45 protein-coding genes and 1 tRNA gene (1 of these 46 running past the window's edge) are annotated in these 43,491 nt (G+C 64.3%); 33 read left to right on the top strand and 13 right to left on the bottom strand.

Going from position 1 to position 43,491, the window contains the following annotated elements:
- Positions 1–236, top strand: partial view of a 2-isopropylmalate synthase gene (locus U4Y88_RS10975; protein ID WP_310633579.1) — the 3' portion only. 1,315 nt of this gene lie to the left of the window's left edge; the window shows 236 of its 1,551 coding nt (coding positions 1,316–1,551); its start codon lies off the left edge, out of view; its stop codon occupies positions 234–236.
- A gap of 122 nt (positions 237–358) precedes the next feature.
- Here U4Y88_RS10975 and U4Y88_RS10980 read toward each other — a convergent pair whose 3' ends face one another.
- Complete coding sequence (locus tag U4Y88_RS10980; protein ID WP_321783840.1) at positions 359–928, bottom strand: hypothetical protein; 570 nt, start codon at positions 926–928, stop codon at positions 359–361.
- 183 nt (positions 929–1,111) lie between these two features.
- Between U4Y88_RS10980 and U4Y88_RS10985 the strand changes: the two genes are divergently transcribed.
- The 28 genes from U4Y88_RS10985 to U4Y88_RS11120 all read left to right on the top strand — a co-directional run bounded on the left by U4Y88_RS10985 (position 1,112) and on the right by U4Y88_RS11120 (position 28,514).
- Entirely contained in the window at positions 1,112–2,425 is a 1,314-nt protein-coding gene (locus U4Y88_RS10985; protein WP_321783842.1) for a branched-chain amino acid ABC transporter substrate-binding protein, read from the top strand.
- Positions 2,426–2,611: 186 nt separating this feature from the next.
- Positions 2,612–2,881: a 30S ribosomal protein S15 gene (rpsO, locus tag U4Y88_RS10990; protein ID WP_027795476.1), complete on the top strand. Its 270-nt coding sequence runs from the start codon at positions 2,612–2,614 to the stop codon at positions 2,879–2,881.
- A gap of 362 nt (positions 2,882–3,243) precedes the next feature.
- Positions 3,244–5,391 (top strand): polyribonucleotide nucleotidyltransferase, encoded by a 2,148-nt coding sequence (gene pnp, locus U4Y88_RS10995; protein ID WP_224017024.1) that lies wholly within the window; start codon positions 3,244–3,246, stop codon positions 5,389–5,391.
- Positions 5,392–5,532: 141 nt separating this feature from the next.
- Entirely contained in the window at positions 5,533–6,540 is a 1,008-nt protein-coding gene (locus U4Y88_RS11000; protein WP_321783844.1) for an NAD(P)H-quinone oxidoreductase, read from the top strand.
- 188 nt (positions 6,541–6,728) lie between these two features.
- Positions 6,729–7,511 (top strand): triose-phosphate isomerase, encoded by a 783-nt coding sequence (gene tpiA / locus U4Y88_RS11005; protein ID WP_321783846.1) that lies wholly within the window; start codon positions 6,729–6,731, stop codon positions 7,509–7,511.
- Between the two features lie 107 nt (positions 7,512–7,618).
- Positions 7,619–8,011 (top strand): preprotein translocase subunit SecG, encoded by a 393-nt coding sequence (gene secG, locus U4Y88_RS11010; protein ID WP_074984820.1) that lies wholly within the window; start codon positions 7,619–7,621, stop codon positions 8,009–8,011.
- A gap of 111 nt (positions 8,012–8,122) precedes the next feature.
- Positions 8,123–8,207: transfer RNA gene (locus tag U4Y88_RS11015), tRNA-Leu, on the top strand.
- Positions 8,208–8,369: 162 nt separating this feature from the next.
- Positions 8,370–8,729 (top strand): NADH-quinone oxidoreductase subunit A, encoded by a 360-nt coding sequence (locus tag U4Y88_RS11020; protein ID WP_065064571.1) that lies wholly within the window; start codon positions 8,370–8,372, stop codon positions 8,727–8,729.
- Positions 8,730–8,801: 72 nt separating this feature from the next.
- Positions 8,802–9,281 carry a NuoB/complex I 20 kDa subunit family protein gene (locus U4Y88_RS11025; RefSeq protein ID WP_027819582.1) on the top strand — a complete coding sequence of 160 codons (480 nt, stop codon included), beginning with the start codon at positions 8,802–8,804 and terminating at the stop codon, positions 9,279–9,281.
- Between the two features lie 22 nt (positions 9,282–9,303).
- The gene (locus tag U4Y88_RS11030; protein ID WP_224017031.1) at positions 9,304–9,909 is read left to right on the top strand and encodes an NADH-quinone oxidoreductase subunit C; all 606 of its coding nucleotides are present in this window, start codon (positions 9,304–9,306) and stop codon (positions 9,907–9,909) included.
- Positions 9,910–9,918: 9 nt separating this feature from the next.
- On the top strand, positions 9,919–11,172 hold the full coding sequence (locus tag U4Y88_RS11035; protein WP_224017032.1) for an NADH-quinone oxidoreductase subunit D: 1,254 nt from the start codon (positions 9,919–9,921) through the stop codon (positions 11,170–11,172).
- A gap of 148 nt (positions 11,173–11,320) precedes the next feature.
- Entirely contained in the window at positions 11,321–11,806 is a 486-nt protein-coding gene (gene nuoE / locus U4Y88_RS11040) for an NADH-quinone oxidoreductase subunit NuoE (RefSeq protein WP_065064576.1), read from the top strand.
- Positions 11,803–13,131, top strand: a complete 1,329-nt coding sequence (gene nuoF, locus U4Y88_RS11045; protein WP_065064579.1) for an NADH-quinone oxidoreductase subunit NuoF — start codon at positions 11,803–11,805, stop codon at positions 13,129–13,131. The genes nuoE and nuoF overlap by 4 nt, the downstream gene beginning before the upstream one ends.
- 109 nt (positions 13,132–13,240) lie before the next feature.
- Complete coding sequence (gene nuoG, locus U4Y88_RS11050; protein WP_321783848.1) at positions 13,241–15,574, top strand: NADH-quinone oxidoreductase subunit NuoG; 2,334 nt, start codon at positions 13,241–13,243, stop codon at positions 15,572–15,574.
- Positions 15,575–16,639 (top strand): NADH-quinone oxidoreductase subunit NuoH, encoded by a 1,065-nt coding sequence (gene nuoH, locus U4Y88_RS11055; protein WP_224017037.1) that lies wholly within the window; start codon positions 15,575–15,577, stop codon positions 16,637–16,639.
- 14 nt (positions 16,640–16,653) lie between these two features.
- Positions 16,654–17,142 carry an NADH-quinone oxidoreductase subunit NuoI gene (nuoI, locus tag U4Y88_RS11060; protein WP_224017039.1) on the top strand — a complete coding sequence of 163 codons (489 nt, stop codon included), beginning with the start codon at positions 16,654–16,656 and terminating at the stop codon, positions 17,140–17,142.
- A 171-nt stretch (positions 17,143–17,313) separates the two neighbouring features.
- Entirely contained in the window at positions 17,314–18,027 is a 714-nt protein-coding gene (locus U4Y88_RS11065; protein ID WP_321783850.1) for an NADH-quinone oxidoreductase subunit J, read from the top strand.
- Positions 18,028–18,044: 17 nt separating this feature from the next.
- Complete coding sequence (gene nuoK / locus U4Y88_RS11070) at positions 18,045–18,350, top strand: NADH-quinone oxidoreductase subunit NuoK (RefSeq protein ID WP_006052894.1); 306 nt, start codon at positions 18,045–18,047, stop codon at positions 18,348–18,350.
- An 11-nt stretch (positions 18,351–18,361) separates the two neighbouring features.
- Positions 18,362–20,407, top strand: coding sequence for an NADH-quinone oxidoreductase subunit L (gene nuoL, locus U4Y88_RS11075; RefSeq protein ID WP_224017042.1), 2,046 nt, complete (start codon positions 18,362–18,364; stop codon positions 20,405–20,407).
- Positions 20,408–20,420: 13 nt separating this feature from the next.
- Entirely contained in the window at positions 20,421–21,920 is a 1,500-nt protein-coding gene (locus U4Y88_RS11080) for an NADH-quinone oxidoreductase subunit M (RefSeq protein ID WP_224017044.1), read from the top strand.
- 24 nt (positions 21,921–21,944) lie between these two features.
- On the top strand, positions 21,945–23,417 hold the full coding sequence (nuoN, locus tag U4Y88_RS11085; RefSeq protein WP_310630529.1) for an NADH-quinone oxidoreductase subunit NuoN: 1,473 nt from the start codon (positions 21,945–21,947) through the stop codon (positions 23,415–23,417).
- Entirely contained in the window at positions 23,417–23,719 is a 303-nt protein-coding gene (locus U4Y88_RS11090; RefSeq protein ID WP_224017048.1) for a DUF2818 family protein, read from the top strand. The genes nuoN and U4Y88_RS11090 overlap by 1 nt, the downstream gene beginning before the upstream one ends.
- 93 nt (positions 23,720–23,812) lie before the next feature.
- Positions 23,813–24,406: an NUDIX domain-containing protein gene (locus U4Y88_RS11095; protein ID WP_224017050.1), complete on the top strand. Its 594-nt coding sequence runs from the start codon at positions 23,813–23,815 to the stop codon at positions 24,404–24,406.
- Positions 24,407–24,659: 253 nt separating this feature from the next.
- Positions 24,660–25,112, top strand: a complete 453-nt coding sequence (locus U4Y88_RS11100) for a DUF1178 family protein (protein WP_224017053.1) — start codon at positions 24,660–24,662, stop codon at positions 25,110–25,112.
- A 66-nt stretch (positions 25,113–25,178) separates the two neighbouring features.
- Positions 25,179–26,375 (top strand): acyl-CoA dehydrogenase family protein, encoded by a 1,197-nt coding sequence (locus U4Y88_RS11105; RefSeq protein ID WP_321783852.1) that lies wholly within the window; start codon positions 25,179–25,181, stop codon positions 26,373–26,375.
- 11 nt (positions 26,376–26,386) lie between these two features.
- A complete protein-coding gene (locus tag U4Y88_RS11110) occupies positions 26,387–27,514 on the top strand; it encodes an acyl-CoA dehydrogenase family protein (RefSeq protein WP_321783854.1) in 1,128 nt (375 codons plus the stop codon).
- Between the two features lie 59 nt (positions 27,515–27,573).
- Entirely contained in the window at positions 27,574–28,047 is a 474-nt protein-coding gene (locus tag U4Y88_RS11115) for a MaoC family dehydratase (protein WP_321783856.1), read from the top strand.
- Complete coding sequence (locus tag U4Y88_RS11120) at positions 28,044–28,514, top strand: MaoC family dehydratase (protein ID WP_321783858.1); 471 nt, start codon at positions 28,044–28,046, stop codon at positions 28,512–28,514. Before U4Y88_RS11115 ends, U4Y88_RS11120 begins: the two co-directional genes overlap by 4 nt.
- 108 nt (positions 28,515–28,622) lie before the next feature.
- Here the strand turns inward: U4Y88_RS11120 and U4Y88_RS11125 are convergent, their stop codons facing one another.
- Positions 28,623–29,339: a glutathione binding-like protein gene (locus U4Y88_RS11125; RefSeq protein WP_224017063.1), complete on the bottom strand. Its 717-nt coding sequence runs from the start codon at positions 29,337–29,339 to the stop codon at positions 28,623–28,625.
- Between the two features lie 187 nt (positions 29,340–29,526).
- Here U4Y88_RS11125 and U4Y88_RS11130 point away from each other — a divergent pair, with 187 nt between their 5' ends.
- Positions 29,527–30,102 carry a hypothetical protein gene (locus tag U4Y88_RS11130; protein WP_321783860.1) on the top strand — a complete coding sequence of 192 codons (576 nt, stop codon included), beginning with the start codon at positions 29,527–29,529 and terminating at the stop codon, positions 30,100–30,102.
- A gap of 74 nt (positions 30,103–30,176) precedes the next feature.
- On the opposite strand, the gene U4Y88_RS11135 is transcribed toward U4Y88_RS11130, so the two are convergent.
- The 5 genes from U4Y88_RS11135 to U4Y88_RS11155 form a co-directional block, all read right to left on the bottom strand.
- On the bottom strand, positions 30,177–31,436 hold the full coding sequence (locus tag U4Y88_RS11135) for an acyl-CoA dehydrogenase family protein (RefSeq protein ID WP_321783862.1): 1,260 nt from the start codon (positions 31,434–31,436) through the stop codon (positions 30,177–30,179).
- A 91-nt stretch (positions 31,437–31,527) separates the two neighbouring features.
- Positions 31,528–32,643 (bottom strand): phosphotransferase, encoded by a 1,116-nt coding sequence (locus U4Y88_RS11140; protein WP_321783864.1) that lies wholly within the window; start codon positions 32,641–32,643, stop codon positions 31,528–31,530.
- Between the two features lie 39 nt (positions 32,644–32,682).
- Entirely contained in the window at positions 32,683–33,402 is a 720-nt protein-coding gene (locus U4Y88_RS11145; RefSeq protein WP_321783866.1) for a histidine phosphatase family protein, read from the bottom strand.
- A complete protein-coding gene (locus U4Y88_RS11150; RefSeq protein ID WP_321783868.1) occupies positions 33,399–34,190 on the bottom strand; it encodes an oxepin-CoA hydrolase, alternative type in 792 nt (263 codons plus the stop codon). The genes U4Y88_RS11145 and U4Y88_RS11150 overlap by 4 nt, the downstream gene beginning before the upstream one ends.
- A complete protein-coding gene (locus tag U4Y88_RS11155; protein ID WP_321783870.1) occupies positions 34,187–34,333 on the bottom strand; it encodes a hypothetical protein in 147 nt (48 codons plus the stop codon). The genes U4Y88_RS11150 and U4Y88_RS11155 overlap by 4 nt, the downstream gene beginning before the upstream one ends.
- A gap of 108 nt (positions 34,334–34,441) precedes the next feature.
- Here U4Y88_RS11155 and U4Y88_RS11160 point away from each other — a divergent pair, with 108 nt between their 5' ends.
- Positions 34,442–35,083, top strand: a complete 642-nt coding sequence (locus tag U4Y88_RS11160) for a glutathione S-transferase (protein WP_321783871.1) — start codon at positions 34,442–34,444, stop codon at positions 35,081–35,083.
- A gap of 118 nt (positions 35,084–35,201) precedes the next feature.
- Here U4Y88_RS11160 and U4Y88_RS11165 read toward each other — a convergent pair whose 3' ends face one another.
- Positions 35,202–36,395: a pyridoxal phosphate-dependent aminotransferase gene (locus U4Y88_RS11165; protein WP_321783873.1), complete on the bottom strand. Its 1,194-nt coding sequence runs from the start codon at positions 36,393–36,395 to the stop codon at positions 35,202–35,204.
- A gap of 157 nt (positions 36,396–36,552) precedes the next feature.
- Positions 36,553–37,044 carry a putative toxin-antitoxin system toxin component, PIN family gene (locus tag U4Y88_RS11170; protein WP_224017084.1) on the bottom strand — a complete coding sequence of 164 codons (492 nt, stop codon included), beginning with the start codon at positions 37,042–37,044 and terminating at the stop codon, positions 36,553–36,555.
- Positions 37,045–37,109: 65 nt separating this feature from the next.
- Here U4Y88_RS11170 and yaaA point away from each other — a divergent pair, with 65 nt between their 5' ends.
- Complete coding sequence (yaaA, locus tag U4Y88_RS11175; RefSeq protein WP_224017086.1) at positions 37,110–37,907, top strand: peroxide stress protein YaaA; 798 nt, start codon at positions 37,110–37,112, stop codon at positions 37,905–37,907.
- A 45-nt stretch (positions 37,908–37,952) separates the two neighbouring features.
- Complete coding sequence (locus U4Y88_RS11180) at positions 37,953–39,116, top strand: M14-type cytosolic carboxypeptidase (protein ID WP_224017087.1); 1,164 nt, start codon at positions 37,953–37,955, stop codon at positions 39,114–39,116.
- 89 nt (positions 39,117–39,205) lie between these two features.
- On the opposite strand, the gene U4Y88_RS11185 is transcribed toward U4Y88_RS11180, so the two are convergent.
- From U4Y88_RS11185 to U4Y88_RS11200, 4 genes are all read right to left on the bottom strand, one after another.
- Complete coding sequence (locus U4Y88_RS11185; protein WP_321783875.1) at positions 39,206–39,916, bottom strand: BspC domain-containing protein; 711 nt, start codon at positions 39,914–39,916, stop codon at positions 39,206–39,208.
- A 274-nt stretch (positions 39,917–40,190) separates the two neighbouring features.
- Positions 40,191–40,865, bottom strand: coding sequence for an energy-coupling factor ABC transporter permease (locus U4Y88_RS11190; protein WP_224017102.1), 675 nt, complete (start codon positions 40,863–40,865; stop codon positions 40,191–40,193).
- Positions 40,866–40,875: 10 nt separating this feature from the next.
- Positions 40,876–41,814, bottom strand: coding sequence for a response regulator transcription factor (locus tag U4Y88_RS11195; protein WP_321783877.1), 939 nt, complete (start codon positions 41,812–41,814; stop codon positions 40,876–40,878).
- Between the two features lie 206 nt (positions 41,815–42,020).
- On the bottom strand, positions 42,021–43,235 hold the full coding sequence (locus U4Y88_RS11200; protein ID WP_321783879.1) for a DUF2863 family protein: 1,215 nt from the start codon (positions 43,233–43,235) through the stop codon (positions 42,021–42,023).
- Positions 43,236–43,491 lie beyond the last annotated feature (256 nt).

Here is a 43,491-nt window from a genome sequence, read left to right on the forward strand (position 1 = left end):
CGATCGAAACCGAAGTGGGCAGCGGCTCGGAACTGCTGCTTTACTCGGTGAACGCGATCACGACCGGCACGCAGGCGCAGGGCGAAGTGACGGTGCGTCTGTCGAAGGGCGGCCGCATCGTGAACGGCGTGGGCACGGACCCGGACATCGTCGCGGCATCGGCCAAGGCGTATATCTCGGCGCTCAACAAGCTCTACTCGTCGGACACGAACAAGCTCAATCCGCAGCTGTCGTAAGCGCTTGAGCGGCGCGTCGCTGCGTGCGGCGCGCGCCAATGAAAAACCCCCGCGTTCGCGAGAGCGCGGGGGTTTTGTTTTGCGGCTCGCTGATCGGACCCGGTCGGATCAGCCCGGTCGGATCAGAAGTGGGCGCGCACATCCGGGTCGTGCAGCGGATCGGGCGTTTTCTGCGTGAGGCGCAGGATGCCCTGATCGTCGAAATAGAAGCTGTAGAGCATGTACCAGACGCCGTCTTCCAGATAGCGGTAAGTCCACGCTTCCTTCTTCATCAGCGGGAAATAGGCGGTTTCGACGGGGCGGCCGAAGTTCACGAGCACATCGGTGCGGGTCCATTTGCCGATCTCGGCCTTGTAGAACTCGTTCGGCTGCAGCACCTGGCGCACGTTGACGACCTTGCCGTTCTTGTCGATGTCGGCGGCCGTGGTGACTTCGCCCATCGGCTGCGTCGGCCACATCAGGCGCTTGCCGCCGTCGGGCAAATCGTAGACTTCGCGCGGCTGGCCGAAGCGGGCGATCACGGCCTGGGCGTCGTCGCCCGCGTGGAACTGTTGCCACGGCTGCGCGCAGCCCGCGAGCGCGAGCGCGCCGAGGCCCGCGAGCAGGGCGCGGCGCGGCGTGCGCGGAATCCGGTGCGTCAGTGCGGCTCGTGTGCTCAGTGCGGTGAGCGTGGAGAAAAGGCGGTCGAACATGGGGACTCCCCGAGGGCGCCGTCGCGGCGGCGCGCGCGCAAGCTGCGCTGCGCCGTGCGTGATGGAGCCGAATATGGAACCGTTATTTTGACACGTCGCGATGACGGCGGGCTTGCGGGCGTGCGTCGGTGCGCCCTATGATCCGCGCTTCATTCGAGTTTGCGAAGCGAGAGGGCAGAGCGCATGACGGCACGATTCACGCGATTTTTCACCCGCGCTCCGGCGCTGTTGACGCTGGCGGCGTTCATGAGCGTGGCGGCGTCCGGCGCGGCGAATGCCGCCAACGTCGTCAACGCGGCGGCGGCAACCGGCAAGCCGATCCCGCTCGCGCTGATCGAAGGCATGTCCGGCCCGTTCGCCGATGCGGGCGCGGCGGTCGAGCGCAATCTGCGTTTCGGCGTCGAGCGCGTGAACGCGCAGGGCGGCGTGGCGCTGCCCGACGGGCGGCATCCGCTCGAACTGGTCGTGCTCGACAGCAAGGGCAGCACCGAAGCCGCGCTGATGCAGCTGCGCGCGGCGCAGGACCGCCATATCGGCTTCGTCATGCAGGGCAACAGCTCGGCGGTGGCGGCGGCGCTGGTGACGGCCATCGACCGTCAGAACACGCGCGAGCCCGACAACCGCGAGCTGTTCCTCAACTATTCCGCCGACGATCCCGCGCTCACCAACGCGAATTGCAGCTACTGGCACTTCCGCTTCGACGCCCACGCGGGCATGCGCATGGACGCGCTCGCCGACGTGATCGCCGCCGACAAGTCGGTCAAGAAGGTCTATCTGCTCAATCAGGACTACAGCTTCGGCCACGACGTGAGCACGCTCGCGCGCTCGGCGCTGGCGAAGGATCGGCCCGATATCGCGGTCGTCGGCGACGAGTTTCATCCGATCGGGCGCGTGAAGGATTTCGCGCCGTATATCGCGAAGATCCGCGCGGCGGGCGCCGATGCGGTCGTCACGGGCAACTGGGGCAACGACCTGACGCTGCTGGTGAAGGCGGCGCGCGAGCAGGGTCTCGACGCGAAGTTCTACACCTTCTACGGCAACAGCCTCGGCGCTCCGGCGGCGCTCGGCGACGCGGGCGTCAAGCACGTGATCGCCGTGGCCGACTGGCACCCGAACGCGGGCGGCGCGGCCTCCGACGCGTGGTACAAGGCATTCCGCGCGCGCTATCCGGCGGCTCAGGACGACTACCCGGTGCTGCGCATGTCGATGATGGTCGAGATGCTCGCGCAGGCGATGACGAAGGCCGGTTCGGCCGATCCGGCGGCGGTGGCGAAGGCGCTCGAAGGGCTGCGCTTCGACAACGGCTTCCATCCGATCCTGATGCGCGCCGACGACCATCAGGCGATCCAGCCCCTTTACGTCATGCAGATGGACAAGCAGGGCGCGCCGGGCGTGCGCTACGACAACGAGGGCTCGGGCTACGGTTTCCGCACCGTGCTGGCGCTGCCGGCGGAGCGCACGGCGCCCGCGACGGTCTGCACGATGAAGCGCCCGTGAACGCGTTGTGAATCCGGGGTGACAGGCGGGCTCGCGGCGTATCGGCGCTGTGCTACAATACGCGCCTTGTCGAAAATCTCGGCAAGGCTGTACCGCAGTAAAGCTGTAGCAAAAACCTCGTAGTTGCAACTAACCACGGCACGGCCGTTCTTCCGTGACCGCTTGTTTGTTTCAAAGGAAAAGCAAATGTCCGTAGCAGATATCAAGAAGTCCGACATCGTCGCGCAATTCGCACGCGGCACCGGCGACACGGGTTCGCCCGAAGTTCAGGTTGCACTCCTGACGTCGCGTATCAACGAACTGACGGGCCACTTCAAGTCGCACGCCAAGGATCACCACAGCCGTCGTGGCCTGCTGCGCATGGTTAGCCGCCGTCGCAAGCTGCTCGACTACCTGAAGGGTAAGGACGCTGATCGTTACCGCGCTCTGATCGAAAAGCTGGGTCTGCGCAAGTAACCGGAAGGTCTTCCAGAAAGATGCCTGTGTCAGTTCCACTGATACAGGCATTTTGTTTTTGAACGGTACGCTTCTCGCGATGCGTGCCGGTTAGCGGTACAAGGCAGCACAAGGCAACACAAGGCAGTACAAACAAGGCAGTAGTGCAGCACCAAGCAGCCAGGGCCGGACTTCGGGGCAGAGCTTTGTGTCATTCCAGCAGATCGTGCGCGGCCAATGGCCGCGAGGGCGCGCCCAACGCACCCGCGCGCTCCGCTGGAATGGCATAACACTCCTCTTCCCGCGCGGTGCCGGAACCTTGGCTTGCCGTGACGTCCGCGTGTGCGGGCGCCGCATAACAAATGAGTAAGGAGTGAGTGACCATGACCATGTTCAATAAAGTCGTGAAGGAATTCAAATGGGGCCAGCACAATGTGCGCCTCGAAACCGGTGAAATCGCCCGTCAGGCGAGCGGCGCCGTCATCGTCGACGTCGAAGACACCGTGGTGCTCGCGACCGTCGTCGGCGCCAAGACCGCGAAGCCGGGTCAAGACTTCTTCCCGCTCACCGTCGATTACCTCGAAAAGACCTATTCGGCCGGCAAGATCCCCGGCGGTTTCTTCCGCCGCGAAGGCCGTCCGTCGGAAGGCGAAACGCTGATTTCGCGCCTGATCGACCGTCCGCTGCGTCCGCTGTTCCCGGAAGGCTTCTACAACGAAGTCCAGGTCGTGATCCACGTCCTGTCGATCAACCCGGAAGTCCCGGCTGACATCCCCGCGCTGATCGGCGCGTCGGCTGCGCTGGCGATCTCGGGTCTGCCGTTCAACGGCCCGGTCGGCGCCGCACGCGTGGCCTACATCAACAACGAATACGTCCTGAACCCGACGCGTTCGCAAAGCAAGCAGTCGAGCCTCGACCTCGTGGTCGCCGGCACGGAGCGTGCGGTGCTGATGGTGGAATCGGAAGCCGATCAGCTGCCGGAAGACGTGATGCTCGGCGCGGTCGTGTTCGGCCACGAGCAGATGCAAACGGCGATCGACGCGATCCACGAACTGGTTCGCGACGGCGGCAAGCCCGAGTGGGACTGGCAGCCGGCCCCGAAGAACGAAGCGCTGATCGCACGCGTGACGGAAATCGCTCACAGCGACCTGCTCGCCGCGTACCAGCTGCGCGACAAGCAACAGCGTTCGGCCAAGCTGAAGGAAGTCTACGCAGCAACGTCGGCGAAGCTCGAAGAAGACGCAGCGGCTGCTGGCACCGTCGCGGCCGACAAGGCTTCGGTGGGCAACGTCCTGTTCGACCTCGAAGCGAAGATCGTCCGTTCGCAGATCCTGAACGGCGAGCCGCGTATCGACGGCCGTGACACGCGCACGGTCCGCCCGATCGAAATCCGCACCGGCGTGCTGCCGCGCACCCACGGTTCGGCGCTGTTCACGCGCGGCGAAACGCAGGCGCTGGTCGTCGCGACGCTCGGCACGAAGGGCGACGAGCAGATCATCGACGCGCTCGAAGGCGAGTACCGCGACCGCTTCATGCTCCACTACAACATGCCTCCGTTCGCGACCGGCGAAACGGGCCGTGTTGGTTCGCCGAAGCGCCGTGAAGTCGGCCACGGCCGTCTGGCCAAGCGTGCGCTCGTCGCATGCCTGCCGAGCGCCGAAGAATTCGGCTACTCCATCCGCGTCGTTTCGGAAATCACCGAATCGAACGGTTCGTCGTCGATGGCTTCGGTCTGCGGCGGCTGCCTCGCGCTGATGGACGCCGGCGTGCCGATGAAGGCGCACGTCGCGGGCATCGCGATGGGCCTGATCCTCGAAGACAACAAGTTCGCGGTGCTGACCGACATCCTCGGCGATGAAGATCACCTCGGCGACATGGACTTCAAGGTGGCGGGTACGGAAGCTGGCGTGACCGCGCTGCAGATGGACATCAAGATCCAGGGCATCACCAAGGAAATCATGCAGGTCGCGCTCGCGCAAGCGCACGAAGCCCGTCTGCATATCCTCGGCAAGATGACCTCGGCGGTGTCGGGCGTGAACACGGAGCTGTCGGCTTACGCTCCGCGCATGATCACCATCAAGATCAACCCGGAAAAGATCCGCGACGTGATCGGCAAGGGCGGTTCGGTGATCCGCGCGCTGACGGAAGAAACCGGCACGACCATCGACATCTCGGACGACGGCGTCGTGACGATCGCTTCGACCTCGAGCGAAGGCATGGCCGAAGCGAAGAAGCGCATCGAGAACATCACGGCTGAAGTCGAAGTCGGTCAGGTGTACGAAGGCGCGGTTCTGAAGCTGCTGGACTTCGGCGCGATCGTGAATCTGCTGCCGGGCAAGGATGGCCTGCTGCACATCTCCGAAATCGCCAACGAGCGCATCAAGGACATCAACGACTACCTGAAGGAAGGCCAGATCGTCAAGGTCAAGGTCATCCAGACGGACGAGAAGGGTCGTGTGCGTCTGTCGGCGAAGGCACTGCTCAACGAGCAAGCCAACGGCGGCGCACCGCAAGGCGAACCGCAGCAGTAAGGCGGCAAGTCTGAAACGGCCGGCAGCGCGATGAGCGCGCCGGCCGTTTTTTTATGAGAATGTCGGAAGGGATTGCCGTGCGTCCGCAGCGCGGGCGCGACACCATTCAAGCCGGGGCGCGAAGCCCTTGGGAGACGCGAGATGAAGGCCGTTGAGATAACCGAATTCGGTGCGCCGGACGTGCTCAAGCTGACCGAACGCCCGACCCCCGAGCCGAAGGCCGGTGAGGTGCTGATCAAGGTGAGCGCGTCGGGCGTGAATCGTCCGGACGTGTTCCAGCGCAAGGGTTCGTACGCGCCGCCGCCGGGCATTTCCGATCTGCCGGGCCTCGAAGTTGCGGGCGAGATCGTCGGCGGCAACATCGACGAAAAGCACAATCCGTTCGGCCTGAGGATCGGCGACCGCGTGTGCGCGCTGATCGCGGGCGGCGGTTACGCCGAATACGCGGTCGCGCCGCTCGGCCAGTGTCTGCCGGTGCCGCAGGGTCTGACCGATGTCGAGGCGGCGTCGCTGCCCGAGACGTTCTTCACGGTGTGGAGCAACGTGTTCCAGCGCGCGCAGCTCGGCAAGGGCGAGGGCGGCGAGAACGAAACGCTGATGGTGCAGGGCGGTTCGAGCGGCATCGGCGTGACGGCGATCCAGATCGCGCATGCGCTCGGTTTCCGCGTGTTCGCGACCGCGGGCTCGGACGACAAGTGCCGTGCCTGCGAGGCGCTCGGCGCGGAGCGGGCGATCAACTATCGCACCGAGGACTTCGTCGAGGTCGTGAAGTCGCTCACGCACGACCGCGGCGTGGACGTGATTCTCGACATGGTCGCGGGCGGCTACGTGCCGCGCGAACTGTCGGCGCTCGCGACCGGCGGGCGCATCGTGCTGATCGCGACGCTCGGCGGCTCGAAGTCGGAGCTCAACATGGGCGAGATCCTGCGCCGCCGCCTGACGATCACGGGCTCGACGCTGCGTGCCCGTTCGGTCGAGTTCAAGGCGCAGATCGCGCAGGAACTGAAGGCGAATGTGTGGCCGCTGATCGAAGAGGGCCGCATCAAACCGGTCGTTTTCAAGGTGTTCCCGGCCGCGCAGGCCGCCGAGGCGCACGCGCTCATGGAGAGCAGCGAGCACATCGGCAAGATTGTGCTCGACTGGTCGTAATCGGCCGAACACTCCGCGAATGCGCGGCATCGAGCCGCCGAAACGGGTTCATGCTTGATTTTTCGGGGCTTTTTTGGCGCTTTTTCGGCGCGTTTTTTCGTGGATCGGGCGCCGCGCGGTTTGACCCGTCAGGATTACGCGCAGTAAAATGTTGTGTTTTGCGTCCGCTTTTAACAGCAACCGAAACAATGACGAATCAACGATCGAAGCTCGTAGTCGGTAACTGGAAGATGCATGGCCGCCTGGCGGCCAATGTGGCACTGCTCGAAGGCGTCGCGCAAGGCGCGCAGACGCTGCCCGCCGGCGCGCGCGTCGGCGTGTGCGTGCCGTTCCCTTATCTCGCGCAGGCTCAGGCGTTGCTCGGCGGCAGCCGGGTTGTGTGGGGCGCGCAGGACGTGTCGGCGCACGAACAGGGCGCTTACACGGGCGAAGTCGCGGCCGGCATGGTCGCCGACTTCGAGGCGGGTTTCGCGATCGTTGGTCACTCGGAGCGCCGCGCGTATCACGGCGAAAGCTCGGAGCTCGTCGCGGTCAAGACGCAGCGCGCGCTGGCGGCCGGCATCACGCCGATCGTCTGCGTGGGCGAAACGCTGGAACAGCGCGAAAGCGGCGCGACCGAGCAGGTCGTCGGCGCGCAGCTCGATGCGGTGCTGGCGGTGTTGTCGGTGGAAGAGGCGGCGCGCATCGTTGTCGCGTACGAGCCGGTCTGGGCCATTGGTACGGGCAAGAGCGCAAGCTCGGAGCAGGCGCAGCAGGTGCACGCGTTCCTGCGCGCGAAGCTGGCGGCGAAGGGCGCGCAAGTGGCCGACGTGCCGCTGCTCTACGGCGGCAGCGTGAAGCCGGACAACGCGGCGGAGCTGTTCCGTCAGGCCGACATCGACGGCGGCCTGATCGGCGGCGCGGCGCTGAAGGCGCAGGATTTTCTCGCGATCTGCGCGGCCGCTGCGGCGGGCGTGAGCCTCGCGGGCTGAAGGTAAAGCCAGGCCAGTGTGCGGCGCTCTAGCGGGCGCCGGGCGCGGGCAGCATATGCGGCTGTCTCAGGGGAGGCAGGCGCTCAACAAGGACTCAGGTGAGTGTGATGCTGTATTTGAAAACGTTGATTATCGTCGTTCAGCTTCTGTCGGCGCTCGGGGTGATCGGCCTCGTTCTGCTGCAGCACGGCAAGGGCGCCGACATGGGCGCGGCCTTCGGCAGCGGCGCGTCGGGCAGCCTGTTCGGCGCGAGCGGTTCGGCCAACTTCCTGTCGCGGACTACTGCAGTTCTCGCAACAGTTTTTTTCCTGTCGACGCTTGCGCTAACCTACTTGGGGTCGTATCATGCGAAGCCTTCGGCGGGTGTGTTGGGTGCTTCGGCTCCTGCCCCGGTCGTGGCCTCGGCTCCGGTCGCTGCAAGCCTTACCGCAGCGCCTGTCGCAAGCGCTCCGGCAGCGGCTTCGGCAGCATCGAGCAGCGGTAACGACGTACCGAAATAAATTCAAAAAACTTGTTTTTGTGCATTGAACAAACGTCAGGAACAAGTTAGAATTTAAGTCTTGAAGCGATTCGCGGGTTTCAATAAATTGTTGTCCCGGATTGCATGCAGTGCCGACGTGGTGAAATTGGTAGACACGCTATCTTGAGGGGGTAGTGGCGAAAGCTGTGCGAGTTCGAGTCTCGCCGTCGGCACCAAATGTATCTACAAAATGCCAGCCGCTTGCTTCAGCTTCGGCTGGCATTTTTGCTTTATACGTCGTGTTTGTTTCGTTCGCAGCGCGAAGTCGTAAAGTGATTCCCGCAGAGCGACATCGTGTGTTCCTGCGGAACCTCAGAACCAACCGATAGAGGATAGCCTTGAACCTCGCTACCTATTACCCCGTCCTGTTGTTCCTTCTTGTAGGTCTTGGTCTGGGCGTAGCGCTGGTATCAATCGGCAAGATCCTCGGTCCCAACCGGCCCGACAGCGAAAAGAATTCTCCGTACGAGTGCGGCTTCGAAGCGTTCGAAGACGCGCGCATGAAGTTCGATGTACGGTATTACCTCGTGGCCATTCTCTTCATCATCTTCGATCTCGAAACGGCATTCCTGTTCCCGTGGGGCGTAGCCCTGCGCGATATCGGCTGGCCGGGCTTTCTGTCGATGATGGTGTTTCTGCTCGAATTCCTGCTGGGCTTTGCCTACATCTGGAAGAAAGGTGGTCTCGACTGGGAATGACGGGTTAATCGCCGGTTAGCATGGGCGGCACTGTGGGGACAACTGCAGGCCGTCCGCTGGAGTGGAAAGCACATGAGTATCGAAGGGGTCTTGAAGGAAGGGTTTGTCACCACCACGGCTGACAAACTGATCAACTGGACGCGCACCGGCTCCCTGTGGCCGATGACGTTCGGGCTGGCGTGTTGCGCGGTCGAAATGATGCACGCGGGCGCGGCCCGCTACGACCTCGACCGCTTCGGCGTGGTGTTCCGTCCGAGCCCGCGCCAGTCCGACGTCATGATCGTGGCCGGCACGCTCTGCAACAAGATGGCGCCCGCGCTGCGCAAGGTCTACGACCAGATGGCCGAACCGCGCTGGGTGATCTCGATGGGGTCGTGTGCCAATGGCGGCGGCTACTATCATTATTCGTATTCGGTCGTGCGCGGTTGTGACCGCATCGTGCCGGTCGACGTCTATGTGCCAGGCTGCCCGCCTACCGCGGAAGCTCTGGTCTATGGGGTGATCCAGTTGCAGGCGAAGATTCGCCGCACCAGCACCATCGCCCGTCAATAAAGGCCAAGCGCCTCCCCACAATATGGCAAGCAAACTCGAGACCCTGAAAGCGAACCTCGAAGCGGCCCTTGGTGCGCGCATCGTCACTCTCACTGAAAAGCTCGGTGAGTTGACCTTGGTCATAAAGGCGGTAGATTACCTGAACGTAGCGCAGGAACTCCGCGACAATGCGTCGCTCCGCTTCGAGCAGTTGATGGACCTGTGCGGCGTCGACTATCAAACGTACGGTGACGGCGCGTGGGAAGGCCCGCGCTTCGCGGCCGTGTCGCATCTGCTCTCCCTCACGAACAACTGGCGTCTGCGCCTGCGCGTCTACGCGCCGGACGACGACGTGCCTATCGTGCCTTCGCTCGTCGACATCTGGAGTTCGGCCAACTGGTACGAGCGCGAAGCGTTCGACCTGTTCGGCATCGTCTTCGAAGGCCACCCCGACCTGCGCCGCATCCTGACCGACTACGGTTTCATCGGCCATCCGTTCCGCAAGGACTTCCCCGTCTCCGGCTACGTCGAAATGCGTTACGACCCGGAGCAGAAGCGCGTGGTCTACCAGCCGGTCACCATCGAGCCGCGCGAAATCACGCCGCGCGTGATCCGCGAGGATCGGTACGGCGGTCTGAGGAAACACTAAGAGGGTCGCATGTCAGAGATCAAGAACTACACGCTCAACTTCGGCCCGCAGCACCCGGCAGCGCACGGTGTGCTGCGCCTCGTGCTCGAGCTCGACGGCGAAGTGATCCAGCGCGCCGATCCGCACATCGGCCTGCTGCACCGCGCGACCGAAAAGCTCGCCGAAAGCAAGACCTTCCTGCAGTCGGTGCCGTACATGGACCGTCTCGACTATGTGTCGATGATGGTCAACGAGCACGGCTACGTGATGGCGATCGAAAAGCTGCTCGGCATCGAAGTGCCGATCCGCGCGAAATACATCCGCGTCCTGTTCGACGAAATCACGCGCGTGCTGAACCACCTGATGTGGATCGGCTCGCACGGTCTCGACGTGGGCGCGATGGCGGTGTTCCTCTACGCGTTCCGCGAACGCGAAGATCTGATGGACGTCTACGAGGCGGTGTCGGGCGCGCGCATGCACGCGGCTTACTACCGTCCGGGCGGCGTCTATCGCGATCTGCCGGACGCCATGCCGCAATACAAGGCGTCGAAAATCCACAACGAGAAGGCGCTCGCCAAGATGAACGAGGCGCGCCAGGGCTCGCTGCTCGATTTCATCGACGACTTCTTCACGCGCTTCCCGGCTTGCGTCGACGAGTACGAAACGCTGCTCACCGACAACCGTATCTGGAAGCAGCGTCTCGTGGGCATCGGCGTGGTGAGCCCCGAGCGTGCGATGCAGCTCGGTCTGTCGGGCGCGATGCTGCGTGGTTCGGGCATCGAGTGGGACCTGCGCAAGAAGCAGCCGTACGAAGTCTACGACCAGCTCGATTTCGACATTCCGGTCGGCGTGAACGGCGATTGCTACGACCGTTATCTCGTCCGCGTGGAAGAGATGCGTCAATCGACCCGTATTGCGAAACAGTGCATTGAGTGGCTGCGCAAGAATCCGGGTCCCGTGATGGTCGACAATCACAAGGTTGCGCCGCCGTCGCGCGTGAACATGAAGTCGAACATGGAAGAGCTGATTCACCACTTCAAGCTCTTCACCGAAGGCTTCCATGTGCCCGAAGGCGAGGCCTACGCAGCAGTGGAACATCCGAAGGGTGAATTCGGCATCTACCTGGTGTCGGATGGCGCGAACAAGCCGTATCGTCTGAAGATCCGCGCCCCGGGTTACGCCCACCTGGCCGCGCTGGACGAAATGGCGCGCGGTCACATGATTGCCGACGCGGTCACGATCATCGGCACGCAGGATATCGTGTTCGGCGAAATCGACCGCTAAGGCAGCAACAGCCGGTGCGCCCCCGAAGCAAGAGGAGGCGCGCCGCGCGAGAATACCGGGAACACCACGTCTGCCGCAGCGAGCAGTGCGCTACACGCGCGGCAGGGTTGTGTCTGGTGTGAAATGAATTAACGAGCCGTGACAGAAAATGATCTCAGCTGAAGGCCTGAAAGAAATCGATCGCGCGTTGTCGAAGTACCCCGCCGATCAGCGACAGTCCGCCGTGATGGCGGCTTTGGCCGTTGCTCAGGAAGAGCATGGCTGGCTGTCCCCCGAACTCATGCAGTTCGTGGCCGACTACATCGGCATGCCGCCGGTGGCCGTCGAGGAAGTCGCCACGTTCTACACGATGTTCGAGACGAAGCCCGTCGGCAAGCACAAGATCACGCTCTGCACGAATCTGCCGTGCCAGCTCGGCCCCGATGGCGGCTCGGAGAGCGCCGCCGACTACCTGAAGCAGAAGCTCGGTATCGACTTCGGCGAAACCACGTCCGACGGCAAGTTCACCTTGAAAGAAGGTGAGTGCATGGGCGCGTGCGGCGACGCACCGGTGATGCTTGTGAACAACCACCGCATGTGCAGCTTCATGAGCCGCGAGAAGATCGACCAGCTGCTCGAGGAGCTTTCGAAATGACTTCGTTGCACGACCGTCACATCAAACCGCTGATTCTCGCGGGCCTCAACGGCGAGAACTGGCATCTCGAAGATTACGTCGCGCGCGGCGGCTACAAGCAGCTGCGCCGCATTCTCGAAGAGAAGATTCCGCCCGAGCAGGTGATCGCCGACGTCAAGGCCGGCGGTCTGCGCGGCCGCGGCGGCGCGGGTTTCCCGACCGGCCTGAAGTGGAGCTTCATGCCGCGTCAGTTCCCGGGGCAGAAGTACCTCGTCTGCAATTCGGACGAAGGCGAGCCGGGCACGTTCAAGGACCGCGACATCCTGCGCTGGAATCCGCATGCCGTGATCGAAGGCATGGCGATCGGCGCCTACGCGATGGGCATCACCGTCGGCTACAACTACATCCACGGTGAGATCTTCGAGGTCTATCGCCGCTTCGAGGCTGCGCTGGAAGAAGCGCGTCAGGCGGGCTACCTCGGCGACAACATTCTGGGCACCGACTTCACGTTCCAGCTGCACGCGCACCACGGTTACGGCGCGTATGTCTGCGGCGAAGAAACGGCGCTGCTCGAATCGCTCGAAGGCAAGAAGGGCCAGCCGCGCTTCAAGCCGCCGTTCCCGGCGAGCTTCGGCGTGTACGGCAAGCCCACCACGATCAACAACACCGAGACGTTCGCGGCGGTGCCCTTCCTGCTGACCGTCGGTCCGCAGACCTACATGGAACTGGGCAAGCCGAACAACGGCGGCACCAAGATCTTCTCGATCTCGGGCGACGTCGAGCGTCCGGGCAACTATGAGATCCCGCTCGGTACGCCGTTCGCGACGCTCATGGAACTCGCCGGCGGCGTGCGTGGCGGCAAGAAGCTGAAGGCCGTGATTCCGGGCGGTTCGTCGGCGCCGGTCATTCCGGGCGACCTGATGATGCAGACCGACATGGACTACGACTCGATCGCCAAGCAGGGCTCGATGCTCGGCTCGGGCGCGGTCATCGTCATGGACGAAACGCGCTGCATGGTGCGCTCGCTGCTGCGTCTCTCGTACTTCTACTACGAAGAGTCGTGCGGCCAGTGCACGCCGTGCCGCGAAGGCACGGGCTGGCTGTACCGCGTGGTGAACCGTATCGAGCACGGCCTCGGCCGCCAGGAAGACCTGGATCTGCTGAACTCGGTCGCGGGCAACATCATGGGCCGCACGATCTGCGCGCTGGGCGACGCAGCGGCCATGCCGGTGCGCGGCATGCTCAAGCATTACTGGGACGAATTCGAATATCACGTGCACAACAAGCGCTGTCTCGTCGGCGGACATGCCGGCTCGCACGCGGCCTCGGAATCGGTGGCTGCCTGAGGGCAAGAGACGTAAGCGTTAGCGCGTTGTGCGCGGGCCGCGTGGCTCGACGCAACGGGGTAGACCGCTGTGAAATTGAGCGGTAACAGGTTAGGGACGATTAACCATCATGGTTGAACTTGAAATAGACGGCAAGAAGGTGCAGGTGCCCGAGGGCAGCATGGTGATCCAGGCCGCGCAGCGGGTGGACACGTACATCCCGCACTTCTGCTATCACAAGAAGCTGTCGATCGCGGCCAACTGCCGGATGTGTCTCGTCGATGTCGAGAAGATGCCGAAGGCCGTGCCCGCGTGCGCGACGCCGGTGTCGCAAGGCATGATCGTGCGCACGACGTCCGACAAGGCCGTGCAGGGTCAGCAAGCCGTGATGGAATTCCTGCTGATCAACCACCCGCTGGACTGCCCGATCTGCGATCAGGGCGGCGAATGCCAGCTGCAGGATCTGGCGGTGGGCTACGGCAAGTCGGCGTCGCGCTACAGCGAAGAAAAGCGCGTGGTGTTCCACAAGAACGTGGGCCCGCTCATCTCGATGGAAGAGATGTCGCGCTGCATCCACTGCACGCGCTGCGTGCGCTTCGGCGACGAGATCGCCGGCGTGATGGAACTCGGCATGCTCGGCCGCGGCCAGCATTCGGAAATCAGCACCTTCCTCGGCAAGACCGTCGACTCGGAACTGTCGGGCAACATGATCGACCTGTGCCCGGTGGGCGCGCTCACGAGCAAGCCGTTCCGCTTCTCGGCGCGTACCTGGGAACTGTCGCGCCGCAAGTCGGTGAGCCCGCACGACGGCACGGGCGCGAACCTCGTCGTGCAGGTCAAGAACAACCGCGTGATGCGCGTGCTGCCGTTCGAGAACGAAGCCATCAACGAATGCTGGATTTCCGATAAGGAGCGCTTCGCCTACGAAGGCCTGAACAGCGAAGACCGCCTCACGCACCCGATGATCAAGCAGGGTGGCGAGTGGGTGGAAACCGACTGGCAGACCGCGCTCGAATACGTGGTGAAGGGCATCAAGGGCATCAGCGACGAACACGGCGAAAACCATCTCGCCATGCTCGCGAGCCCGCACAGCACCGCTGAAGAACTCTATCTGGTCAAGCAGCTCGCCGACGCGATCGGCACGCCGAACGTCGACTTCCGTCTGCGTCAGAGCGACTTCTCGGCGCCGCTTTCGGGCGCGCCGTGGCTCGGCACGAAGATCGCCGAACTCTCGCTCGCCGACTCGGCGCTCGTGATCGGCTCGTTCCTGCGCCGCGACCACGCGCTGTTCGCCGCGCGTCTGCGCCAGGCCGCCAAGGGCGGCGCGCAGATCACGCTGCTCAACGCCACGGCGGACGGCTCGCTGATCCCGAACGCGCAGCGCATCGTCGCCGCGCCGTCGGCATGGCTCGACGAACTCGCCACGATCGCGGCCGCCGTGTCGGAAGCGAAGGGCGTGGCACTGCCGGAAGCCTTCGCGGGCACGCAGTCGAACGACGCCGCCAAACAGGTCGCCGCTTCGCTCTCGACGGGCGAGCGCCGCTTCGTGCTGATCGGCAACGCGGTTGTGCAGCATCCCGATTTCGCGCTGCTGCACGCGGCCGCGCAGTTCATCGCCGAACACACGGGCGCGACGCTCGGCTTCCTCACGGAAGCGGCCAACACGGTCGGCGCGCACCTCGTGGGCGCATTGCCGGGCCGCGACGGCCTGAATGCACGCGAAGCGTTCGAGCAGCCGCGCAAGGGCTATCTGCTGTTCAACGTCGAACCGGAATTCGACACGGTCAACCCGGCTGCCGCGCGCGCCGCGCTCGCGCAGGCCGAGATGGTCGCCGTGTTCTCGCCGTACAAGACCGGTCTCGATTACGCGGACGTGCTGCTGCCGATCGCGCCGTTCACGGAAACCTCGGGTACGTTCGTGAACGCCGAAGGCACGGTGCAGACCTTCAACGGCGTGGTGCGCCCGCTCGGCGACACGCGTCCGGCCTGGAAGGTCCTGCGCGTGCTGGGCACGCTCATGAAGCTGCCCGGCTTCGAATACGAAACCGCCGACGAAGTGCGCCGCAAGGCTCTCGGCGACGGCAGCTTCGACGCACGTCTGTCGAACAAGGCCGTGGCGCAGGTTGCGCGCGGCAGCGTGGCGAAGGCCGCGGAAGGCCGCTTCGAGCGCGTCGCCGACGTGCCCATCTACAGCGCCGACCCGATCGTGCGCCGTGGCGAAGCCCTGCAACTCACGATGGCGGCCCGCGTGGCGAACACGGTCGGCCTGCCGGCAGCGCTGTTCGATCAGCTCGGCCTGAAGGAAGGCGACGCCGTGCGCGTGCGCCAGGGCGACCTGTCGGTGACCGCGCCGGCAACGCGCGATGCGAATCTTGCGCCGACGGCGGTGCGCGTGTCGGCGGCCACGCCGGCCGGCGCGCAGCTCGGCAGCCTGTTCGGTGAACTGCTGGTGGAGAAGGCGTAAATGAGCTTGTTCGATACGATCAATGCAGGCGGCAGCCAGCTGCTCGGCGTGGCCTGGCCCACGGTCTGGGCGCTGGTGCGCATTCTCGTCGTCGCGGTGGTGATCCTGCTGTGCGTGGCGTACCTGATCCTCTGGGAGCGCAAGCTGATCGGCTGGATGCACGTGCGTCTCGGCCCGAACCGCGTCGGTCCCGGCGGCCTGCTGCAGCCGATCGCCGACGTGCTGAAGCTGCTGCTCAAGGAAGTCATTCAGCCCGCGCAGGCGAGCCGCTGGGTCTACATGGTCGCACCGGTCATGGTGGTGGTGCCGGCCTTCGCGGTCTGGGCGGTGATTCCGTTCCAGGCGGGCGCGGTGCTCGGCAACATCAACGCCGGTCTGCTCTACGTGATGGCGATCTCGTCGATCGGCGTCTACGGCGTGATTCTCGCGGGCTGGGCCTCGAACTCGAAGTACGCGTTCCTCGGCGCGATGCGCGCCGCGGCGCAGATGGTTTCGTACGAAATCGCGATGGGCTTCGCGCTCGTCGTGGTGCTGATGGTGTCGGGCAGCCTGAACCTCTCGGACATCGTCCAGGGCCAGATGCGCGGCATGTTCGCGAACTGGGGCATCACGTTCCTCTCGTGGAACTGGCTGCCGCTGCTGCCGATGTTCGTCGTCTACTTCATCTCGGGCATCGCCGAAACGAACCGCCACCCGTTCGACGTGGTGGAAGGGGAGTCGGAAATCGTCGCGGGTCACATGGTCGACTATTCGGGGATGGGCTTCGCGCTGTTCTTCCTCGCCGAGTACATCAACATGATCGTGATCTCGGCGCTGGCGTCGGTGCTGTTCCTGGGCGGCTGGAGCGCGCCGTTCGCGTTCCTCGACTTCATCCCGGGCGTGTTCTGGCTCGTGCTGAAGGTCTTCTGCCTGCTGTCGGTGTTCATCTGGGCGCGCGCAACGTTCCCGCGCTACCGCTATGACCAGATCATGCGTCTGGGCTGGAAGGTGTTCATTCCGGTCTGCGTGGTGTGGCTGATCGTGGTCGGCTTCTGGTATATGTCGCCGCTGAGCATCTGGAAATAAGGGGCGAACGAAACATGAACGCGATCCAAAACTTCTTCAAGACGTTCTTCCTGACCGAGCTGCTCAAAGGTCTGGCGCTGACGGGCCGTTATACGTTCAAGCGCAAGATCACGGTGCAGTTCCCGGAAGAGAAGACTCCGATGTCGCCGCGTTTCCGTGGTCTGCACGCGCTGCGCCGCTATGAAAATGGCGAAGAGCGCTGCATCGCGTGCAAGCTGTGCGAGGCCGTGTGCCCCGCGATGGCGATCACGATCGAATCGGAAGTGCGCGAGGACAACACGCGCCGCACGACGCGTTACGACATCGACCTGACCAAGTGCATCTTCTGCGGTTTCTGCGAAGAGAGCTGCCCGGTCGACTCGATCGTCGAAACGCACATTCTCGAGTATCACGGCGAGAAGCGCGGCGATCTGTACTTCACGAAAGACATGCTGCTGGCCGTCGGCGACCGCTACGAAGCGCAGATCGCGGCGAACAAGGCAGCAGATGCACCGTACCGTTGATCTTAAGCTTGACGCTGCATCGGCCCGCGGTTCGGGCCGGCTGCGGGGAACGCGCGTGCCGCAAAACGCCGCGCGCCGCAGTCTGACCGCCGCCGCGGCGCACTCTGGTCTGGCCGCCAGTCCGCGCCGCGCAATCCGCCTCACGATGGCCTCAACGATGAACCAGTAATCATGGAATTCACGACCGTCCTGTTTTACATCTTCGCGCTGCTGCTCACGCTATCAGGGCTGAAGGTGATCACCTCGCGCAATCCCGTCTCGTCGGCGCTCTTTCTCGTGCTCGCGTTCTTCAACGCAGCGGCGATCTGGATGCTGCTCGAGGCCGAATTCCTCGCCATCCTGCTGGTGCTCGTCTACGTGGGCGCGGTGATGGTGCTGTTCCTGTTCGTCGTGATGATGCTGGACATCAACGTCGACGTGCTGAGCCGCGACTTCAAGCGCTTCATCCCGGTGGCGACCATCGTGGGCGCGATCATCGTGGTCGAAACCGCGCTGATCCTGTGGCACGGCTACGGCGCGACCAGCGCACCGGTGCCCGACACTTCGGCGGCCGCTGCCGCGTCGGTGTCGAACACGCACCTGATCGGCAAGATCATCTACACCGACTACATCTTCGCGTTCGAAGTCGCCGGCCTCGTGCTGCTGGTGGCGATTGTCGCGGCCATCGCACTGACCGTGCGCGAGCCGAAGGACAGCAAGCGCCAGAACGTCTCGAAGCAGGTGGCCGTGCGCCGCGAGGACCGCGTGCGTCTCGTGAAGATGCAGGCTGTCGTGGAAGTGCCGGAGCCGGAACCGGAACCGGCGCCTGCGGAAGCGGCTGCTCCGGCAGCAGGCGCGGCACCGGCTGCACCCGCTGCCCCGGCCGCACCGGCAACGAAGAGCTAAGCGCGAAGGAGCGAAACATGTTGACTCTGGCCCATTACCTCGTGCTCGGCGCGATCCTCTTCGCGATCTCGATCGTCGGAATCTTTCTCAATCGGCGCAACGTCATCATCATCCTGATGGCGATTGAGCTGATGCTGTTGGCGGTGAACACGAACTTCGTCGCGTTCTCGCATTATCTCGGTGACGTTCACGGACAGATTTTCGTGTTCTTCGTGCTAACTGTTGCGGCCGCGGAAGCCGCGATTGGTCTGGCTATTCTTGTGACTCTGTTCCGCAGCCTCGACACGATCAACGTCGAGGACCTCGATCAGCTCAAAGGCTAAGGCAGGCTGCTATGGCAACAACACTCAACGAAACCTTATTGCTGGCGATTCCGCTAGCGCCTCTCGCCGGTTCTCTCATTGCCGGCCTGTTCGGCAAGACGGTCGGGCGCGCGGGCGCGCATACGGTGACCATTCTCGGCGTGGCGATCGCGTTCGTGCTCTCGTGCATGACGTTCTTCGACGTGCTGAACGGCGCGAGCTACAACGCCACCGTGTACGAATGGATGTCGGTCGGCGGCCTGAAGTTCGAGGTCGGCTTCCTGATCGACTCGTTGACGGCGCTCATGATGATCGTCGTGACTTTCGTGTCGCTGATGGTGCACATCTACACGATCGGCTACATGGCCGAGGAAGAGGGCTACCAGCGCTTCTTCTCGTATATCGCGCTGTTCACCTTCTCGATGCTGATGCTCGTGATGAGCAACAACTTCCTGCAGCTGTTCTTCGGCTGGGAAGCGGTGGGCCTCGTCTCGTACCTGCTGATCGGCTTCTACTTCAAGCGTGAAAGCGCCATCTACGCGAACATGAAGGCGTTCCTCGTGAACCGCGTGGGCGACTTCGGCTTCCTGCTGGGCATCGGTCTGCTGCTCGCGTACGGCGGCTCGCTGAACTACAACGACGTGTTCGCGAAGGGCCACGAAATCGCGGCGCTGACCTTCCCGGGCACCTCGTGGAACCTGCTTACGGTCGCGTGTATCTGCCTGTTCATCGGCGCGATGGGTAAGTCGGCGCAGTTCCCGCTGCACGTCTGGCTGCCCGACTCGATGGAAGGCCCGACGCCGATCTCCGCACTGATCCACGCGGCAACCATGGTCACGGCCGGTATCTTCATGGTCGCGCGCATGTCGCCGCTGTTCGAACTGTCGGAAGCGGCGCTGTCGTTCATCGTCGTGATCGGCGCCATTACCGCGCTGTTCATGGGCTTCCTCGGCGTCGTGCAGAACGACATCAAGCGCGTGGTCGCGTACTCGACGCTCTCGCAGCTCGGCTACATGACGGTCGCGCTCGGCGTGTCGGCGTATCCGGTCGCGATCTTCCACCTGATGACGCACGCGTTCTTCAAGGCGCTGCTGTTCCTCGGCGCAGGTTCGGTCATCATCGGCATGCACCACGACCAGGACATGCGCAACATGGGCGGCCTGCGCAAGTACATGCCCATTACGTGGATCACTTCGCTGGTCGGTTCGCTCGCGCTGATCGGCACGCCGTTCTTCTCGGGCTTCTACTCGAAAGATTCGATCATCGACGCCGTGAAGCTCTCGCACCTGCCGGGTTCGGGCTTCGCGTACTTCGCGGTCGTGGCGAGCGTGTTCGTGACGGCGCTGTACTCGTTCCGTATGTACTTCCTCGTGTTCCACGGTGAAGAGCGCTTCCGCGGTCCGAAGCATCCCGAATCGCCGATGGCGATCGAGGCGGCCCACGGTCACGGCGATCATGGTCACGACGAACATCACGTCCACGTGCCGCACGAGTCGCCGTGGGTGATCTGGGTGCCGCTGGTGCTGCTCGCGATTCCTTCGGTGATCGCCGGCGCCTACGCGATCCAGCCGCTGCTGTTCGGTTCGTTCTTCCAGAACGGCGTGGCGTTCGACAAGGTGATCTTCATCGGTCAGAACCACGAAGCGCTCACGGAAATGGCTTCGGAATTCCAGGGCTGGGCCGCGATGGGCGCGCATGCGTTCTCGGGTCTGCCGGTTTGGCTCGCGCTTGCGGGTGTGGTGGTGGCGTGGTTCTTCTACATGAAGCGCCCGGATCTGCCGGCCGTCGTGCAGCGTACGTTCGCACCGGTCTACAAGCTGCTGGCTAACGCGTATTACCTCGACAAGATCAACGAAATCGTCTTCGCTCGCGGAGCGGTCGCAATCGGTCGCGGTCTGTGGAAGGAGGGCGATGTCGTCGTGATCGACGGCGTCGTAAACGGGAGCGCCAAGTTTATCGGCTGGTTTGCAACTGTCATTCGTTTCCTGCAATCCGGCTATATCTATCACTACGCATTTGCCATGATCATTGGCATGCTTGGCCTCCTTACCCTGTTTGTAACGCTCAGCGGCAAATAAGGCGAGGAAACGCATGCACGCAACTCCGATTCTCAGTATTGCGATCTGGATGCCGATATTATTCGGCGTCGTCGTTCTAGTAGTGGGTTCCGACCGGAACCCGGGCCGAGCCCGCTGGCTCGCGCTCATCGGTTCAGTGCTTAGTTTCCTCGTTACGCTCCCGCTCGTTTCGGGCTTCGACACCACCACGGCTGCGCTGCAGTTCGAGGAGAAGTCGGTCTGGATCGAGCGGTTCAACATCGCCTATCACCTGGGCGTCGACGGCATCGCCATGTGGTTCGTGGTGCTCACGGCGCTCATTACCGTGATCGTCGTGATTGCGGGCTGGCAGGTGATCAAGGAAGACGTCGCGCAGTATTTCGCCGCCTTCCTTGTCCTGTCGGGGCTGATGATCGGCGTTTTCTGCGCCGCAGACGGTCTGCTGTTCTACGTGTTCTTCGAAGCCACGCTGATCCCGATGTACATCATCATCGGTATCTGGGGCGGCCCGAATCGCGTGTATGCGGCATTCAAGTTTTTTCTGTACACGCTGGCCGGTTCGCTGCTGATGCTGGTCGCGTTGCTGTACATGTACCGTGTGACGCACACGTTCGACCTCGCCACCTGGCAGGACGCCAAGCTCGCCATGACGCCGCAGATACTGCTGTTCATCGCGTTCTTCTTCGCGTTCGCCGTGAAGGTGCCGATGTGGCCGGTGCACACGTGGTTGCCGGACGCGCACGTCGAAGCGCCCACGGGCGGCTCGGTGGTGCTGGCCGCCATCATGCTGAAGCTCGGCGCGTACGGTTTCCTGCGTTTCTCGCTGCCGGTCACGCCGGACGCGAGTCATTACCTGGCGCCGGTCATCATCACGCTCTCGCTGATCGCTGTGATCTACATCGGTCTCGTGGCGATGGTGCAGGCGGACATGAAGAAGCTGGTCGCGTATTCGTCGATCGCCCACATGGGTTTCGTCACGCTCGGCTTCTTTATGTTCGGCCCGTCGAGCCAGCTTGCGATTGAAGGCGGGATCATCCAGATGATCTCGCACGGCTTCGTCTCGGGCGCCATGTTCCTGTGCATCGGGGTGCTGTACGACCGCATGCACACGCGTCAGATCGCCGATTACGGCGGCGTCGTCAACACGATGCCGAAGTTCGCGGCGCTGGCCATGCTGTTCGCGATGGCCAACTGCGGCCTGCCGGGCACCTCTGGATTCGTCGGCGAATTCATGGTGATTCTGGCGGCTGTGAAGTTCAACTTCTGGATCGCATTCGGGGCGGCGTTCACGCTGATCCTGGGCGCGGCCTATACGTTGTGGATGTACAAGCGGGTGTTCTTCGGCGCCATCTCGAACGATCATGTTCGCGAGCTGAAGGACATCAACGGTCGCGAATACTTCATTCTTGCGGTGCTCGCGCTGTTCACGCTTTTCATGGGCATCTACCCGAAGCCCTTTACCGATGTGATGCACGTTTCCGTGGAAAACCTCCTCTCCCACGTCGCAGTGTCGAAACTGCCGCTGTCACAGTAATACCGAGCGGAGGAACAAAAGATCATGCCAAACGCCCCTATGAACGCTCTGCTACCCGACGCGCTGGTGATGACCGGCCTCGTCGTGGCGTGGATCAACGACACGTTCTCCGGTCCTTCGGGCCGGCGCACGACCTATTTCATCGCGCTGCTGACCACGGTCATCGCCGGTATCTGGTTTGCGGTGAACGCGTTTGACCCGCACGTGTACTACTACTTCACGCGCATGTACGTGGTGGATGCGTTCGCCAGCGCCATGAAGTCGGTCGTCACGCTCGGCTACGCCGTGTCGATCGTGTACTCGCGCAAGTATCTCGAAGACCGCGACATGTTCCGGGGCGAGTTCTTCCTGCTTGGCATGTTCTCGCTGCTCGGCCAGCTCGTGATGATCTCGGGCAACAACTTCCTGACGCTGTACCTCGGCCTCGAGCTGATGTCGCTCTCGCTCTACGCGGTCATCGCGCTGCGCCGTGACGCGACGCAGTCGAACGAAGCGGCCATGAAGTACTACGTGCTGGGCGCGCTCGCATCGGGCTTCCTGCTCTACGGCATCTCGATGCTGTACGGCGCGACCGGTTCGCTCGAACTCGGCGAAGTGTTCAAGGCGGTGGCCTCGGGTCACATCAACGACATCGTGCTGCTGTTCGGCGTGGTGTTCATCGTGGCGGGCGTGGCGTTCAAGATGGGCGCGGTGCCGTTCCACATGTGGGTGCCCGACGTCTACCAGGGCGCGCCCACGGCCATGTCGCTGCTCACCGGCGGCGGCCCGAAGGTCGCGGCGTTCGCCTGGGCCGTGCGTTTCCTGGTCATGGGTCTGCTGCCGCTGGCCGTCGACTGGCAGCAGATGCTGATCATCCTGGCCGCGCTCTCGATGATCGTCGGCAACATCACGGGTATCGTTCAGCGCAATGTCAAGCGCATGCTCGCGTACTCGGCCATCTCGAACATGGGCTTCGTGCTGCTCGGCCTGCTCGCCGGCATCGTCGACAACAAGGCGACGGGCGCGGCCAGCGCGTACAGCTCGGCCATGTTCTACAGCATCGTCTACCTGATCACGACGCTCGGCGCGTTCGGTATCGTCATGCTGCTGTCGCGCCGCGACTTCGAAGCGGAAACGCTCGACGACTTCAAGGGCCTGAATCACCGCAGCCCGATGTTCGCGGCGGTCATGATGGTCATGATGTTCTCGCTCGCCGGCATTCCGCCGACGGTCGGCTTCTATGCGAAGCTCGCCGTGCTCGAAGCGACGATGAACGCCGGCCTTACGTGGCTCGCGATCCTCGCCGTGGTGACGTCGCTGTTCGGTGCGTTCTACTACCTGCGCATCGTCAAGCTGATGTACTTCGACGCACCGACGGACACCGCGCCGATCGAAAGCCACAGCTGCAACCGCGCGCTGCTCACGCTCAACGGCGTGGCCGTGCTGGCGCTCGGCATCATTCCGGGTCCGCTGATGTCGGTCTGCCTGCAAGCCGTTTCGCATACGCTGCCGCTGTAATGTCGTCTGCTGGCTGGTTTATCGTCTTGTTGGCGCTCGCGGGCGCCAACCTCCCGTTCCTCAATCAACGGTTGTTCGGCCTGGTGCCGGTGCGTGCGCAGAAGAAAAGCGCGTGGATCCGCATTGCCGAACTGATCGTGCTGTATTTCGTGGTCGGTGCGTTCGGCTTCCTGCTGGAAGCGCGCGCCGGTAACCGCTTCGACCAGGGCTGGCAGTTCTACGCCATCACGTTCAGTCTTTTTGTCGTGTTCGCGTTCCCCGGCTTCACCTGGCAATATCTCGTCAAACGCCGTCAGGCGTGAAGCGCGCGCCTCGTCCCGCACGAGGCGCGCGTTGTCAGTTTCTTCGCGGCTTTCCCGCGCCTTCCCGATCACGCGTCTTTCCGAGGTTTCAACATGGCTGCTGAAGATCAGAAACACGACCCGGCGCTCGCCGAGACGTGCGTCGAAAGCACGACGCTCCACGCGGGCAAATTTCTCACGCTTAAATGCGATACGGTCGCGCTGCCCGACGGCAAGCACGCCACGCGCGAATACGTGCAGCATCCCGGCGCGGTCATGGTGATTCCGCTGTTCGACGACGGCCGCGTGCTGATGGAGCGCCAATATCGCTATCCGCTCTCGCGCGTGATGACGGAGTTTCCGGCGGGCAAGCTCGATCCGCAGGAAGGCGCGCTCGCCTGCGCGATCCGCGAACTGAAGGAAGAGACCGGCTATACGGCGCGCGAGTACATTTATCTGACGAAGATTCATCCGGTCATTTCGTACTCGACCGAGTTCATCGACATCTATCTGGCGCGCGGCCTCACGGCGGGCGAGTCGAAGCTCGACGAAGGCGAATTCCTCGAAACCTTCACGGCCACGCTGCCCGAACTGCTCGAATGGGTGCGCAACGGCAAGATCACCGACGTGAAGACGGTGATCGGCACGTTCTGGCTCGAGAAGGCGCTTTCGGGCGAATGGCCGCTCGGCAAGGCGGAGCAGGGCTGATCGCGGTTCTAGCAAGCTGAACAGCAACACGGCGGCCCGCGAGGCCGCCGTGTGCATTCTGGCGCGGCGGATTCGATCGAACTGCTTTGGCGCGCAAAATTAGGCGGCGCTACAATTCATCATCGGCATTCCCCGCGCATCAACGCCGCCACCGGTGCGGGTAGGGCAGTGAATACCCCACCCCAAAAATTTACGAACGGTCGTTCACAAATTTGCGATTTGCGCTACACTTCAACGCAAGCCTCGACTCCCCATGAAGGTCCTCGATTTACAGTGTCCAGACGGCCATCGGTTTGAAGGCTGGTTCGCTTCCGCTGACGATTTCGAATCGCAGCGCGCGCGCAAGCTGGTCGAATGTCCGATGTGCGGTGCGAACGAAGTCACGCGCCTGCCGTCCGCGCCCCGGCTGAATCTGTCGGGCGCGCGCGCGACGCCTGACGCACCGTCTCATGCTCAGGGCAAACACGCTGAGCAGGCGGCGCAGTGGCAGGCGCACGTGATGCGTGTGATGCGCGAGGTCCTCGAGAAAACGGAGAACGTAGGCGACCGTTTCGCCGAGGAGGCGCGGCGCATTCACTACAACGAAGCGCCGTCGCGCAACATTCGCGGAGTTGCTTCCGTGGAGGATGCGCAAGCTCTCGTCGAAGAAGGCATCGATGTGATGCCGCTGCCGGTGCCGGCCGCGCTGAAGGGTCCGCTGCAATAACCACGCGGGTCGTCGCCGAGGCTGGGGGGATCGTCCCCAACCAGCCGCGGCCAGGAGACAACCCGCATGGATCTCGATTACTCCCCCACCGACGACGCATTCCGCGCCGAAGTCCGCACCTGGCTCGAGGCCAATCTGCCTCAGGCCATGCGCGACAAAGTCCTGAATCACAAGCGCCTCTCGCGCGACGACATCGCCAACTGGCACAAGCTGCTCGGCCAGAAAGGCTGGTCCGTGCCCGCATGGCCCGTCGAATTCGGCGGCCCCGGCTGGACCGAAGCGCAACGCCATATCTGGGACGCGGAATGCGGGCGCATCGGCGCACCGCCGGTGCTGCCGTTCGGCGTCTCGATGGTCGCGCCCGTCATCATGAAGTACGGCAACGAGGAGCAGAAGCGCCGCTATCTGCCGCGCATCCGTTCGGGCGAGGACTGGTGGTGTCAGGGCTATTCCGAGCCCGGTTCGGGTTCCGATCTCGCCTCGCTGCGCACGCGCGCCGTCCGCGATGGTGATCACTACATCGTCAATGGCCAGAAAACCTGGACCACGCTCGGCCAGCACGCCGACATGATGTTCTGCCTCGTGCGCACCGACCCCGCCGCGAAGAAGCAGGAAGGCATCTCGTTTCTGCTGATCGACATGAAGACGCCGGGCATCACCGTGCGCCCGATCATCACGCTCGACGAAGACCATGAGGTCAACGAAGTGTTCTTCGAGGACGTGAAGGTGCCGGTCGAGAACCTCGTCGGCGAAGAGAATCGCGGTTGGACCTACGCGAAATATCTGCTCGGCCACGAGCGCACGGGCATCGCGCGCGTGGGCGCATCGAACCGCGAACTCGCGTTCCTCAAGACCGTCGCGCTGAACCAGAAGAAGAACGGCAAGCCGCTGCTGCTCGACCCGGTGTTCGCCGCGCGCGTGGCCGCCGTCGAAATCGAACTGATGGCGCTGGAAGTAACCGCCGAGCGTGTTATCGCGAGTTCGAGTAACGGACGCGGCCCCGGCCCCGAGGCGTCGATGCTGAAGATCAAGGGCACCGAAATCCAGCAGGCGCTCACCGAACTGATGGTCGACGCGGTCGGGCCGCTCGCGGCGCCGTTCGATCCGGCCTTCCTCGAAGGCGAGCACGCGCACGCGGCAGGCGGCGACGACGACGCAGCGCCGCTCGCGGCGTACTACTTCAACTATCGCAAGACGTCGATTTACGGCGGGTCGAACGAAATCCAGAAGAACATCATCTCGCAGATGATTCTGGGGATTTGAGGAGCGGCGCAATGGACTTCAATTTCACCGAAGAGCAACAGCAACTCGCCGACGCGCTGCGTCGCTATCTCGACAAAAACTATGGCTTCGAAGCGCGCCAGGCGATCGTGAAGACGCCCGCAGGCGTCTCGGCCGATCACTGGAACGCGTTCGTCGAGCTTGGGCTCACGGCGCTGCCGGTGCCGGAAGCGCAGGGCGGTTTCGACGGCACGCCGTTCGACATGCTCGTGGTCATGCAGGAACTGGGCCGCGCGCTCGTGATCGAGCCGTACTGGGCGAGCGCCGTGGGCATCGAGGCGCTCAAGCTCGCCGGAACGGACAACGCTGAAAACGCGCAATTGCTCGAACGCGTGGCGACCGGCGAGGTCAAGCTCGCGCCCGCGTTCCACGAACCCGAGGCGCGCTACGATCTGTTCTCGCTCGCCACCACGGCGAAGGAAACCGGCGACGGTTTCGCGCTCAGCGGCGCGAAGTCGGTCGTGCAGCACGGCGCGCAAGCCGACTTCTGGATCGTGCCGGCGCGCCTCGCGGGCGAGGTGGCGCTGTTCGTGGTCGCGCGCGACGCGAAGGGCGTGACCGTCAGCGACTACCGGACGATCGACGGCCAGCGCGCCGCCACGATCCAGTTCGATGCCGCGCAGGCCCGCCGTCTCGGCGACGCGAAAGCGGGCGCGGCCACGTGGGAGCGGATCGCCGATTACGCCACTTTCCTGCTGTGCGCGGAAGCGGTCGGCGCGATCGACGCGCTCAATCACGCGACCGTCGAATACACGAAAACGCGTCAGCAATTCGGTGTGCCGATCGCGCGCTTCCAGGCGCTCCAGCACCGCATGGCCGAGATGCTGATCCACGGCGAGCAGGCGCGCTCGCTCACGTACCTCGCGGCCGCGCGTTACAGTAGTGCGTCCGCCGACGAGCGCCGTCGCGCGATTTCGGCGGCGAAGGCGCGCGTGGGCCAGGCGGCGCGCTACGTCGGCCAGCAGGCGGTGCAATTGCATGGCGGCATGGGCGTGACCAACGAAGTCGCGGCGGCGCATCTGTTCAAGCGTCTCGCGATCATCGAAACCACGCTCGGCGACGTCGATTACCACCTCGAACGCTTCGCCTCGCTGCCGGGGTTCGCGCAAGCGGCCGCCTGAGCGGCGAGACGAAACGGCGAGACGAAGCGGCGCAAAAAAAGCGAAACGGAGAGTCACCGATGGGCGTGAGTTACGAAGATCTCGAAGTGGGCAAGTCGTATGAAGTCGGCTCGCACACGTTCGGGCGCGACGAGATCGTGCAGTTCGCGCAGCAATACGATCCGCAGCCGTTCCACGTGAGCGAGGCGGGCGGCGAGGCGTCGATGTTCCGCGGCCTCGTCGCGAGCGGCTGGCACACCTGTTCGATCATGATGGGCATGCTCGTGCGCAACTTCCTCGAAGGCTCGACGTCGATGGGGTCGCCGGGCATCGACGAGATTCGCTGGATCAAGCCGGTGCGCGTCGGCGACACGCTCACGATGGTCAACAGCATCGTCGGCAAGCGCGTGTCGGAGAGCAAGCCCGATCGCGGCATCGTCGAAACGCGCTGGGAAGGGCGCAATCAGCACGGCGAGCTTGTCGTGACGGTGAGTTCGAAAGCGCTATTCGGTTTGCGCCATCCCGGTCTGCGCCATCCAGGAGAGGCGAAATGAGCGAAGCATCCGTGATCGAAATCGCCGATCTCGACGCCTTGCGCGCACGCGTGGGCGCCGAGCCGTTCGTGAGCGGCTGGCGCACGGTGAGCGCGGCGAGCGTGCAGGGTTTCGCCGATGCCACCGGCGATCATCAGTGGATTCACCTCGACGCCGAGCGCGCGCGCCGCGAGTCGCCGTTCGGCGGTCCGATCGCGCACGGCTTTCTCACGCTGTCGCTCGTGCCGGTGCTGCTGGGATCGACGATTTCGCTGCGTCAACGCATGGGCGTGAACTATGGGATGAACCGTGTGCGCTTCACGTCGCCGGTGCCGGTCGACGCGCGGGTGCGCGGGCGTTTCGGCGTGAAGGAAGTGAGCGAGATCGAGCGCGGCGGCGCGCAGGTCGTGTGGGACGTGACGATCGAATGCGAGGGCAGCGAGCGCCCCGCGTGCGTGGCCGAATTCATCACGCGGCATTACTTCTGATGCGTGCGGGCCGCCGTGCGTGGCCCGCTTTAAGCATGAAAAAAGCGGCGTCCGGTTCACACCGGACGCCGCTTTTCTTTTGAAGCGTGCCGCGATTCAATCCGTAAATCAGGCCGCCTTAGCGCTGTGCTTCGCGTACTGCGTCGCGCCGAACAGCATTTCCTTCGCCTTGTCGTCCATCAGCGGCTTGCGCGCGTTCGCGAGCACTTCCACGCCGCGCTTGACTGCGGGGCGCGCGGCGATGGTTTCGTGCCAGCGCTTCACGTTCGGCAGCGCGTCGAGATCGATGCCCTGGTTCTGCCACGAACGCGTCCACGGGAACGCGGCGATATCGGCGATCGTGTACTCGTTGCCGGCCAGATATTCGCTCTTTTCGAGCTGCGTTTCCATCACGTTGTAGAGGCGCTTCGCTTCGTTCGTGTAGCGGTTCACCGCGTACTCGATCTTCTCGGGCGCATAGATGCGGAAGTGGTGCGCCTGGCCGAGCATCGGGCCGAGGCCGCCCATCTGGAACATCACCCACTGCAGCACGTCGTAGCGCGCGGCGAGATCGTCGGGCATGAACTTGCCGGTTTTCGCGGCCAGATAGATCAGGATCGCGCCCGATTCGAACAGCGAGAACGGCTTGCCGTCGGCGCGCGCCGGACCTTCGGAATCGACGATCGCGGGAATCTTGTTGTTCGGGCTGATCTCGAGAAACTCGGGCTTGAACTGATCGCCCGCACCGATATCGATCGGATGCGCGCGGTACTCGAGGCCGGTTTCCTCGAGCATGATGTGGACTTTGTGGCCGTTGGGCGTGGCCCAGCTATAGACGTCGATCATCGTGGCTCCTTGGGACGGGGCGCCACGGCATGGGCGTCGGCGCCTGAACTGGCGGAAATTAGCATAGTTCGGCGCGCCGCGCAGAAGGCCGGCGAGTGACCTCAATGTCAGCGTGGGATCGTTGCGGTGCGCGACGGTGGCATCATGTAACGCTGTGTCCAGCTTCCGCGATTCGCACTCGTCTCCGATGACTCCATCCGCCACCGCACACACGCGCTTTTTGCCGAGCCATACGTTCTACGAGCGACACGCCACGACGCTTGGCGAAACGTCGCCCGCGCGCATTCTCGATGCGCTTGTGGCGCTCGATATGCGCGACGACAAGGTGATCGATACGCTGATGCGCGTGCGCGAGGCGCCAACGCGGCTGATGCAGCGCCTGCACGGCGGCGAGGCGCGCGCGCCGTTCGGCTTGAGCACGTTCACGCCGCTCGAGCGCAGCGAACGCGAGTTATCGTTCGGATTGGCGGGGCGCTTCTGGCGGCCGGATTTCGGGCTCGTCGAGGTGGCGGACGCCGACGCTTTCCTTGCGCTCGCACGCACCGATATCGCGAAGCTGGTGCTGCGCTATCGCGTGGACGAAGCGGGCGCGCAGGCGTCGCGGCTTGTGACGGAGACGTTCGTCTATTGCCCGTCGTGGTCCACCCAGGCGTTGATGACGCCGTACTGGCTGGCGATCCGCGCGGCCAGCGGCTGGATCCGGCGCAGAACGCTGGCGTCGGTGGCCAGAACGCTCGCGACCGGGCGCGCGGGCGCAGGCTGAATGAATTGCGCGCGCATCGAGCGGATTTTGCGATCTGCCCGATGCCGCGCCGATGTTGCCCGTGAGCGCCGGACTTACGAGCGCGTAACCGGCATCTCCACGCGCGAAGCCGCGCCCGGCTCCATGTGGCGCGCGAATTCGAGCTTGGCGATGGCGTTGCGATGCACCTCGTCCGGGCCGTCCGCGAAACGCAGCGTGCGCGCCTGCGCATACGCGTAAGCGAGCGGGAAGTCGCCGCTCACGCCGCCGCCGCCGTGCACCTGGATCGCCCAGTCGAGCACCTGGCAGGCCATGCTCGGCGCGACCACCTTGATCATCGCGATCTCGCCGCGCGCGCCCTTGTTGCCGACCGTGTCCATCATGTACGCGGTCTTGAGCGTGAGCAGGCGGGCCTGTTCAATCATGCAGCGCGCTTCGGCGATGCGCTCCTGCGTGACCGTCTGCTGCGCAATGGTCTTGCCGAACGCGACGCGCGAAAGCGCGCGCTTCGCCATGAATTCGATCGCGCGTTCCGCAAGCCCGATCAGCCGCATGCAGTGGTGGATGCGGCCCGGTCCGAGGCGACCTTGCGCGATCTCGAAGCCGCGACCTTCGCCGAGCAGGATGTTCGACGCCGGTACGCGCACGTTCTCCAGCTTGATTTCCATGTGGCCGTGCGGCGCGTCGTCGTAGCCGAACACCGTGAGCGGGCGCTTGACCGTGATGCCCGCCGCGTCGGACGGCACGAGGATCATCGACTGCTGCGCGTGACGCGGGCCGTCGGGATCGGTCTTGCCCATCACGATATAGACCGCGCAGCGCGGATCGCCCGCGCCCGACGACCACCACTTCGTGCCGTTGATCACGTAGTCGTCGCCGTCACGCTCGATGCGCGTCTGGATGTTGGTCGCATCCGACGAGGCGACTTCCGGCTCCGTCATCAGGAAGGCCGAACGAATCTGCCCTTGCAGCAGCGGATCGAGCCACTGGCGCTTGTGCTCCTCGGTGCCGTAGCGCTCGATGGTTTCCATATTGCCAGTGTCGGGCGCGCTGCAATTGAACACTTCGGGCGCCCAGATCACGCGGCCCATGATCTCGCACAGCGGCGCGTATTCGAGGTTCGTCAGGCCCGCGCCGCGATGCGATTCGGGCAGAAACAGATTCCACAGTCCGGCTTCGCGCGCCTTGACCTTGAGCTTCTCGACGATTTCGGTGGGCACCCACGCGTTGCCGGCGGCGCGGTTGCGCTCGACTTCCTCGTGATAAACGGACTCGTTCGGATAGATGTGTTCGTCGAAGAACGCGAGCAGCTTCTCGCGCAGCGCCTGCACTTTCGGGGTGTAATCGAAATTCATCTGGACCTCGCTAAAGAGCACGGAAGCGCACCGAATGCGATTCGCGTGCGATGGGTTTGCCGATCGATGAGTCAGGAAATCCGGCGCGCGTCTAGCGCACCTTTTGTGCGTAGTGCCACGCGAGTTCGGCCATCGGCCGCGCGCGGCGTCCCGCGTCGGCGGCCTGGGCGCTGGCGGCGGTGCCGTCGACCACGCGCTTCATGATCCCTTGCAGGATGGCCGCGATGCGGAACATGTTGTAGGCGAGATAGAAGTTCCAGTCGCCGCGGATTTCGAGGCCGGTGCGCTCGCAATAGCGCTGCACGTAGTGCTGCTCGTCGGGAATGCCGAGCGCCTGCCAGTCGAGTCCGCCGATGCCGCGGAACTGGCCCGGCTCGACGTGCCACGCCATGCAGTGATACGAGAAGTCGGCGAGCGGATCGCCGAGCGTCGAAAGCTCCCAGTCGAGCACGGCGAGCACGCGCGGTTCGGTCGGGTGGAAGATGAGGTTGTCGAGGCGGAAGTCGCCGTGCACGACCGAGACGCGCGAGCCCTGATCGTCGGGCATATGCTGCGGCAGCCACTCGATCAGGCGATTCATCGCGTCGATCGATTCGGTTTCCGAGGCCTGATACTGGCGGCTCCAGCGATCGATCTGGCGTGCGAAGTAATTGCCGGGCTTGCCGTAATCGGCGAGACCGATGGCGTCGGGCTTCACGTTGTGGAGCGCGGCGATCACGCGGTTCATTTCGTCGTAGATCGCGCCGCGTTCCTCGCGCGTCATGCCGGGCAGCGCCTGATTCCACAGCACGCGGCCCTCGACGAACTCCATCACATAGAACGCGCGGCCGATCACGGCTTCGTCCTCGCAGAGCGCGAGCATCTTCGCGACCGGCACGTCGGTGGCGCCGAGCGCGTCCATCACGCGATATTCGCGCTCGATGGCATGCGCCGAGGGCAGCAGCTTCGCCTTCGGCCCCGGCTTCGCGCGCATCACGTAGCTGCGCGTGGGCGTGACGAGCTTGAAGGTGGGATTCGACTGGCCGCCGGCGAACTGCTCGACCGTGAGCGGCCCCGCGAAGCCCGCGACGTGCGCCGCGAGCCAGCCGCTCAAGGCCTCGACGTCGAAGCGTTGACGATCGGCCACGGGCCGCGTGCCTTCGAACGCCGAGAAGTCGGTGGACTTGTCGGCGGCGTTCTTGTCTCCATCCGGGTTGGCTTGCGCCATGTTTGTCTCCGTTCTTGTGTAAGCCGTCGGTGCAACGCGCTAGCGCTGCGGGCGATAGCGCAGATATTGCGCGTACAGCATCTCCATCGTGGTGTTGCGGGTGTCGCGATGCAAAGGCGAGGGCGGCGCGTGGTTGAGCGCGCGCACGACCCAGTCGTGCGGTTTCGCGCCCACGTCGAGCACGTTGATGCAGCCCGTGGTCTGCGCGAGATGGCCGAAGAACGTGCGCCCGCCGGCCGTGATCGCATGCGAGAGAATCGCGCGGTTCACGCCGCCATGCAGCACGAGCAGCGCGGTGTCCCAGGAGGTGTCGGCGCGCAGTTCGGCCACGGCGGGCAACACGCGATCGAGCAATTCGCCGATGCTCTCGCCGCCGAGAAAGCGCGTTTCCTCGGGCACGACGCCGTCGAAGGCGCGCAGGAACGCGTTCTCGATATCCGCGGGCGGGATGTCGGCGAGACGGCCGCCGCGAATCTCCTGCCACGCGGGCTGTTCTTCGAGCGCGATAGCCTGGCCGGTCGCGTCGAGCACGTGGCGCGCGGTTTCGACGGTGCGCCGCAAGCCGCTGACGATCACGCGGTCGAAACGCACGCCTTGCTGCGCGAACGCCGCGCCCGCGGCGCTCGCCTGCGCGCGGCCGTTCTCGTTGAGCGGCACGGTGTCCGGGTCGATGGCGCGGCCCGAATCGTCGAAATAGGTGACGTCGCCATGCCGCATCAGATACACACGGCGGCGCTTTGGTAGCTGGAAGTCGCTCATCGCTTGTAGACCGGAGAACGTTTTTCGAGGAACGCAGTGATGCCTTCGAGGCCGTCGCTGTGATGCAGCGAGGCGACGAAGTTGTCGCGTTCGGCCGCAAGCTGCTCGTCGAGCGTGTGCGTGACAGCGGCGTTCGTCAGGCCCTTGATGCGCGAGACCGAGTTCGGCGCGATCTTCGCGAGTTCGTCGGCCCAGGCGAGCGCGGCGTCGAGCGCGCCCTGTGGTTTGGCGAGGCGGTTGACGACGCCCAGTTCGGCGAGGCGCGGCGCAGCGATCGGCTTGCCTTCCGCCATGAGCTCGAACGCCAGCGCGCGCGGCAGCGATTGCGCGAGGAACCACGAGCCGCCGCCGTCGGGCGTGAGGCCGACGCGCGCGTAGGCCATCACGAACTTCGCGTCCTCGGCGGCCACCAGCAGGTCGGCGGCCAGCGCGAGCGAGAAGCCCGCGCCCGCGGCCGCGCCTTCCACGGCGGCGATCACGGGCTTGCTGCACTGGCGCATGGCCGTGACCCATTGCGCGAGCATGTCGATGCTGGCGGCCTGCACCGACGGATCTTTCGCGCGGTTTTCGAGCAGGCGGTTCAGGTTGCCGCCCGCGCAGAAGAAGTTGTCGGCGCCCGTGAGCACGATCGCGCGCAGCGACGCATCGCGCTCGGCGGCGTCGAAGGCCTCGATCGCGGCCGCGTACATGTCGGGATGCAGCGCGTTGCGCGCGCCGGGATTCGAGAGCGTGAGCACGAGCGTCGATTCATGGCCGTGCGGGCGGGTACTGAGGAGTTCGGCGCTCATGACTGGGCCTCGTTCGGTGCGATGGGGGCGGCGCGCAGGCGCTTGCCGGACTTGCCTTTTACGGCGAGTTTCGCGAAGGTGTCGGCGGGATACGCAATCGCAGCGCCGCCGAGTGTCTCAATATTGAAATGATGGAAAGTCATTGGAAGCCTGGCTCCATGATTGGCCTAGAATAGCACGGTCGTACATTTTTATGAAAACGGTTCGGCAATCTCGTTTTGCCGGATCTCGCCCCCCGGGAGGAGACAAGGATGATCAAGCTGCATGGTTTTGCGCTGTCGAACTACTACAACAAGGTGAAGTTCGTGCTGCTCGAACATGGCATTCCGTTCGAGGAAGTGGTGACGAAGCTGCCGCTCGCCGAGGCGCAGCTCGCCGAATCGCCGGCCGGCAAGGTGCCGTACATCGAGACGGAGCAGGGCTTTCTGTGCGAGTCGGCCGTGATCGTCGAATATCTGGCGGCGCGTTTTCCCGAGAAGCACATTTTTGCCGCCGATCCGTGGCAGGCCGCCAAGGAGCGCGAGCTGATCACGTTCATCGAAACGCATCTGGAGCTGGTCGCGCGCGATCTGTACGGCGAGGCGTTCTTCGGCGGCAAGGCCAGCGACGAGGTGAAGGCGACGGTGGAAAAGCGCCTGAACCGCTATATCGCGAGCTTCAAGCGGATTGCGAAGTTCGCGCCTTATGTGGGCGGCGCGCAGTTCGGCGTGGCGGATATGGCGGCGTTCGTGAGCCTGCCGCTCGTCGCGATGACGACGCAGAAGATCTACGGCCGCGACTTCCTCGCCGAGGCCGGCGTGGACTGGAAGGCGTACATCAAGCAGGTGGGCGAGCGCCCGGCCGCGCAGCGCGTGGGCGCCGACCGCAAGGCGTATATCGAAGCGAACGCGTAAAGGGAAACGGCGCGCCGCGCGGCGCGATGATCGGGCGCGCCGTGAGGCGGTTCGCGCCGTTGTCACGCAGATCATCGCGCGGGCGCGGCGTGAAATGGCGTCGCGTGGCGCTACGCGCTCAGAGCCGCGCGAGCCGTTCGAGCGCGCTCGCGAGCGTGCTTTCCTGCTTGGCGAAGCAGAAGCGCACGACGCCCGATTCGTGCGACTCGTGATAGAACGCCGACACCGGAATCGCCGCCACGCCGATCTCCGTCGTGAGCCACTTCGAAAACTCGGCTTCGGGCAGATCGCTGATCGCCGAGTAATCGACGCACTGGAAATACGTGCCCTCGCAGGGCAGCAGCTTGAAGCGCGAGTTCGCGAGGCCCGCGCGGAAAAAGTCGCGCTTCTTCTGATAGAACGCGGGCAGGTCCAGATACGGCTGCGGATCGCGCAGATAGTGCGCCAGACCGACCTGCATCGGCGTGTTCACCGTGAACACGTTGAACTGATGCACCTTGCGGAATTCCGCCGAGAGCGCGGCGGGCGCGGCCACATAGCCCACCTTCCAGCCCGTCACGTGAAACGTCTTGCCGAAGCTCGACACGATAAAGCTGCGCGCGGCCAGTTCCGGGTAGCGCGCCACACTTTCGTGCGGCTGGCCGTCGTAGACCATGTGTTCGTAGACTTCGTCGGAGAGGATCAGCACGTTGGTGCCGCGCACGATCTCTTCGAGCTGGCGCATGTCTTCCGCGCGCCAGACCGTGCCGGTCGGGTTGTGCGGCGTGTTGATGAGGATCAGGCGCGTCTTCGGCGTGATGGCCGCGGCGAGGCGGTCGAACGGAATCGCGTAGTCGGGCGCTTCGAGCGTCACGAACACGGGCTTGCCGCCCGCGAGTTCGATCGACGGCAGATAGCTGTCGTAGGTCGGCTCGACCACGATCACTTCGTCGCCGGGATGCACGGTCGCGAGAATCGCCGTGAGGAGCGCCTGGGTGGCGCCCGCCGTCACCGTGATTTCGCTGTTGGCGTCGTAGCGGCGGCCGTAGACCTGCTCGATCTTGTCCGCGATGGCCTCGCGCAGCGCGGCCACGCCGGCCATCGGCGGATACTGGTTGTGGCCGTCGCGCATGGCCTGCGCGACCGCGTCGACGATGCGCGCATCGCAGTTGAAGTCGGGAAAGCCCTGGCCGAGATTGACCGCGCCCTTTTCGGCGGCCAGCGCGCTCATCACCGTGAAGATCGTCGTGCCGACGTCGGGCAGACGCGACGGAAAAGAGGGCGTGAGCAGGTTCTGCGTCGACGGAGCTTGCGAAGGATGCGGTGCGTTCATGGCGCGGTCGTCTGAATTCGGAGGAACGGGAAAGCCTGATTGTAGGGAAATCGGCGCGGCTGCGTGCGCGGGTTCGGGCGCGGGGTTCCGGTGGCCCGGGCCGTGGATCGCCTCAAGTCGCCGCAGTTCGCGTCGGGCTGCCGCGGTCGCGACGACTTCAGGCCGCGGCTTCCGCCGCGCCGCCCAGCCCGCATTCGGCGACGAACACGTCGGGCGTCGCGATCCGAAAGCCGAAGTCGCGCGCGATGCGCTTCGCGAGCTTGAGCACTGCGCGATCCTTCGAGACCAGCCACGCCGCGCCGCTCGCGCGCGCGAGTTCGAGGAATTTCTGGTCGTCGCGATCGCGGCATTGCGGCAGCGCACGCGCGTCGGCGGGCAACTCGGGTGGCTCGATCAGCGAGACGAGCGGGGCGAGCGCGGCCAGCGCGCCAGCCTTGTCCACGCCGCGCCCCTGCAGATGCGGATAATCGAGCACGAACGCGAGTTCGCCGTGGCAGCGCGCGTCGATCAGCGCCTTGAGGGCGCCGCGTTCGAGCGCGGCGCGTATCGGCCGCGTGTGGGGATCGTCGAAGATGAGGATGTCGAGCCAGACATTGGAGTCGAGCACCACCGTGGGCGCGTCGGTATTCTGGGGCGTAAAACCGGTCATTCGTGAATTCGCTACAATCGGGCTTTCGCCTTTGAACATGGGCACCGCGTGCCCTGCAAGCCTCTATGATAATCGTTCTGTCGCCGGCCAAATCGCTCGACTATGACACGCCGGCGCACGTCGACACCCACACCATCCCCGATTTCGTCGACGACGCGGCCGAGCTGATCGACGGCCTGCGCCGCCTGTCGCCGCAGCAGATCGGCACGTTGATGAGCATTTCCGACCCGCTCGCGCGGCTGAACTTCCAGCGCTACGCCGACTGGTCCACGCGCTTTAGCCAGACCAATGCGAAGCAGGCCGTGCTCGCGTTCAACGGCGACGTCTACGAAGGCTTCGACGCCAAATCGCTCTCGCACGCCGACCTCGACTACGCGCAAAACCACGTGCGCGTGCTCTCGGGTCTTTATGGCCTGCTGCGTCCGCTCGACCTGCTGCAACCGTATCGTCTGGAGATGGGCACGCGCTTCGAGAACGCGCGCGGCAAGGATCTCTACGCGTTCTGGGGCGAGCGCATCACGCACGCGCTCAACGCGCAGTTCGAGCACAACCATGCGAAGCGTTCGAAGCACGGCGCGCGCGTGCTCGTGAATTGCGCGTCGAACGAGTACTTCAAGGCCGTGAAGCCGAAGAAGCTCGACGCGCCCGTGATCACGCCGGTGTTCGAGGACTGGAAGGGCGGCCGCTACAAGATCATCAGCTTCCACGCGAAGCGCGCGCGCGGCCTGATGGCGCGCTATGCGGTCGAGAACCGCATCGCCGAGCCCGAAGCGCTCAAGGCCTTCGACAGCGAAGGCTACGCATTCGATGCGGGCGCATCGAACGATTCGACCTACGTATTCCGCCGGCGCATCGCCGATTGACCGTTTGAGCGGCGCGCGAGCACCGATCCAGCCAAGGACATTGCCATGACGATTTCCATCTCCAGCCAGTTCGACGCGGGCGCGATCGAAGTCCTGTCGTGCGAACAGCCCGACGATATCCGCCTGCGCGTGCGGCCCGACAATCAGTCGGAATTCGCGCAGTGGTTCTACTTCCGCCTGACGGGCGCGCGCGGCGAGCCGTGCACGATGACCTTCGAGAACGCGTCGGCCTGCGCGTTTCCCGAAGGCTGGCGCGACTACCAGGCCGTCGCGAGCTACGACCGCGTGAACTGGTTCCGCGTGCCGACCTCGTATGACGGCAAGGCGCTGACCATCGAGCACACGCCCGATTTCGACAGCATCTACTACGCGTACTTCGAGCCGTACGGCGAGGAGCGCCACTCGGAATTCCTCGGCGCGCTGCAGCAGTTGCCGCATGCCACGCTGAGCGAACTCGGCCAGAGCGTCGAGGGCCGGCCGATGTCGCTGCTCTCGCTCGGCATGCCCGGCGACACGACGCCTGAAGGCAAGCCCAAGCAGACCGTGTGGATCATCGCGCGCCAGCATCCGGGCGAGTCGATGGCCGAATGGTTCGTCGAAGGACTCGTGAAGCGGCTGGCGGGCTGGGGCGACTGGTCGGGCGATCCGGTCGCGCGCAAGCTGCTCGACCGCGCGATCTTCCACATCGTGCCGAACATGAACCCGGACGGCAGCGTGCACGGCAACCTGCGCACCAACGCCGTGGGCGCGAACCTGAATCGCGAATGGATGGAGCCCGACGCGCAGCGCAGCCCCGAAGTGCTCGTGGTGCGCGACGCGATCGAGCAGACCGGCTGCGATCTGTTCTTCGACATTCACGGCGACGAGACGCTGCCGTATGTGTTCGTGGCGGGCTCGGAAATGCTGCCGGGCTTCACGGAGCAGCAGCGCGTGGAGCAGAAGGCGTTCATCGACGCCTTCAAGATCGCGAGCCCCGACTTCCAGGACAAGCACGGCTACGAGGCGAGCCGTTATCGCGAAGATGCGCTCAAGCTCGCGTCGAAGTACATCGGCCATCGCTACGGCTGTCTCTCGCTCACGCTTGAAATGCCGTTCAAGGACAACGCGAACCTGCCCGACGAGCGCGTGGGCTGGAACGGCGAGCGCAGCGCGTCGCTCGGCGCGGCGATGCTGCAGGCGATCCTGCATCACGTCGAGACGTTTGCGTGATGCTCGCTTAGCGGCCTGGCCGCGATCGCGATGAGATGAAAAAAGGGGGAAGCGGTGTGAGCCGCTTCCCCCTTTTGCTTGTGCCGCGCTTACTGTGCCGTGGACTTTTTCTTTGTCGTCGTCGACTTTTTCGTCGTGGCCTTCGCGCTGGATTTCGTCGTCGATTTCGACGCGGACTTCGTGGCGCTTTTCGACGTGGTCGCCGACGACTTGTGGCTCGACTTGCTGGTCGACTTCTTCGTCGTGCCCTTGCTCTTGCCGGTGGCCTTCTTCGACTTCGCGCCGTGCTTGCCGCTCACATGCGCCGCGCCCGACGAGGCACCGCTGCGTTCGCTGTGCGCGCGTGCAGGCGGTTCGGGATCGTTCCAGCTGAAAGCGAGGATCTGCTGGCCGACATAGCCGCAGCGGAATTTGAGATCGTACGGCGCATGGCTGCGGTCCTGCGGAATGCCGATGCCGTCGACGGTGACGATGGTGTCGACCTTCACGCGCTGCTTGCCTTCGTCGAAGGAGTCGTTCCAGGGCGTGACGGTGGCGTGCGTGCTATCGAAGGAACTGGGCGGAAACTCGACGTGATCGAGCACGCTCGACGTGCCCGCGATGAAGTTGCCGTGCGCGGCGCAACTGGCGACCAGCGGATCGGCATGCATCTGCGTGACGTAGGTGTTGACGAGATCGGATTGCTGCTCGAGCTGGTCGGCCTCGGCGGGCAGCGTGCAGACGAGCATCAGGCTCGCGGCGCAGGCGACCAGTCGGCCTCCAGTACGCAGCAACTGGCGGAAAGCGATGTTGCGGTCCATCTGATTGTTCTGGATGAGGGTGGAACGTCTGGCACCGTAAGATGCTGCGCTGCGTGGTTGAGTTCAATCCTGAAACAATTATTTCGCGCGTTGCCCTCGTGGGATCGACAGTTGACGCCGTGTTTTGGCTGGCGGCGACGCAGTGTGCGGCTCGTGGCCGCAGACGCCGAATCATTCTAGCGCACGCGTGGCGCGTGGCAATTGAGGAAACCGTCAGGGATGAGACGCTTCGTGCTGCGTGCAGGGACGACGCGTTGCGCGTCGCGTAGCGACGTCAGGTGCGAGGTCCGCCGAGGCGATAGCGGCGTACGTCGTAGGTGGTGACCCACGCGGGCCGATAGACGGCGATCAGCGCCGTGGCCATGCCGGTGAACCAGGCCTCGCCGGACGCGAGCAAGAACACGCTGAACGCATAGCCGGCCGGCACCGTGAGCATCGAGCCGCTGTTGAGCGCGATGTGCGTGCCGAGCGCGAGATACGCCGCGGCGCAGACCGCGATGGCGGGCGAGACAAAGCCCTGGCCGACGATGAACATGAAGAGGTTGCGCGGCAGCCAGGCAGTGAAGGCGCGCTGGAGCAACGCCGACAGACAGACCGGAAACGCACCGTACACGAGGAAGGTGAGCGCGACGCCGTCCCAGGGCGAGTCGAACACGAGCGCAGCAAGTGCGACGACCACGGCCATGGCGATGAGCGCGAGCCCCCAGTCGAACAGCGTGACCACGAGGGTGGCGCCGAGCAGGTGCATCACGGTGCCGTCTTCGAGCCACGCGTTGCTCGCCCACAGCACGGAGACGGCCACGATGATGGCGAGCCACACGTGCTGGAGCGTCGCGTCCTGCAGACGCTTGAACGGGTTGTTCCATAGCGCGAACGCAAGCAGACCCGCCGATGCAACCCATGCAGCGACGATGACCCACAACGGTAGTGGCGTATAGAGGAACCCCATGTGCTTCATATTACTCGTTGGAGGGCAAAACGTGTACGCAGCCTGGCGGCGCTTCGCTGTCTTCGGCGTCGACGACGGTCGTCCCGGGCGCGGTGGAAGGCGCCGGTGCCGCGCCGCCGTAGGGCGGCGTGGGCTCCGCAGCCATCGCTAGCGGCGCGCGGGTGTCGTCTGTCAGCAACGGATAGCGGTACGCCGTCTCCTCGCGCGGCCGCAGCGGCGTGGGGCCATGCTCGCCATGTGCGGGTTTGCGCGCAGTCTCGCGACGCGTGCGCAGCACCTGCAGCTGGTTCGACAGCAAGCCGTTGTAGATCGCCACGGCCGCCGCCCGGTTGGGCGCGCCGAGCTGCTGGAAGATGCTGGCCAGATGGACCTTGACCGTGCCTTCGCTGATGCCGAGTGCGCGCGCGATCATCTTGTTCGTGCTGCCCATGTGCACGCAACGCAGGATCTGCTCCTGACGCGGCGAAAGACTCGCTTTCGGCGACAGCTTGTGTGGCAGCGCCATGCCGCGTGCATGGCGGCGCGGCGGAACCGGCCACGCGCCGGGCGGGCAGAACATCGGACCAAAGACGTCGGCGGGCAGATGATCGCCGCCGAGCAGGATCAGTTCGAGCAGCTTGACGATCAGGATCGAGTCCGTGGTGCGGCGGATGATGCCGCGTGCGCCTTCGGAGAGCAGGGCGCGCACCATGTGCGGCGGTTCGGTGCGATCGACGAGCACGGCGACGGGCAGCGTGCGGTGCCGATTGACGAAGTGACGCAGCTCGCCGGCGCGGATGCCGTCGTGCCAGTCGATGACGAACAGATTCGGCGTGAAGCGCTGCGCCGCGCGTTCGGCGCTACGCCAGTCCGGGGCGTCGCTGAAGCGCGCGCGACGGTCGATTTGTCTTAACAGCGCCTTGAGCCCTTCGCGCCGTTCGGCGTCTGGATTGAAAACAGCAAACCGCATAACACTGCCCTCCCGTGTATTGCCTCTCGGAATGTTGTGGTGCGCGTGCGTTCGGCACACGTCGCTTGAAACCGGAACAACCGCACCATGATGACAAAACGGCTGCGTTTTGACGGCCTGTCCAGATGGCGTAGGACGTAGGGCAAAAAAAAGTCCCGCACAGTGGCGGGACTTGGGAGATGGCGGGTAGGAAAACGCCGCGTTGCTTAGTGGAAGTGAGGCTGAACGGGCTCAGCATCTTCCGGCATCTCGGCGTGGACGATCTCGCCGAGCGGATCCGCATAGAGCGGCACGCCGCAATCATCGCAATATTCCGGCTCGAAACGGCCCGCGTGGCGGCGGATGTCGGTGATGCCCGATTCCTTGAGCAGCGTCACGATTTCTTCGAGCGGACCGGTGGCGTCGCTTTCTTCCGACGGCTCCTCGTCGATCTCGGCGTCGCCGTTTTCGCGGCCGTAGAGCGGCCAGACGACGCCGTACAGCACGTCGTTGCTGCCGCGCTTGGTGAAGCCGATGCGGTATTCGTCGATGCGGCGCTCGCCGAAGCCCGCGACCACGGCGCGCAGGTCCTGCGCCGTCGCGCCGATCGTGTCGAGCAGATAGCGCACGGCGGTGCGGATGGTGTGCGGGCGCACGCGCTCGTCGGCGTCGCGGCAGGCCGAGTAGTAGGCGTCCGGCAGCAGGCACTCGAACTCGCAGCCCGGCATGACGACGGCCAGATTGGCGCCGCCTTGCGTCGCCCATTGTTCGAGGCACTGGGCGCGCTCGATGCGCGAACCGTGCTCCTCTTCCTGCCAGCGGAACAGCGGCGCGCCGAGCGGAGCAGCCACCACGGCGAGCAGGAAGCGCGGATCGGCGAGGATCGGCGATGTCTCGGGCAGTTCGCCCGCGCTGATCTTCGCGACGTTGCCCGTCAGCGCCGATTGCGAGAGCTGTTGCGCGAGCCGCCACGTTTCGACGTGATGGCGCGGCAGCTGGTCGATGCTATAGAGATAGGGCGCCATCGCGACGTGCGTGCCGCTCGCCAGCACGTGCGCTTGCAGATGCGTGCGCAGGGCGTCGGAAGCGTCGGCCTTCAGCGGGCCCGACGGAATCACGTAGCGCGTCCACGCGAGAACGGGCGCGGCCACCAGCAGCGCTTCGTACTTCTCGCCCTCGTGTTCGAGGATGAACGACTCGCTATGGGTTTCCGCCATGTCGGCGAGCGCACCGTAGGCGTCCGGGTGGTTCTGCTGCAGATGATCGAGCGCGGCGTCGAGCGTGGTCTGATTGCCGTTGCGCACGACCTTCGCTAGCAGCGTGTCGAGCTTGGCCTCCCAGAAGCGGTCTTCGGTGCGGCTGCCCGAGGCGAACAGGGCGAGCGACAGGCCGACGAGTTTGTCGGCGTCGGGAGGTAGGCGTTTGGCGATTCGCGAGCGCATAAATCTGTGAGTTGGGATGCAGAGAACCCCATATTCTAGTCTGTTCCGCGCTGGCCATCGGTTTGCCCTACAGGTTGAGCAGAGGAAGGCGGGTGTGTCGGGCGTTGCTGCGCTGCATGAAGCGAGGAGCTTGTGTCAGAAAGCGCTTGCGATATGTCATCTGCATGACTAGAATTCGTCTCCTTCGCAATTCACTGTCACTGACAGCGCAGCGCGAAGCCCGCGACGAGAAACCCGCGGGTCGGTTCGGCAACCA

Source organism: Paraburkholderia sp. J94, assembly GCF_905220285.1.
Taxonomy (GTDB): domain Bacteria; phylum Pseudomonadota; class Gammaproteobacteria; order Burkholderiales; family Burkholderiaceae; genus Paraburkholderia; species Paraburkholderia tropica_A.

Bases quoted from the DNA above. Each gene is read 5' to 3' on its own strand.
- U4Y88_RS10980 (WP_321783840.1), bottom strand. From the start codon at position 928: ATGTTCGACCGCCTTTTCTCCACGCTCACCGCACTGAGCACACGAGCC.
- U4Y88_RS10985 (WP_321783842.1), top strand. From the start codon at position 1,112: ATGACGGCACGATTCACGCGATTTTTCACCCGCGCTCCGGCGCTGTTG.
- rpsO (WP_027795476.1), top strand. From the start codon at position 2,612: ATGTCCGTAGCAGATATCAAGAAGTCCGACATCGTCGCGCAATTCGCA.
- pnp (WP_224017024.1), top strand. From the start codon at position 3,244: ATGACCATGTTCAATAAAGTCGTGAAGGAATTCAAATGGGGCCAGCAC.
- U4Y88_RS11000 (WP_321783844.1), top strand. From the start codon at position 5,533: ATGAAGGCCGTTGAGATAACCGAATTCGGTGCGCCGGACGTGCTCAAG.
- tpiA (WP_321783846.1), top strand. From the start codon at position 6,729: ATGACGAATCAACGATCGAAGCTCGTAGTCGGTAACTGGAAGATGCAT.
- secG (WP_074984820.1), top strand. From the start codon at position 7,619: ATGCTGTATTTGAAAACGTTGATTATCGTCGTTCAGCTTCTGTCGGCG.
- U4Y88_RS11025 (WP_027819582.1), top strand. From the start codon at position 8,802: ATGAGTATCGAAGGGGTCTTGAAGGAAGGGTTTGTCACCACCACGGCT.
- U4Y88_RS11030 (WP_224017031.1), top strand. From the start codon at position 9,304: ATGGCAAGCAAACTCGAGACCCTGAAAGCGAACCTCGAAGCGGCCCTT.
- U4Y88_RS11035 (WP_224017032.1), top strand. From the start codon at position 9,919: ATGTCAGAGATCAAGAACTACACGCTCAACTTCGGCCCGCAGCACCCG.
- nuoE (WP_065064576.1), top strand. From the start codon at position 11,321: ATGATCTCAGCTGAAGGCCTGAAAGAAATCGATCGCGCGTTGTCGAAG.
- nuoF (WP_065064579.1), top strand. From the start codon at position 11,803: ATGACTTCGTTGCACGACCGTCACATCAAACCGCTGATTCTCGCGGGC.
- nuoG (WP_321783848.1), top strand. From the start codon at position 13,241: ATGGTTGAACTTGAAATAGACGGCAAGAAGGTGCAGGTGCCCGAGGGC.
- nuoH (WP_224017037.1), top strand. From the start codon at position 15,575: ATGAGCTTGTTCGATACGATCAATGCAGGCGGCAGCCAGCTGCTCGGC.
- nuoI (WP_224017039.1), top strand. From the start codon at position 16,654: ATGAACGCGATCCAAAACTTCTTCAAGACGTTCTTCCTGACCGAGCTG.
- U4Y88_RS11065 (WP_321783850.1), top strand. From the start codon at position 17,314: ATGGAATTCACGACCGTCCTGTTTTACATCTTCGCGCTGCTGCTCACG.
- nuoK (WP_006052894.1), top strand. From the start codon at position 18,045: ATGTTGACTCTGGCCCATTACCTCGTGCTCGGCGCGATCCTCTTCGCG.
- nuoL (WP_224017042.1), top strand. From the start codon at position 18,362: ATGGCAACAACACTCAACGAAACCTTATTGCTGGCGATTCCGCTAGCG.
- U4Y88_RS11080 (WP_224017044.1), top strand. From the start codon at position 20,421: ATGCACGCAACTCCGATTCTCAGTATTGCGATCTGGATGCCGATATTA.
- nuoN (WP_310630529.1), top strand. From the start codon at position 21,945: ATGCCAAACGCCCCTATGAACGCTCTGCTACCCGACGCGCTGGTGATG.
- U4Y88_RS11090 (WP_224017048.1), top strand. From the start codon at position 23,417: ATGTCGTCTGCTGGCTGGTTTATCGTCTTGTTGGCGCTCGCGGGCGCC.
- U4Y88_RS11095 (WP_224017050.1), top strand. From the start codon at position 23,813: ATGGCTGCTGAAGATCAGAAACACGACCCGGCGCTCGCCGAGACGTGC.
- U4Y88_RS11100 (WP_224017053.1), top strand. From the start codon at position 24,660: ATGAAGGTCCTCGATTTACAGTGTCCAGACGGCCATCGGTTTGAAGGC.
- U4Y88_RS11105 (WP_321783852.1), top strand. From the start codon at position 25,179: ATGGATCTCGATTACTCCCCCACCGACGACGCATTCCGCGCCGAAGTC.
- U4Y88_RS11110 (WP_321783854.1), top strand. From the start codon at position 26,387: ATGGACTTCAATTTCACCGAAGAGCAACAGCAACTCGCCGACGCGCTG.
- U4Y88_RS11115 (WP_321783856.1), top strand. From the start codon at position 27,574: ATGGGCGTGAGTTACGAAGATCTCGAAGTGGGCAAGTCGTATGAAGTC.
- U4Y88_RS11120 (WP_321783858.1), top strand. From the start codon at position 28,044: ATGAGCGAAGCATCCGTGATCGAAATCGCCGATCTCGACGCCTTGCGC.
- U4Y88_RS11125 (WP_224017063.1), bottom strand. From the start codon at position 29,339: ATGATCGACGTCTATAGCTGGGCCACGCCCAACGGCCACAAAGTCCAC.
- U4Y88_RS11130 (WP_321783860.1), top strand. From the start codon at position 29,527: ATGACTCCATCCGCCACCGCACACACGCGCTTTTTGCCGAGCCATACG.
- U4Y88_RS11135 (WP_321783862.1), bottom strand. From the start codon at position 31,436: ATGAATTTCGATTACACCCCGAAAGTGCAGGCGCTGCGCGAGAAGCTG.
- U4Y88_RS11140 (WP_321783864.1), bottom strand. From the start codon at position 32,643: ATGGCGCAAGCCAACCCGGATGGAGACAAGAACGCCGCCGACAAGTCC.
- U4Y88_RS11145 (WP_321783866.1), bottom strand. From the start codon at position 33,402: ATGAGCGACTTCCAGCTACCAAAGCGCCGCCGTGTGTATCTGATGCGG.
- U4Y88_RS11150 (WP_321783868.1), bottom strand. From the start codon at position 34,190: ATGAGCGCCGAACTCCTCAGTACCCGCCCGCACGGCCATGAATCGACG.
- U4Y88_RS11155 (WP_321783870.1), bottom strand. From the start codon at position 34,333: ATGACTTTCCATCATTTCAATATTGAGACACTCGGCGGCGCTGCGATT.
- U4Y88_RS11160 (WP_321783871.1), top strand. From the start codon at position 34,442: ATGATCAAGCTGCATGGTTTTGCGCTGTCGAACTACTACAACAAGGTG.
- U4Y88_RS11165 (WP_321783873.1), bottom strand. From the start codon at position 36,395: ATGAACGCACCGCATCCTTCGCAAGCTCCGTCGACGCAGAACCTGCTC.
- U4Y88_RS11170 (WP_224017084.1), bottom strand. From the start codon at position 37,044: ATGACCGGTTTTACGCCCCAGAATACCGACGCGCCCACGGTGGTGCTC.
- yaaA (WP_224017086.1), top strand. From the start codon at position 37,110: ATGATAATCGTTCTGTCGCCGGCCAAATCGCTCGACTATGACACGCCG.
- U4Y88_RS11180 (WP_224017087.1), top strand. From the start codon at position 37,953: ATGACGATTTCCATCTCCAGCCAGTTCGACGCGGGCGCGATCGAAGTC.
- U4Y88_RS11185 (WP_321783875.1), bottom strand. From the start codon at position 39,916: ATGGACCGCAACATCGCTTTCCGCCAGTTGCTGCGTACTGGAGGCCGA.
- U4Y88_RS11190 (WP_224017102.1), bottom strand. From the start codon at position 40,865: ATGGGGTTCCTCTATACGCCACTACCGTTGTGGGTCATCGTCGCTGCA.
- U4Y88_RS11195 (WP_321783877.1), bottom strand. From the start codon at position 41,814: ATGCGGTTTGCTGTTTTCAATCCAGACGCCGAACGGCGCGAAGGGCTC.
- U4Y88_RS11200 (WP_321783879.1), bottom strand. From the start codon at position 43,235: ATGCGCTCGCGAATCGCCAAACGCCTACCTCCCGACGCCGACAAACTC.